At 72.8% G+C, this 55,318-nt stretch carries 51 protein-coding genes and 1 tRNA gene (1 of these 52 cut by a window edge); 23 read left to right on the top strand and 29 right to left on the bottom strand.

The features are described from left to right. Positions 1-172 precede the first annotated feature (172 nt). The 3 genes from ACGFX4_RS33200 (at position 173) to ACGFX4_RS33210 (ending at position 1,551) form a co-directional block, all read left to right on the top strand. Positions 173-565 carry a BlaI/MecI/CopY family transcriptional regulator gene (locus ACGFX4_RS33200; RefSeq protein WP_393082459.1) on the top strand — a complete coding sequence of 131 codons (393 nt, stop codon included), beginning with the start codon at positions 173-175 and terminating at the stop codon, positions 563-565. A gap of 10 nt (positions 566-575) precedes the next feature. Further along, complete coding sequence (locus tag ACGFX4_RS33205; protein WP_393082462.1) at positions 576-1,106, top strand: amino-acid N-acetyltransferase; 531 nt, start codon at positions 576-578, stop codon at positions 1,104-1,106. A 91-nt stretch (positions 1,107-1,197) separates the two neighbouring features. After that, entirely contained in the window at positions 1,198-1,551 is a 354-nt protein-coding gene (locus ACGFX4_RS33210) for an Lsr2 family protein (RefSeq protein WP_345697747.1), read from the top strand. A 7-nt stretch (positions 1,552-1,558) separates the two neighbouring features. Here ACGFX4_RS33210 and ACGFX4_RS33215 read toward each other — a convergent pair whose 3' ends face one another. Further along, positions 1,559-1,999 carry a hypothetical protein gene (locus ACGFX4_RS33215; protein ID WP_393082465.1) on the bottom strand — a complete coding sequence of 147 codons (441 nt, stop codon included), beginning with the start codon at positions 1,997-1,999 and terminating at the stop codon, positions 1,559-1,561. Positions 2,000-2,476: 477 nt separating this feature from the next. Here ACGFX4_RS33215 and ACGFX4_RS33220 point away from each other — a divergent pair, with 477 nt between their 5' ends. Together ACGFX4_RS33220 and ACGFX4_RS33225 are read left to right on the top strand one after the other, a co-directional pair. Continuing rightward, positions 2,477-4,996 carry an ATP-dependent Clp protease ATP-binding subunit gene (locus ACGFX4_RS33220; protein WP_393082468.1) on the top strand — a complete coding sequence of 840 codons (2,520 nt, stop codon included), beginning with the start codon at positions 2,477-2,479 and terminating at the stop codon, positions 4,994-4,996. A gap of 398 nt (positions 4,997-5,394) precedes the next feature. Then, positions 5,395-7,698, top strand: coding sequence for an immune inhibitor A domain-containing protein (locus tag ACGFX4_RS33225; protein WP_393082616.1), 2,304 nt, complete (start codon positions 5,395-5,397; stop codon positions 7,696-7,698). A 136-nt stretch (positions 7,699-7,834) separates the two neighbouring features. On the opposite strand, the gene ACGFX4_RS33230 is transcribed toward ACGFX4_RS33225, so the two are convergent. Further along, positions 7,835-8,971, bottom strand: a complete 1,137-nt coding sequence (locus ACGFX4_RS33230; protein ID WP_393082471.1) for a threonine aldolase family protein — start codon at positions 8,969-8,971, stop codon at positions 7,835-7,837. Positions 8,972-9,337: 366 nt separating this feature from the next. Between ACGFX4_RS33230 and ACGFX4_RS33235 the strand changes: the two genes are divergently transcribed. Then, positions 9,338-10,300, top strand: coding sequence for a M23 family metallopeptidase (locus tag ACGFX4_RS33235; protein ID WP_393082474.1), 963 nt, complete (start codon positions 9,338-9,340; stop codon positions 10,298-10,300). Here ACGFX4_RS33235 and ACGFX4_RS33240 read toward each other — a convergent pair. Then, a complete protein-coding gene (locus ACGFX4_RS33240; protein ID WP_393082477.1) occupies positions 10,297-10,923 on the bottom strand; it encodes a TetR/AcrR family transcriptional regulator in 627 nt (208 codons plus the stop codon). The genes ACGFX4_RS33235 and ACGFX4_RS33240 overlap by 4 nt on opposite strands. A gap of 222 nt (positions 10,924-11,145) precedes the next feature. On the opposite strand from ACGFX4_RS33240, the gene ACGFX4_RS33245 reads away from it, so the two are divergent. After that, a complete protein-coding gene (locus ACGFX4_RS33245) occupies positions 11,146-12,765 on the top strand; it encodes an MDR family MFS transporter (protein WP_393082480.1) in 1,620 nt (539 codons plus the stop codon). 13 nt (positions 12,766-12,778) lie between these two features. On the opposite strand, the gene ACGFX4_RS33250 is transcribed toward ACGFX4_RS33245, so the two are convergent. Both ACGFX4_RS33250 and ACGFX4_RS33255 read right to left on the bottom strand, forming a co-directional pair. Next, positions 12,779-13,687 (bottom strand): A/G-specific adenine glycosylase, encoded by a 909-nt coding sequence (locus tag ACGFX4_RS33250; RefSeq protein ID WP_393082483.1) that lies wholly within the window; start codon positions 13,685-13,687, stop codon positions 12,779-12,781. A gap of 87 nt (positions 13,688-13,774) precedes the next feature. Beyond that, positions 13,775-14,485, bottom strand: a complete 711-nt coding sequence (locus tag ACGFX4_RS33255) for a rhomboid family intramembrane serine protease (protein WP_393082486.1) — start codon at positions 14,483-14,485, stop codon at positions 13,775-13,777. Positions 14,486-14,618: 133 nt separating this feature from the next. Here ACGFX4_RS33255 and ACGFX4_RS33260 point away from each other — a divergent pair, with 133 nt between their 5' ends. Further along, positions 14,619-15,479: a hypothetical protein gene (locus ACGFX4_RS33260; protein ID WP_393082489.1), complete on the top strand. Its 861-nt coding sequence runs from the start codon at positions 14,619-14,621 to the stop codon at positions 15,477-15,479. 121 nt (positions 15,480-15,600) lie between these two features. Here the strand turns inward: ACGFX4_RS33260 and ACGFX4_RS33265 are convergent, their stop codons facing one another. Then, the gene (locus tag ACGFX4_RS33265; protein ID WP_393082491.1) at positions 15,601-16,869 is read right to left on the bottom strand and encodes an MFS transporter; all 1,269 of its coding nucleotides are present in this window, start codon (positions 16,867-16,869) and stop codon (positions 15,601-15,603) included. Positions 16,870-17,010: 141 nt separating this feature from the next. On the opposite strand from ACGFX4_RS33265, the gene ACGFX4_RS33270 reads away from it, so the two are divergent. Continuing rightward, a complete protein-coding gene (locus tag ACGFX4_RS33270; RefSeq protein ID WP_393082494.1) occupies positions 17,011-17,625 on the top strand; it encodes an ArsR/SmtB family transcription factor in 615 nt (204 codons plus the stop codon). A 42-nt stretch (positions 17,626-17,667) separates the two neighbouring features. Here ACGFX4_RS33270 and disA read toward each other — a convergent pair whose 3' ends face one another. Together disA and radA are read right to left on the bottom strand one after the other, a co-directional pair. Next, a complete protein-coding gene (gene disA, locus ACGFX4_RS33275; protein WP_393082619.1) occupies positions 17,668-18,726 on the bottom strand; it encodes a DNA integrity scanning diadenylate cyclase DisA in 1,059 nt (352 codons plus the stop codon). Positions 18,727-18,897: 171 nt separating this feature from the next. Further along, positions 18,898-20,409 (bottom strand): DNA repair protein RadA, encoded by a 1,512-nt coding sequence (gene radA, locus ACGFX4_RS33280; protein ID WP_393082496.1) that lies wholly within the window; start codon positions 20,407-20,409, stop codon positions 18,898-18,900. 126 nt (positions 20,410-20,535) lie between these two features. Here radA and ACGFX4_RS33285 point away from each other — a divergent pair, with 126 nt between their 5' ends. After that, the gene (locus tag ACGFX4_RS33285; protein ID WP_393082499.1) at positions 20,536-22,269 is read left to right on the top strand and encodes a hypothetical protein; all 1,734 of its coding nucleotides are present in this window, start codon (positions 20,536-20,538) and stop codon (positions 22,267-22,269) included. 48 nt (positions 22,270-22,317) lie between these two features. Here the strand turns inward: ACGFX4_RS33285 and ACGFX4_RS33290 are convergent, their stop codons facing one another. Further along, complete coding sequence (locus tag ACGFX4_RS33290) at positions 22,318-23,643, bottom strand: DUF1254 domain-containing protein (RefSeq protein WP_393082501.1); 1,326 nt, start codon at positions 23,641-23,643, stop codon at positions 22,318-22,320. Between the two features lie 60 nt (positions 23,644-23,703). Further along, positions 23,704-25,002 carry a DUF1254 domain-containing protein gene (locus ACGFX4_RS33295; protein ID WP_393082504.1) on the bottom strand — a complete coding sequence of 433 codons (1,299 nt, stop codon included), beginning with the start codon at positions 25,000-25,002 and terminating at the stop codon, positions 23,704-23,706. A 222-nt stretch (positions 25,003-25,224) separates the two neighbouring features. Between ACGFX4_RS33295 and ACGFX4_RS33300 the strand changes: the two genes are divergently transcribed. Continuing rightward, complete coding sequence (locus ACGFX4_RS33300; RefSeq protein ID WP_393082507.1) at positions 25,225-26,226, top strand: NAD-dependent epimerase/dehydratase family protein; 1,002 nt, start codon at positions 25,225-25,227, stop codon at positions 26,224-26,226. A 154-nt stretch (positions 26,227-26,380) separates the two neighbouring features. Here ACGFX4_RS33300 and ACGFX4_RS33305 read toward each other — a convergent pair whose 3' ends face one another. Both ACGFX4_RS33305 and ACGFX4_RS33310 read right to left on the bottom strand, forming a co-directional pair. Then, positions 26,381-27,520: a family 2 encapsulin nanocompartment cargo protein polyprenyl transferase gene (locus ACGFX4_RS33305; protein ID WP_393082510.1), complete on the bottom strand. Its 1,140-nt coding sequence runs from the start codon at positions 27,518-27,520 to the stop codon at positions 26,381-26,383. Between the two features lie 99 nt (positions 27,521-27,619). Continuing rightward, entirely contained in the window at positions 27,620-29,047 is a 1,428-nt protein-coding gene (locus ACGFX4_RS33310) for a family 2B encapsulin nanocompartment shell protein (RefSeq protein ID WP_393082513.1), read from the bottom strand. A gap of 528 nt (positions 29,048-29,575) precedes the next feature. Between ACGFX4_RS33310 and ACGFX4_RS33315 the strand changes: the two genes are divergently transcribed. Further along, entirely contained in the window at positions 29,576-30,694 is a 1,119-nt protein-coding gene (locus ACGFX4_RS33315) for an ATP-grasp domain-containing protein (RefSeq protein WP_393082516.1), read from the top strand. A gap of 37 nt (positions 30,695-30,731) precedes the next feature. On the opposite strand, the gene ACGFX4_RS33320 is transcribed toward ACGFX4_RS33315, so the two are convergent. Both ACGFX4_RS33320 and ACGFX4_RS33325 read right to left on the bottom strand, forming a co-directional pair. Further along, on the bottom strand, positions 30,732-31,304 hold the full coding sequence (locus ACGFX4_RS33320; protein ID WP_393082519.1) for a methylated-DNA--[protein]-cysteine S-methyltransferase: 573 nt from the start codon (positions 31,302-31,304) through the stop codon (positions 30,732-30,734). A 32-nt stretch (positions 31,305-31,336) separates the two neighbouring features. Then, positions 31,337-31,570: a hypothetical protein gene (locus tag ACGFX4_RS33325; protein ID WP_393082521.1), complete on the bottom strand. Its 234-nt coding sequence runs from the start codon at positions 31,568-31,570 to the stop codon at positions 31,337-31,339. Positions 31,571-31,703: 133 nt separating this feature from the next. On the opposite strand from ACGFX4_RS33325, the gene ACGFX4_RS33330 reads away from it, so the two are divergent. The 3 genes from ACGFX4_RS33330 to ACGFX4_RS33340 all read left to right on the top strand — a co-directional run bounded on the left by ACGFX4_RS33330 (position 31,704) and on the right by ACGFX4_RS33340 (position 34,435). After that, complete coding sequence (locus ACGFX4_RS33330) at positions 31,704-33,059, top strand: chloride channel protein (protein WP_393082524.1); 1,356 nt, start codon at positions 31,704-31,706, stop codon at positions 33,057-33,059. Positions 33,060-33,122: 63 nt separating this feature from the next. Next, the gene (locus ACGFX4_RS33335; protein ID WP_393082526.1) at positions 33,123-33,626 is read left to right on the top strand and encodes a SigE family RNA polymerase sigma factor; all 504 of its coding nucleotides are present in this window, start codon (positions 33,123-33,125) and stop codon (positions 33,624-33,626) included. Then, positions 33,623-34,435 (top strand): hypothetical protein, encoded by an 813-nt coding sequence (locus tag ACGFX4_RS33340; RefSeq protein WP_393082528.1) that lies wholly within the window; start codon positions 33,623-33,625, stop codon positions 34,433-34,435. The genes ACGFX4_RS33335 and ACGFX4_RS33340 overlap by 4 nt, the downstream gene beginning before the upstream one ends. 76 nt (positions 34,436-34,511) lie before the next feature. On the opposite strand, the gene ACGFX4_RS33345 is transcribed toward ACGFX4_RS33340, so the two are convergent. Next, positions 34,512-34,585: transfer RNA gene (locus ACGFX4_RS33345), tRNA-Thr, on the bottom strand. Positions 34,586-34,893: 308 nt separating this feature from the next. On the opposite strand from ACGFX4_RS33345, the gene ACGFX4_RS33350 reads away from it, so the two are divergent. The 3 genes from ACGFX4_RS33350 (at position 34,894) to ACGFX4_RS33360 (ending at position 37,504) form a co-directional block, all read left to right on the top strand. Next, on the top strand, positions 34,894-35,985 hold the full coding sequence (locus ACGFX4_RS33350) for an ABC transporter ATP-binding protein (protein WP_393082531.1): 1,092 nt from the start codon (positions 34,894-34,896) through the stop codon (positions 35,983-35,985). Between the two features lie 170 nt (positions 35,986-36,155). Continuing rightward, positions 36,156-36,593 (top strand): hypothetical protein, encoded by a 438-nt coding sequence (locus ACGFX4_RS33355; RefSeq protein ID WP_393082533.1) that lies wholly within the window; start codon positions 36,156-36,158, stop codon positions 36,591-36,593. Positions 36,594-36,754: 161 nt separating this feature from the next. After that, positions 36,755-37,504: an NDP-sugar synthase gene (locus ACGFX4_RS33360; protein WP_393082536.1), complete on the top strand. Its 750-nt coding sequence runs from the start codon at positions 36,755-36,757 to the stop codon at positions 37,502-37,504. Between the two features lie 290 nt (positions 37,505-37,794). Here ACGFX4_RS33360 and ACGFX4_RS33365 read toward each other — a convergent pair whose 3' ends face one another. From ACGFX4_RS33365 to ACGFX4_RS33395, 7 genes are all read right to left on the bottom strand, one after another. After that, positions 37,795-39,315, bottom strand: coding sequence for a DoxX family protein (locus tag ACGFX4_RS33365; RefSeq protein ID WP_393082538.1), 1,521 nt, complete (start codon positions 39,313-39,315; stop codon positions 37,795-37,797). Positions 39,316-39,539: 224 nt separating this feature from the next. Further along, entirely contained in the window at positions 39,540-40,535 is a 996-nt protein-coding gene (rlmB, locus tag ACGFX4_RS33370; RefSeq protein WP_393082540.1) for a 23S rRNA (guanosine(2251)-2'-O)-methyltransferase RlmB, read from the bottom strand. A gap of 111 nt (positions 40,536-40,646) precedes the next feature. After that, the gene (gene cysS / locus ACGFX4_RS33375; RefSeq protein ID WP_393082542.1) at positions 40,647-42,038 is read right to left on the bottom strand and encodes a cysteine--tRNA ligase; all 1,392 of its coding nucleotides are present in this window, start codon (positions 42,036-42,038) and stop codon (positions 40,647-40,649) included. A gap of 70 nt (positions 42,039-42,108) precedes the next feature. After that, a complete protein-coding gene (locus tag ACGFX4_RS33380) occupies positions 42,109-42,504 on the bottom strand; it encodes a PPOX class F420-dependent oxidoreductase (protein WP_393082545.1) in 396 nt (131 codons plus the stop codon). Positions 42,505-42,551: 47 nt separating this feature from the next. Continuing rightward, positions 42,552-43,058 carry a 2-C-methyl-D-erythritol 2,4-cyclodiphosphate synthase gene (gene ispF, locus ACGFX4_RS33385; RefSeq protein ID WP_393082548.1) on the bottom strand — a complete coding sequence of 169 codons (507 nt, stop codon included), beginning with the start codon at positions 43,056-43,058 and terminating at the stop codon, positions 42,552-42,554. Further along, complete coding sequence (ispD, locus tag ACGFX4_RS33390; protein WP_393082621.1) at positions 43,048-43,812, bottom strand: 2-C-methyl-D-erythritol 4-phosphate cytidylyltransferase; 765 nt, start codon at positions 43,810-43,812, stop codon at positions 43,048-43,050. Before ispD ends, ispF begins: the two co-directional genes overlap by 11 nt. A 218-nt stretch (positions 43,813-44,030) precedes the next feature. Beyond that, positions 44,031-44,513, bottom strand: a complete 483-nt coding sequence (locus ACGFX4_RS33395) for a CarD family transcriptional regulator (RefSeq protein WP_014136563.1) — start codon at positions 44,511-44,513, stop codon at positions 44,031-44,033. Positions 44,514-44,880: 367 nt separating this feature from the next. On the opposite strand from ACGFX4_RS33395, the gene ACGFX4_RS33400 reads away from it, so the two are divergent. Continuing rightward, the gene (locus ACGFX4_RS33400) at positions 44,881-45,591 is read left to right on the top strand and encodes a DUF461 domain-containing protein (RefSeq protein ID WP_393082551.1); all 711 of its coding nucleotides are present in this window, start codon (positions 44,881-44,883) and stop codon (positions 45,589-45,591) included. Positions 45,592-45,655: 64 nt separating this feature from the next. Here ACGFX4_RS33400 and ACGFX4_RS33405 read toward each other — a convergent pair whose 3' ends face one another. Continuing rightward, the gene (locus ACGFX4_RS33405; protein WP_345697789.1) at positions 45,656-46,348 is read right to left on the bottom strand and encodes a response regulator transcription factor; all 693 of its coding nucleotides are present in this window, start codon (positions 46,346-46,348) and stop codon (positions 45,656-45,658) included. Beyond that, positions 46,345-47,613 (bottom strand): sensor histidine kinase, encoded by a 1,269-nt coding sequence (locus ACGFX4_RS33410; RefSeq protein WP_393082554.1) that lies wholly within the window; start codon positions 47,611-47,613, stop codon positions 46,345-46,347. Before ACGFX4_RS33410 ends, ACGFX4_RS33405 begins: the two co-directional genes overlap by 4 nt. 262 nt (positions 47,614-47,875) lie before the next feature. Between ACGFX4_RS33410 and phoU the strand changes: the two genes are divergently transcribed. Together phoU and ACGFX4_RS33420 are read left to right on the top strand one after the other, a co-directional pair. Next, on the top strand, positions 47,876-48,550 hold the full coding sequence (gene phoU, locus ACGFX4_RS33415) for a phosphate signaling complex protein PhoU (protein WP_393082557.1): 675 nt from the start codon (positions 47,876-47,878) through the stop codon (positions 48,548-48,550). Between the two features lie 138 nt (positions 48,551-48,688). Further along, on the top strand, positions 48,689-48,868 hold the full coding sequence (locus ACGFX4_RS33420) for a hypothetical protein (RefSeq protein WP_393082561.1): 180 nt from the start codon (positions 48,689-48,691) through the stop codon (positions 48,866-48,868). 67 nt (positions 48,869-48,935) lie between these two features. On the opposite strand, the gene ACGFX4_RS33425 is transcribed toward ACGFX4_RS33420, so the two are convergent. Together ACGFX4_RS33425 and ACGFX4_RS33430 are read right to left on the bottom strand one after the other, a co-directional pair. After that, positions 48,936-49,523 (bottom strand): lytic polysaccharide monooxygenase, encoded by a 588-nt coding sequence (locus tag ACGFX4_RS33425; RefSeq protein WP_393082564.1) that lies wholly within the window; start codon positions 49,521-49,523, stop codon positions 48,936-48,938. 261 nt (positions 49,524-49,784) lie between these two features. Continuing rightward, complete coding sequence (locus ACGFX4_RS33430; RefSeq protein ID WP_345697794.1) at positions 49,785-50,543, bottom strand: phosphoglyceromutase; 759 nt, start codon at positions 50,541-50,543, stop codon at positions 49,785-49,787. Positions 50,544-50,670: 127 nt separating this feature from the next. On the opposite strand from ACGFX4_RS33430, the gene ACGFX4_RS33435 reads away from it, so the two are divergent. Beyond that, the gene (locus ACGFX4_RS33435) at positions 50,671-51,948 is read left to right on the top strand and encodes an MDR family MFS transporter (protein ID WP_393082567.1); all 1,278 of its coding nucleotides are present in this window, start codon (positions 50,671-50,673) and stop codon (positions 51,946-51,948) included. A 19-nt stretch (positions 51,949-51,967) separates the two neighbouring features. Here the strand turns inward: ACGFX4_RS33435 and ACGFX4_RS33440 are convergent, their stop codons facing one another. The 3 genes from ACGFX4_RS33440 to mshA all read right to left on the bottom strand — a co-directional run bounded on the left by ACGFX4_RS33440 (position 51,968) and on the right by mshA (position 54,472). After that, on the bottom strand, positions 51,968-52,435 hold the full coding sequence (locus ACGFX4_RS33440) for a DUF4231 domain-containing protein (protein ID WP_393082570.1): 468 nt from the start codon (positions 52,433-52,435) through the stop codon (positions 51,968-51,970). Positions 52,436-52,507: 72 nt separating this feature from the next. Further along, positions 52,508-53,032, bottom strand: coding sequence for a YbjN domain-containing protein (locus ACGFX4_RS33445; RefSeq protein WP_345697797.1), 525 nt, complete (start codon positions 53,030-53,032; stop codon positions 52,508-52,510). Between the two features lie 87 nt (positions 53,033-53,119). Beyond that, positions 53,120-54,472 carry a D-inositol-3-phosphate glycosyltransferase gene (mshA, locus tag ACGFX4_RS33450; protein WP_393082574.1) on the bottom strand — a complete coding sequence of 451 codons (1,353 nt, stop codon included), beginning with the start codon at positions 54,470-54,472 and terminating at the stop codon, positions 53,120-53,122. Between the two features lie 236 nt (positions 54,473-54,708). Here mshA and ACGFX4_RS33455 point away from each other — a divergent pair, with 236 nt between their 5' ends. Beyond that, on the top strand, positions 54,709-55,318 hold the 5' portion of the coding sequence (locus tag ACGFX4_RS33455; RefSeq protein ID WP_393082577.1) for a class I SAM-dependent methyltransferase. The gene runs 230 nt beyond the window's last position; 610 of the gene's 840 nt are visible here — the first part of the coding sequence; it begins with the start codon at positions 54,709-54,711; its stop codon lies off the right edge, out of view.

Raw genomic sequence — 55,318 nt, forward strand, 5'->3', positions numbered from 1 at the left:
AGACCCCCAGGTGGGCCCGGCCCGCGCGGGGGGGGGGGCCCGGTGCGGGGGGGCCCGGGGGCAAAAAAACCCCCGCCCCCCCCGGGCCCCCCCCCCCCGGGGGGGGGGGCGCCGCGCCGGTTTGTTTGTCAATGGATGATTTTGTCCGTATCGGCCCTATCCTGGCCGCACTATGGTGCGGCAACTCGGAGAACTCGAGAACGACATCATGACCCGGGTCTGGCAGTGGAACCGCCCGGTCACGGTTCGCGAGGTTCTGCAGGATCTGGCGTCGGAACGCGAAATCGCGTACACGACGGTGATGACGGTGCTCGACAAGCTCTACCGAAAGGGCTGGCTGCGGCGCGAGCAGTCCGGGCGGGCGTATGTATATGAGCCGGTCTCCTCGCGGGAGGCGTACACCGCCGCGTTGATGAACGAGGCGTGGGCCACCAGCGACAATCCGGCGGCGGCGCTGGTGCACTTCTTCGGACTGATGTCACCGGAGCAGCGGGAGGCGCTGCGCGATGCGCTGCGGGTGGCCGGTGTCGATACGGATGAGACCCGGGAGCCTCCGGCGCGATAACGTCCCGCCCATGGAGGTCACCATCCGCCGGGCGCGGACCACCGACGTGCGGGCCGTTCGCCGGCTCATCGACGCGTACTCGCGCGAGGGCATTCTGCTCGACAAGCCGACCGTCACGCTGTTCGAATCCGTCCAGGAGTTCTGGGTGGCCGAGCGCGACGAGGACGGCGTGGTGGTGGCCTGCGGGGCGCTGCACGTGATGTGGGAGGACCTCGCCGAGGTGCGCACCCTGGCGGTGGATCCGGCCTGCAAGGGGCACGGTATCGGCCATCTTCTGCTGGCGAAGCTGCTGCAGACCGCGCGTTGGCTCGGAGTCCGTCGGATTTTCTGCTTGACGTTCGAGACCGTGTTCTTCGCGAAACACGGCTTCGTGGAGATCGGCGAAAACGACGATCGTACGTCAGACCCGGCAGTCGTGGCCACGGAAGTCTATGAAGAACTCCTGCGCTCGTACGATGAAGGTGTGGCGGAGTTCCTGGACCTGGAGCGGGTGAAGCCGAACACGCTCGGCAACTCGCGCATGCTGCTGCACCTCAGCTGACCCTCCCGGGGCGCCCAGGGGTTTGTGTTTTCCGGGAAAAGGCGGTTTCCTTTCCTCAGGCAATGGATCGTTAACGCGGAAAGGGAAGCCCGTGGCACAGAGGGTTCAGGTCATTCTGGAAGACGATCTCGACGGCGGCTCCGCGGACGAGACCGTGACGTTCGCCCTGGACGGCGTGGCCTACGAGATCGACCTGAAGAGCGACAACGCCGAGAAGCTGCGCGTCCTGCTGGCGCCGTACGTGGAGAAGGGCCGCAAGCAGAGCGGCCGGCTCTCCGCGCCGCGCCGCAGCAGCGGCCGGGCCGCCGGTCGGGCCGCCGGGGGCGGCCAGCCCGACACCGCGAAGATCCGCGAGTGGGCGAAGGAGAACGGCTTCCAGGTCAACGACCGCGGCCGCGTCCCGAGCAACGTTCGCGAGGCGTACGAGAAGGCCAACGCCTCCTGACGTCGGCCTAGCGCGCCTGCGGCAGCCCCAGGCGCAGCCGCAGGCAGGCGTCGGCCAGGCAGTCGAGCAGCCGCAGCAGGTCGGGCGAGCCCAGGTCCAGCGCGGGCCCGGGCGCGCTCCGGTCGGGGTGCGGCGGGGGCTCGTCGGCGCCGCACTGCGCGGGCACCCGGTCGGCGGCCGCGCGGCCGCCGGCGTCCAGTTCGACGGGCAGCCGCAGCTCCTCGCCCCAGCCGAGCCAGCGGAGCAGTTCCGGGACGAGTTCGGCGGCGCCCGGGGCGAGCGGGAAGGCCGCCCGGTCGCCGTGCGGCTCCACCGGCCCGGCGGGCCGGCCGAGCCGCTCCAGCCGGCCCAGCGCGGCCCGCGCGGCGGCGAGCGGCACCAGCAGCCGGTCCGTCCCGGGGGGCGGCGCGGCCGGGGCGGGATTCCGTACGAGCGGCGCGACGGTCATGGGCTGTGCAACGCTGTACGGGTGAAGCGGTAACGCGACCCGCCGCCGGATGGCGGTACGTCACCCCGCCGGGCTGAGTGGCTGTCACCTCCGCCACCGCCCGCACGCCCCGGACGCGACTTCTCGCGGGGCGAACACCACCGGCCCGGAAACTGCGCGAAACCCGCCGGAATACCGGGTATGAATGCAGGTGGACGAGGTCCCCGGGCCCCGTCCCAGGCAGTTCGCGCGACCGGTCACCCGGTACCCGCCGAGCCGTGTTCGCCGTTGGCGTAGCGCGAAGCGGTGCATCGGGCCCGTCTCCGGGAACACCGTCTTCCAGCATCGGGTTGGATTTGGTGTCGGCTGGTCGCGCAGCGATGTTGCTCCCGCGTACGCGGGAGTTCCGAAGCCGCGCCGCTGAGCGGGACTAGCATGCGGAAGGACAGGGCGGGGACGGCCCCCGAACTGACCGACCGCTCTGAGGAGCGATTAACGATGTTCGAGAGGTTCACCGACCGCGCGCGGCGGGTTGTCGTCCTGGCTCAGGAAGAAGCCCGGATGCTCAACCACAACTACATCGGCACCGAGCACATTCTCCTGGGCCTGATCCACGAGGGCGAGGGTGTCGCCGCCAAGGCGCTGGAGAGCCTCGGGATCTCGCTCGAGGCGGTCCGCCAGCAGGTCGAGGAGATCATCGGCCAGGGCCAGCAGGCCCCGTCCGGTCACATCCCCTTCACCCCCCGGGCGAAGAAGGTCCTGGAGCTGTCGCTCCGCGAGGCCCTTCAGCTCGGCCACAACTACATCGGCACCGAGCACATCCTGCTCGGCCTGATCCGCGAGGGCGAGGGCGTCGCCGCCCAGGTCCTGGTGAAGCTGGGCGCCGATCTCAACCGGGTGCGTCAGCAGGTCATCCAGCTGCTCTCCGGCTACCAGGGCGGCGGCAAGGAGTCGGCGACCGCCGGCGGCCCCGCCGAGGGCACCCCGTCCACCTCGCTGGTCCTCGACCAGTTCGGCCGGAACCTCACCCAGGCCGCCCGCGAGGCCAAGCTCGACCCGGTGATCGGGCGCGAGAAGGAGATCGAGCGGGTCATGCAGGTGCTGTCCCGCCGCACCAAGAACAACCCCGTGCTGATCGGTGAGCCCGGCGTCGGCAAGACCGCCGTCGTCGAGGGCCTGGCACAGGCGATCGTCAAGGGCGAGGTCCCGGAGACGCTGAAGGACAAGCAGCTCTACACCCTCGACCTGGGCGCCCTGGTGGCCGGCTCCCGGTACCGCGGTGACTTCGAGGAGCGCCTGAAGAAGGTGCTCAAGGAGATCCGCACCCGCGGCGACATCATCCTGTTCATCGACGAGCTGCACACCCTGGTCGGTGCGGGCGCCGCCGAGGGCGCGATCGACGCCGCCTCCATCCTCAAGCCGATGCTGGCCCGCGGTGAGCTCCAGACCATCGGTGCCACCACGCTGGACGAGTACCGCAAGCACCTGGAGAAGGACGCCGCGCTGGAGCGCCGCTTCCAGCCCATCCAGGTCGCCGAGCCCTCGCTCCCGCACACCATCGAGATCCTCAAGGGCCTGCGCGACCGGTACGAGGCGCACCACCGCGTCTCGATCACCGACGCCGCCCTGGTCGCCGCCGCCACCCTGGCCGACCGGTACATCTCGGACCGCTTCCTGCCGGACAAGGCGATCGACCTGATCGACGAGGCCGGTTCCCGGATGCGCATCCGCCGGATGACCGCGCCGCCGGACCTGCGCGAGTTCGACGAGAAGATCGCCGACGTGCGCCGGGAGAAGGAGTCCGCGATCGACGCGCAGGACTTCGAGAAGGCCGCCTCGCTGCGCGACAACGAGAAGCAGCTGCTCACCGCGAAGGCCAAGCGGGAGAAGGAGTGGAAGGCCGGCGACATGGACGTCGTCGCCGAGGTGGACGAGGAGCTCATCGCCGAGGTCCTGGCCACCGCCACCGGCATCCCGGTCTTCAAGCTGACCGAGGAGGAGTCCTCGCGCCTGCTGCGCATGGAGGACGAGCTGCACAAGCGGGTCATCGGCCAGGAGGACGCCATCAAGGCGCTCTCCCAGGCGATCCGCCGCACCCGTGCCGGCCTGAAGGACCCGAAGCGCCCGGGTGGCTCGTTCATCTTCGCCGGCCCGTCCGGTGTCGGTAAGACCGAGCTCTCCAAGACGCTGGCGGAGTTCCTGTTCGGCGACGAGGACGCGCTGATCGCGCTCGACATGTCCGAGTTCTCCGAGAAGCACACCGTCTCGCGCCTCTTCGGCTCCCCGCCCGGATACGTGGGCTACGAGGAGGGCGGCCAGCTCACCGAGAAGGTGCGCCGCAAGCCGTTCTCGGTCGTCCTCTTCGACGAGGTCGAGAAGGCCCACCCGGACATCTTCAACTCGCTGCTGCAGATCCTGGAGGACGGTCGCCTGACCGACTCCCAGGGCCGCGTGGTCGACTTCAAGAACACGGTCATCATCATGACCACCAACCTCGGCACCCGGGACATCTCCAAGGGCTTCAACCTGGGCTTCGCGGCCACGGGTGACACGGCCACCGGGTACGAGCGGATGAAGGCCAAGGTCAGCGAGGAGCTCAAGCAGCACTTCCGGCCGGAGTTCCTGAACCGTGTCGACGACATCGTGGTGTTCCACCAGCTGTCCGAGGCCGACATCATCCAGATCGTCGACCTGATGATCGACAAGGTGGACGGCCGCCTCAAGGACCGCGACATGGGCCTGGAGCTCAGCGTCGAGGCCAAGAAGCTGCTGGCGAAGCGCGGCTACGACCCGATCCTGGGTGCCCGTCCGCTGCGCCGCACCATCCAGCGCGACATCGAGGACCACCTGTCCGAGAAGATCCTCTTCGGGGAGCTGCGGGCCGGCCACATCGTGGTCGTCGGTGTGGAGGGTGAGGGCAAGGAGGCCAAGTTCACCTTCCGCGGCGAGGAGAAGTCCCCGGTGGCCGACAGCCCGGCGGCGGTCTCCTCCACGGCGGGTCCGGATCTGACGAAGTAAATCTGTCGACAAAGGCAGGGCCCCGGCGATATATGCCGGGGCCCTGCCTATTTTCTCGGCCTTTTCAGTTGCAAAACTGTTTACGCTTCCATCCGCGTGTGAATCGGGCCCGTCCGGGGCCGAACGGGCGACCGCCCTCCCTCGTACGGATGCGATGGACCGCCTGGTTGAGCGGCTGCAGGGTAGATTGACTGACTATCAGATCAGCTGCGCCGCGGGAGGATAGCGCCGTGACCATGCCATGGTCAAGGTCTTTCTTTTTTACTCATACTTGGATCGAATGTCCTCCACCTGTCTTTCATTGGTTCACCGGCGCATGCCAAGAGCAACGCCGGTAAGGGGAGGACGTCACCACCTTGAAGATATCCAAGAGGGCCGCTGCGGCCTCGGCCGCCGTTATGGTCGCCGCGGCGCTCGGCGCGGGCATGCTCCCGGGTATGGCCACCGCCGCGCCCGTCACGCAGTCGCACGACCCGGCCGACGCTGCTTCCAGCGTCAAGGGCGGCGACTACGACCTGCCCGGCCCGAAGACCGCCGAGGTCAAGGCCGAGCAGCAGGCTGCCGTCGAGCAGATCGTGAACGGCACCGCCAAGATCGAGCAGCACGGCGGCTCCACCAGCGTGAAGCTCGGCCGTGACAAGTACGTCGAGCTCAAGCGCGAGCGCACCGACAAGATCTTCACCATCCTGGTGGAGTTCGGCGACGAGGTGGACAACACCACCAAGCTGCCCGACGGCACCGTCAAGTACGGCGGCGAGCCCGGCCCGCGTCACAACCAGATCGCGCAGCCGGACAAGGCCAACGACAACTCGACCGCCTGGCAGGCCGACTACAACCAGGCGCACTTCCAGAACATGTACTTCTCGAAGTCTCAGCCCTCGCTGAAGACTTACTACGAGAAGCAGTCCTCCGGTCGGTACTCCGTCGACGGCCAGGTCACCGACTGGGTGAAGGTCGCGGCGAACGAGGCCCGTTACGGCTCGGACTACTGCAAGCAGCACGTCTGCAACAACGCGCAGGACCTGATCCGCGACGGCGTCAACGCCTGGGTCGCCGACCAGAAGGCCAAGGGCCAGACGGACGAGCAGATCAAGGCCACCATCGCGTCGTACGACCAGTGGGACCGTTACGACTTCGACGGCGACGGCAACTTCAACGAGCCCGACGGTTACATCGACCACTTCCAGATCGTGCACGCCGGTGAGGACCAGTCCGCCGGCGGCGGCGCCCAGGGCACCAACGCCCTGTGGGCCCACCGCTCGTACGTGTACGGCAACCAGGCCGGCAAGCAGGGCCCCGACAACAACAAGCTCGGTGGCACCCCGGTCGGCACGTCCGGCATCTGGATCGGCGACTACACCATGCAGCCGGAGAACGGCGGCCTGGGCGTCTTCGCTCACGAGTACGGTCACGACCTCGGTCTGCCGGACCTCTACGACACCTCCGGCCAGGGCATCGACAACTCCGTCGGTTTCTGGTCGCTGATGTCCTCGGGCTCCTGGCTCGGCGAGGGCAAGGACTCGATCGGCGACATGCCGAACGACCTCGACGTCTGGTCGAAGCTGCAGCTCGGCTGGCTGGACTTCGACAAGGCCAAGGCGGGCGAGCGCAAGCTCAGCCTGATCGGCCCGGTCGAGTACAACAACCGCCTGCCCCAGGCGCTGGTCGTCGACCTGCCGAAGAAGACCGTCACCACCGAGATCAACACCCCGTTCGCCGGTGCGAACGAGTGGTGGAGCGGCAGCGACGACAACCTCAACGTCACGCTGACCCGTGGCCTGGACCTCACCGGGAAGACCTCGGCCAAGCTCACCGCGAAGGCCTGGTACGACCTGGAGACGGACTACGACTACGCGTACCTCGAGGTCTCCGCGGACAACGGCGCCACCTGGACCTCCGTCCCCGGCACCTTCAACGGCACCGCGCTCCCGGACAACGCCGTCAACGGCTCCTCCGGCGGCAACTGGGGCGACCTGGCCTTCTCGCTCGACGCCTTCGCCGGCAAGAACGTCAAGGTCCGCTTCCACAACACCACCGACGGTGGCGTCCACATGAAGGGCCTGGCCCTGGACGACATCGCGATCACCGTCGACGGTGCGGCCGTCCTCACCGACGGCGCGGAGAACGGCGACAACGGCTGGACCGCTGCCGGCTTCTCCCGCATCACCGGCAAGTTCTCGAAGGACTACGACCAGAAGTACCTGATCGAGAACCGTCAGTACGTGTCCTACGACACCACGCTGAAGACCGGCCCGTACAACTTCGGCTTCACCAACACCCGTCCGGACTGGGTGGAGCACTACGCCAACCAGAACGGCCTGCTGATCTGGCTGTGGGACTCCTCGCAGACGGACAACAACGTCGCCAACCACCCGGGTGCCGGCCTCGTCCTCCCGGTCGACGCCCACCCGGCGCCGCTGAAGTGGTCCGACGGCACCCTGATGCGTCCGCGCCTCCAGGGCTACGACTCGACCTTCGGTTTCGAGCGCACCGACGGCCTGAGCCTGCACAAGGCCGACGTCGCCACCACCATCAAGGGCGAGCGCGGTGTCACGGTCTTCAACGACCACACCAACAAGTACTGGGACGCGTCCAACCAGTACGCCGGTGTGAATGTCCCCGACACTCACACCCAGATCGAGGTTCTCTGGAACAGCATGAACAAGCTGGAGACCCTGATCTACGTCAAGCCCGTGAAGTGACCTTCCGGCACTGACTGACCGACGTCACGGCCCCCGGCGGAGCGATCCGCCGGGGGCCGTGCGGCGTTTCGGAGCACCGCCGTCCGACCCGGAAACCGTCGGAAAACCCGCCGCCGGCACAGGGCCTGACTGTGCGTCAGATCAGCTCGAGGAAGCGCTCCATGGCCTCGGTGATCTCCTTGCCGCTCCACTCCAGCGCGTCCGCACCGGTGGTGATCTCGGTCATCGCGAGGCCGGGCAGCGGGCCGGGTTCGCTCCAGGCGCCGAAGAGGGCGATGCCGTCGCGGCGGGCGAGTTCCAGGCCGGCCCGTTCGAGGTCGGCGGCGGGGTGGGGCAGCCAGAGCTGGAACTGGTGGGTGTGCGGCGGGTCGGGGTTGATCCGGGCGCCGGGGACGTCGGCGAGGGCGGCGGCGACCACCTGGGCCTGGTCGAGGTAGGAGTCGAGGCGGGGCAGTTCGGTGTCCAGGCCGTGCAGGGCGGCGAGTGCGGTCGGCCACTGCTGGAACAGCTGGCCGCCGTAGCGGTGCCGCCAGACCTTGGCGCGGGCGACGAAGTCCTCGCCCCCGGCGAGCACGGCACCGCTGACGCCGCCGAGCGTCTTGTAGCAGGAGACGTAGACGGAGTCGGCGGCCTCGCAGATCTCGGGCAGGGTGCGGCCGAAGTGCCGGGTGGACTCCCAGAGCCGGGCGCCGTCGAGGTGGACGAACCAGTTGCCCTCGGCCGCCTCGTAGAGCGCGGAGAGCTCCTCCCAGGTGGGGAGGACGAATCCGGCGTCGCGCAGCGGGAGCTCCAGCATCAGGGTGTGGAAGGGCTCGTCGAGGGCGAGGAGCTCGGCGGGGGTGGGCTGGCGCGGCGCGGTGGTGGGCCAGACCGTGCGCAGGCCGCTGAGGTCGGCGTAGGCGCGGCGCTCGTGCCGTTCGGGGTGGGAGAGCGGGTGCATGGCGACCGTGGTGCCGCCGTCGGGGAGGTCGGCGAGGCAGCGCAGGGCGACCTGCTGGGCCATGGTGCCGGTGGGGAAGAAGGCGGCGTCGCCCTTGCCGAGCAGTTCGGCGACGCGGAGTTCCAGGGTGCGGACCAGGCCGTCGCCGTACAGGTCGGTGGGCACGTCGAGGTCGTACGGGCCGTCGGCGGTGGCGGCGAGGTCGGCGAGGCGTTCGCGGACGGTCTGCGGGCGGGGACCGGAGAGGATGCGGTCGGCACCCCGGCGGGCGGCGAAGCGGCGGGCGCGGAGGTCGGCGGCCGGGTGGGACGCAGTGCTGGTGGCATCGGTCATCCGCCGATCATCGCGGATCCGGGGCAGGCCGGGAACCACCCGTACGGTCCGTGTCCGCACTGTTGCGTCAAGGTCTCATGCCCCGCCCGGGGTGTCCTGAAACAGCCCGTTTTCGGTGGTGCTGGTCACAGGGGGTGAGCTCGATACGACGGCCGATAGTAGGACGCCGGGCACCCGATGCGCTGTCGGGCGGCGGACGGGCGGCGGACGGGCGGCGGACGCGCGTGTCCGGCACTACCCACCGTCGTACGTCACACCGTTTGGGGTCCCCGGCCGGGCCCGTTTACACCTGAATCCGTTGCATCCAGCCCGGCGAGCAGCACTGCTCGGCCCCGCGCTGGCCCCGTCCGCGAGGTCTGTCACCCGATGCGTTCGCTCCCCACCGCCGGCCGCCGTCTCCTGCAGGCGATCGGTTCCTCCCAGCACGTCCGTTCGATGCTCTCCGCCGACCGCACCGCCGCCCTGCGGCTGCCCTTCGGCCGGGCGCACCTGGCGAGCGTCCGCAAGACCCCCGCCACGGCGGTGTGGGGTGGCACGGCGGTGCTGGCCTTCGGTGTGCTGCTGATGCCGGGCCACGCGTCCGCGCAGACCGTGCACCCGACCACCCCGGGCAGCTCGGTGTTCACCTCCCACGGCGCCGCGGTCGAGCCGGTGGGCGTGCAGATCGCCGCGCCGAGCGCGTACGAGGTGCCGTCCGGCGAGTCGACGCAGGACCGGGTCGCGGTCGCCGCGAATCTGACCGACGACGCCGCCGTCGAGGCCCAGGCGCAGGCCGCCCAGGCCCAGGCACAGGCACAGGCCCAGGCCGAGGCGGACGCCGCCGCGGCGGCGCAGGCCGCCGACCAGGCCGCCCGTGACGCCCAGCGCGCCGCGCTGCCGGCCGAGCAGCCTGCCGCCGAGCAGCCGGCCCCGGCGAAGCCGTCCTGGTCCTCCCCCGCGCCGGGTGCCCAGATCAGCAACCCGTACGGCAAGGCCAACGCGCACTACGCGGCCGGCTACCACACGGGTACCGACTTCGCGGTGTCCGTCGGCACCCCGCTGCTCGCGGTCGGCGACGCCACCGTGGTGTCGGCGGGCCCGGACGGCGCGTACGGCAACGAGATCGTGCTGAAGCTGTCGGACGGCAAGTTCGCCCAGTACGCGCACATGTCGAAGCTCTCGGTGAAGGCCGGCCAGCACGTCTCGGCGGGCGACACCATCGGCCTGTCCGGCAACACCGGCAACTCGACCGGCCCGCACCTGCACTTCGAGATCCGCAACGCCAACCGCTACGCGGCCGTGATCGACCCGCTGACGTACCTGAAGCAGCACGGCGCGAACAACTTCTAAGCGCTCTTCGGCCGCTCGATCCGGGCGGCGATCTCCAGCGAGACCTCCAGGGCGGCAGCCATCGCCTCCTGGAGGGTGCCGGGCCGGGACTCCAGGTAGCTGATGTCCCGGTCCTCCTCGCATTCGTCGAGGTCGTGCTTGAGCAGGAACATCGCGGAGTTCACCGAGAACAGCGCCATGGTGGCGCGCAGCCGGTCCCGGAAGTCGGAGCCCGGCGGGTGCAGCAGCCGCACCATCCGCACCATCCGGTCCTTGAACGCCAGCCCGGCCTGCGACTCGCGCAGGGCGGGCTGGTTCTCGTGGAAGAAGCGCAGCAGCGGCGCCCGGTCGGCCATCCCGGCGGCGAACCGCCGGATCAGCTCGTCCCGCAGCTCGGGCGACCAGGGCTTGCCCTCGCCGTAGGCGATCGCCTCGTCCATCGGCGCGGCCATCGACTCGACGATGCCGCGGACGATGTCGTCCTTGGTCTTGAAGTGGTAGTAGAGGGCCGCCTTGGTCACGCCCAGCCGGTCGGCGATCTCGCGCAGCGAGGTCTTCTCGTACCCGTGCTCGGAGAACAGCTCCAGCGCCACGTCGAGGATCCGCGCGCGGGTGTCGCTGCGGGGGCTCTGCGTCGTACTCATCGCTGGCGGCCTGCCTTGTGACTGCGGTCGGTGGGTCGGCCGGCGGTCTGACGCCGACGGCTCGGTGCATTCTCCCTGCCCGGACGCGCCGTCTCGAAACTGACTTGACGCCCGGCTAGTGAACAACTTACCGTGCCGGACGACGATTCACTAGCCGGTCGTCAAGTAAGTGAGCCGCGCGGCACCCAGGGCGCGGCCTAGCAGCCGTCGGGGAGACGCACGATGACCAAACCCACGTCCGAGACCGCCGCCGACGAACCATCGGCGCCCGCGGACCCCAACGAGCCCGTGGAGCGCTCGCCGCGCGAGATCCGGCTGGTGATGGTCGGCCTGGTCATCACCATGCTGCTGGCCATGCTGGACAACCTGATCATCGGCACCGCGATGCCGACGATCGTCGGCGAGCTGCACGGCTCCGAGCACATGGCCTGGGTGGTCACCGCCTACACCCTGGCCACCGCCGTCTCCACCCCGATCTGGGGCAAGCTCGGCGACCTCTACGGCCGCAAGGGCTCCTTCCTGATCTCGATCGGCATCTTCCTGGCGGGCTCCGCGCTCTCCGGCCTCGCCGACTCGATGACCGCGCTGATCGCCTTCCGTGCCGTCCAGGGCCTGGGCGCCGGCGGTCTGATGGTCGGCGTGATGTCGATCATGGGTGCGCTGGTCGCGCCGCGCGACCGCGGCAAGTACCAGGGCATGTTCGCCGCCGTGATGGCGCTGGCCACCGTCGGCGGCCCGCTGATCGGCGGCTTCATCACCGACCACCTGAGCTGGCGCTGGACGTTCTACGTCAACCTGCCGCTGGGCGCCGTGGCGCTGGCCTTCGTCATCGTCACCCTGAAGCTCCCCAAGGTCCGCTCCACCGCGAAGATCGACTACCTCGGCGCGATCCTGCTGACCGTCGGCATCACCTCGCTGGTCCTGATCACCACCTGGGGCGGCCAGGAGTACGCCTGGGGCTCGAAGCAGATCCTCGGCCTCGCCGCGCTCGGCGCCGCCTCGCTGATCGGCTTCTGCTACGTCGAGCAGCGCGCCGAGGAGCCGGTCATCCCGCTCGGCCTGTTCCGCAACCGCAACTTCACCATGGTCTCGGTCATCGGCTTCATCGTCGGCTTCGCGATGTTCGGCGCGGTCGCCTACCTGCCGCTGTACCAGCAGATCGTGCAGGGTGCCTCGGCCACCAACTCCGGCCTGCTGCTGATGCCGATGATGTTCGGCATGCTGGTCATCTCGCTGGTCGTCGGCCAGGCCGTCACCAAGACCGGCAAGTACCGGATCTACCCGATCATCGGCACCGCCGTGATGGCCGGCGGCTCGCTGCTGCTGTCCACCCTCGCCGTGGACACCGGCCGCTTCTCCTCCGCCTGCTACATGGTGGTGCTCGGCGCCGGCATGGGCTTCCTGATGCAGATCACCATGCTGGTCGCGCAGAACAGCGTGGAGCTCAAGGACATGGGCGTCGCCTCGTCCTCCGCCACCCTGTTCCGCACCATCGGCGGCTCCTTCGGCGTCGCCCTGTTCGGCGCCCTGTTCAACAACCAGGTCAAGGACACCATGGCGGCCGGCAGCAGCGCCGCCGCGGGTTCCGGCGGCGGTCAGCCGATCGACCCGGCGCAGCTGCTCGACCCCACCAAGCTGCGGGAAACGAAGAACACCGGCCTCCAGGACCTCGTCCACCACGCCGTCTCCGACGGCATGCACACCGTGTTCCTGTGGGGCGCCGTGATCAGCCTGGTGGCCGTCGCCGCCGCGCTGTTCCTGCGCGAGGTGCCGCTGCGCGGCGCCGGCCAGGGCGCCCCGAAGGACGCCGCCCCCGAGGCCCAGCTGGAAGCCGCCCTCTAGTCGCGCCGGGCGGTCACACCGGCAGCCGGTAGACCCCCGGGCCGACCGGCTCCACCAGCCCGTCCGCCACGAGCCCGTCCAGCGCCCGAGCGCGCTGGACGGGCTCGTGCCACACCTCGTCCAGCCGGGCCTGCTCGACCTCCCCGTGCGCGTCCCGCAGCACCGCGAGCAGCTTCCCCCGCACCTGACGGTCGGTCCCCTCGTACGTCTGCCCGCGCCGCGCCGGACCCTCGTACGGCGGGCACCCCGCCCGCTGCCACGCGCACTCCGCCCGCAGCGGGCACGCCCCGCACTCCGGGCCGCGCGCCGTGCAGACCAGCGCGCCCAGCTCCATCACCGCGACCGCCCAGGTCGCCGCGGTCTCCTCGCGGGCGGGCAGCAGCTCGACGGCGGTCCGCCGCTCGGCCGCGGTGGTCGCCTGCGCCGGGTACTCGACACCCGTGACCGCCCGCGCGAACACCCGCCGCACATTGGTGTCCAGCACCGCGTGCCGCTGCCGGAACGCGAACGAGGCGACCGCCGCGGCGGTGTACTCGCCCACCCCGGGCAGCGCCAGCAGCTGCGCGTGGTCGGTGGGCACCTCGCCGCCGTGCTCCTCGGTGATCGCGGCGGCGGCGGCGTGCAGGCGCAGCGCCCGGCGCGGGTAGCCGAGCCGGCCCCACATCCGGACCGCCTCACCCGGGGCGTCGGCGGCCAGCGCCGCCGGGGTCGGCCAGCGCTCCAGCCACGCCGCGTACGCCGGCAGCACCCGCTTGACCGGGGTCTGCTGCAGCATGAACTCGCTCACCATCACCGCCCACGGCGAGGCGTCGGCCGTCCGCCAGGGCAGGTCGCGGGCGTTGGCCCGGTACCAGTCGATGACGGTGCGGTGCAGCCGGGAGACGGCGGCCGCCGGAAGCGCGGTGGAGGAAGCGGTAACCATGGCCCCCCGATCCTCCCACGCCCGCCGGGGACGGCGGCCGGGCCCGGTCGAACAGGCCCGGCCGGACCGGGCCCGGTCGGACGGGCCTCAGAGGCCGAGGTCGTCCAGTTCCTTGTGCAGCGCGGCCCGGGAGCTGTCCGGCAGTGCTCCGCCGGTCTGCGCGGGGACGGCCGTGGCGGCCGCCGCCCGTCGGGTGGAGCGGTCGCGGAAGATCCACGCCCCGGCGAGGCCGCCGAGCAGCCCGCCCAGGTGCCCCAGCCAGCTGATCCCGGGGGTGCCGGGCAGCGCGGTGGTGAGCAGGTAGGCGAAGGAGGCGAACATCACCAGCCCGATCAGGCTGTCGATCAGGTTCCGGTCGAAGAGGCCGCGCAGCACCACGTAGCCGAAGTACCCGAAGACCACGCCGCTGGCGCCGGCCGTCACCGAGCGGACGTCCGCGAAGCACCACACCGCGGCGCCGCTGGTGAGCGCCACCAGCAGGGTCAGGCCGAGGAACTTCTTCACACCGCGGTACGCGGCGAGGAAGCCGAACACGAACAGCGGGCCCGAATTGCCCTCCAGGTGCGCCCAGTTCAGGTGCAGGAACGGCGCGGAGAGCAGGTTCGGCAGCGCGGACACGTCGTGCGGGCGGATGCCGCCGTCCACGAACAGCCGGGAGTCGTCGAGCCAGTTGACCACCTGCAGGACCCACACCGCACACAGGAAGCCGAACACGGTGAAGAAGGCGCGTCGCGCCTCCTCGATCATCCGTACCGGATCGATGCTGCTGCCGGCGCGGGCGCCGTGGTCGGTGGCCATGAGGGCGACCCTAGCGCGGGGTGCGGTCGGAACGCTTCCCCCGTCCGGAGCAAATGGCGGATCATGTGAAGGAAGTGGCCCCGGCGAGGTGTTGATGCGTCAGACGGTCCACACAGTCTCGTAGAGTTTGCGCGTGCCCTCTCTGCGTCAACCCGTCGGACCGCTGCCGGCCTCGATCTACTGGCGACGGCGCCTCATCGTGCTCGCCGCGCTGGCGGCGATCCTCGTCCTGATCGCCTGGCTGACCTACGGCACGGGCGGTGGCGGCGACAAGCCCAAGCAGGGCGCGCATCCGGCGCCGGCCCAGTCGATCACGCCGGGCGCCTCGCCGTCCGGTTCGGCGATCACCAGCCGGCCCGGCGGCACGGGCGGCGGTGGCGGGACGGTCTCCGGCGGCGGTGGCGGCGAGGTCTCCATCACCACCGGCGGCGTCGGCGGCTCCGCCACCCCGGGCACGGGCTCCGCCGGGGGCACCACGGGCTCGGCCGGCGGCACGGGCACCGGCGGCGCCGGCGGGACGAGCGGTACGGGCGGCGGCACCGGCGGCGGGGCGCCACAGGTGAACACCGCCGACGTGATGGCCCTGCCGATCTGCTCGGTCTCGCAGCTCGCCCTGGAGCTGGCCAGCGCCCAGAACGCGTACCAGCCCAAGGACCGTCCGCGCCTCGCGCTGACCGTCCGCAACACCTCCGGCGCCAACTGCCGCGTCGACCTGGGCCGGACCGCGTCGACCCTGACGGTCACCTCCAGCAGCGGCGAGCGGGTGTGGTCCTCGGGCGACTGCCCGAACGACCGGGCCGGCGCCTGGGCGCAGATCCCGGCGGGCAGCGGCCTGACCGAGTCCTTCAACTGGGACCGCAGCCGCTCCAAGCCGCAGTGCGCCACCGCCGACCCGACGCCCGCCCAGCCGGGCAACTACCTGGTCCAGGCGGACCTCTCCGGCCCGTCCGGCGGCCCGGTCTCGGCCCGCACCTCGATCCGGCTGGACAGCTGACCCCTCGTCCGATCCGCCCCGAACGCCGACGGCGGGAGCCGTCCACCCCTCGGTGGACGACTCCCGCCGGCGCCTCTCCCGCAGCCCCCCGCGCCACGGGCCCAGGCGGTCCCGTGCGGCCTCAGGCGGGCCAGGACGTCCCGCGCAGCGACCGGCCCAGGGTCGACGGCAGCAGGCCGAGGCCCAGCAGCGCGGCCAGCGCCACCAGCACCGGGCCCGCCGCGAAGCGGTCCAGCAGCAGGCCGGAGACGAAGGTCCCGATCGGCATGCCCACCATCAGCAGGGTCATCGTCGCCGCGATCACCCGGCCGCGCAGCTCGTCCGGCACCTGCTGGAAGATCAGCACGTCCACCATCACCCGCAGCGCCGGGACGCCGAGCATCATCACGGCGAGCGAGCAGAACACCACCACCGGACCGCCCAGCAGCGCCGGCAGCAGGAACATCGGCACCGCCAGCCAGGCCACCACCAGCAGCAGCGCGCCGGGCGCGAGCCGCTTGTGCAGCCGGGTGACCAGCGGGGCGCCGAGCAGGCCGCCGACCGCCTCGCCGGCCAGCGCCAGGCCGATACCGCCCGTGGAGGTGCCGCCGTCGCGCAGCCGCACCATGACGGCCAGCAGCATCGCGGAGCCGGCCAGGTTCATCGCCAGGGTGACCAGCAGGGTCGAGCGCAGCAGCTTCTTGGACAGCAAGTAGCGCACCCCCTCCAGCACGGCGCCGCGCTGCTTGCCGCCCTCCCCGTCCGCGCCGCCGTCGGCGTTCTGCGCCGGGCTCTCGAACCGGACCGCCCAGGAGGCGGAGAGCGCCAGCAGCGAGGTGAGCGCGGTGGTCAGGAACGGGACCGCGCTGCCGAGGCCGAGCAGGAAGCCGCCCAGCGGCGGGCCGATCAGCGCGGCGCCGTTGACCCGCAGCTCGTCCTGGGCGAGCGCCTGACGCAGCTGCACGGCCGGCACCACCGCGCGGATCGCCAGCATCCGGACCGGGCCGCCGTACGCCATGGTCGCGCCGAGGACGGCGGCGACCAGCAGGGTGTGCGGCACGGTGAGCCGGTGCAGGGCCAGCGCGGCGACCATGCTGAGCGCGGCGAGCAGTCGGACCGCGTCGGCGGCCAGCAGGATCCGGCGCCGGTCGTGGCGGTCGGCGACCGCGCCGCCGTGCAGGCCGAACACGGCGGAGGCGGCGAACTGCACCGCGCCGAACGCCCCGGCCAGGGCCGGCGAGCCGGTCATGGCCAGCAGCAGGAGGGGGTAGGCGGTGTCGGCGAGGCAGGTGCCGAGCATCGCGGAGGCCGCGCCGCCCCACAGCACCTGGAACCGCCAGTTGCGCCGCAGCGGCACCGGCTGCTGCGCGTCGGCCTCGGCCGGGGCCGTCGTCCCGAGATCCGTCGCCATGGTTCCCACCCCTTGTCCGGGCCGCTCGGCCCATTCACGTCTGCGCTGCCATTCATGGCCTCGCAACCATTCACGCTTGAGTGAATGGTTGCACCTCCGAGAATGATTGCGCAAGCGTTGACGTTGTGAGAACTTGAGAACGTGGTTGAGCAGATGAAAGAACGCGAGGTCAGCGACGTGGCGACGCTGAAGGCGATCGCCGACCCGGTACGCCTGGCGATCCTGGACGCGCTGATGCGACGCGACCCCGAGCCGCAGTCGGTCAAGGAGCTCGCGGCGGAGATGGGCGAGACGCCCACCAAGCTCTACCGGCACATCAAGGTGCTGGAGCAGACCGAGCTGATCATGGTCGCCGAGACCCGCCTGGTCTCCGGCATCGTGGAGAGCCGCTACCGCCCGGCGCAGCGCTCACTGCGTCTGTCGCCGCAGGTCTTCTCCGACGGCGAGTCCGAGCACCCCGAGGTGCTCGGCGCGATGCTCGCCGCGCTCGACATGGTCCGCACCGACTTCGAGAACCGCTTCCTCGCGGGGAGGATCGACTTCCCGGCGCTCTCGGACGGCACCTCCAGCCCGGGCAAGTTCGCGCACTTCAGCATGCGGATCCGCCCCGAGCGCCTGGTCAAGCTCCGCGGGCAGCTGGACGCCCTGCTGGACGAGCTCGCCGACGAGGGCGACTCCACCGACGAGGACGCGGTGGACATCACCCTGATGACCCTGCTCTACGCGCTCAAGCCGGAACGCCCGCGGCAGAAGTGACCCGACGAGCCGCCGGGCCCGGCCCCGCCGGGCCCGGCGCTCTCAGACGTAGCGCTCGAGGATGGACGATTCTGCGAGCCGCGACAGCCCCTCGCGCACCGAGCGCGCCCGGGTCTCGCCGACGCCCTCCACCGTCTGCAGGTCGTCGATCGACGCCGCCAGCAGCTTCTGCAGCCCGCCGAAGTGCTCCACCAGCCGCTCGATGACGGTGTTGGGCAGCCGCGGCACCTTGGCCAGCAGCCGGTACCCGCGCGGCGAGACCGCCGAGTCCAGCGACTCCGGCGTGCCGGAGTACCCGAGCGCCTTGGCGACCGTCTGCAGGTCGAGCAGCTCGGCGTGGGTGAGGGCCTCCAGGTCGGCCAGCACCTCGGTGACGGTGCGGCCCTTCTTGGCGGCCCGCTCCGGGAAGTAGTCCCGGGCGACCAGCTCGCGCTCCGGCTCGACGCCGGCGATCAGCTCGTCCAACTGCAGCGAGAGCAGTCGGCCGTCGGTGCCGAGCTCCAGCACGTACCCGGCGATCTCGGCGGCGATCAGCCGGACCATCTCCAGGCGCTGCACCACCGCCGACACGTCGCGGACGGTGACCAGGTCCTCGATCTCCAGCGCGGAGAGGGTGCCGGCCACCTCGTCCAGGCGGAGCTTGTACCGCTCCAGCGTGGCGAGCGCCTGGTTGGCGCGGGAGAGCACGGTGGTGGAGTCCTCCAGCACCCGCCGCGTCCCGTTGACGTACATCGCGATCAGCCGCATCGAGTGCGAGACGGCGACCACCGGGAAGCCGGTCTGCCGGTTGACCCGCTCGGCGGTGCGGTGCCGGGTGCCGGTCTCGTCGGTGGGGATGGTCGCGTCCGGCATCAGGTGGACGCCGGCCCGGACGATCTTGGTGATGTCCTTGTCGATCACCACGGCGCCGTCGAGCTTGCACAGCTCGCGCAGCCGGGTGGCGGTGAACTCGACGTCCAGCACGAAGCCGCCGGTGGACAGCGCGTCCACGCTCTTGTCGAACCCGAGCACGATCAGACCGCCCGTGTTGGCCCGGAGCACCCGCTCCAGACCGTCGCGGAGCGCCGTGCCCGGCGCGATGGCACTGAGAGAAGCCCGCAGCAGGGCCTCCTCGCGGGGGGACTTGTCCGCCCGGTCGCTGGCTGCCACGTGACTCCTCCGGCCGACCCGGACCGTGTGGCGCGGCGCCCGACGGTCTGTCTCTTATTACTGCACTTGATGCCAATTAGACAGGGCAAAGTCTAACTGCGTGCGGCAATAACAGGACGTGAGTCAGCCCAGTTCGTCCGAGTCGACCGGTTCCCAGCCGGCCATGAGCTCGTCGGAGTAGGCTGCGACGCTTGCCCGCCCGGACGCCGCGGGGGCCTGCCGGGGCGCCGGAGCACCCTCCGTACGGGGCTTGGCGGCGGCCTTGCGGCGGCCCGGGATGGCCCGCAGTGCCTCGCCGATGTCGGCCACCTCCACCACCTTCATGCCCGGCGGGACCTTGCCCGGGTCCGGCGGGACGAGCGCATGGGTGAAGCCCAGCCGGTGCGCCTCGGCGAGCCGCCGCTGCACCCCGGTCACCCGGCGGACCTCGCCGGCCAGGCCGACCTCGCCGATCGCCACCAGGTTGCTGGGCAGCGGAGTGTCCGAGGAGGAGCTGGCCACGGCCAGGGCGATCGCCAGGTCGGCGGAGGGCTCGGTGAGCTTCACCCCGCCGACGGTGGCGGTGTAGATGTCCTGCTTGCCGAGCTTGACGCCGCCGTGCCGCTCGACCACCGCGAGGATCATCGCGATCCGCGGCGACTCCAGGCCGGAGGTCGTCCGCCGCGGCGAGGGGATCTGCGAATCCACCATCAGCGCCTGCACCTCGGCGACCAGCGGGCGCTTGCCCTCCAGGGTGACGGTCAGGCAGGTGCCCGGCACCGGCTTGGCCCGGCGGGTCAGGAACAGCCCGGACGGGTCGGCCAGCCCCTCGATGCCCTCGTCGTGCAGCTCGAAGCAGCCCACCTCGTCGGTGGCGCCGTACCGGTTCTTGACGCCCCGGATGAGGCGCAGCCGGGCGTGCCGGTCGCCCTCGAAGGAGAGCACCACGTCGACCAGGTGCTCCAGCAGGCGGGGACCGGCGATCTGCCCGTCCTTGGTGACGTGGCCGACCAGCAGGGTGGCCATGCCGCGCTCCTTGGAGGCCCGGATCAGCGCGCCCGCCACCTCGCGGACCTGCGCCGGGCCGCCGGGCGCGCCGTCCAGCTCGGCCGAGGCGATGGTCTGCACCGAGTCGAGGATCAGCAGGCCGGGGTTGACCGCTTCGATGTGGCCGAGCACCGCGCCGAGGTCCGACTCGGCCGCCAGGTAGAGGTGGTCGGAGAGGGCGTTGATCCGGTCCGCCCGCATCTTCACCTGTCCGGCGGACTCCTCGCCGGTGACGTAGAGCGTGCGGTGCCGCTCGGTGGCCGCCTTCGCCGCCACGTCCAGCAGCAGGGTGGACTTGCCGACGCCCGGCTCGCCCGCCAGCAGCACCACGGCGCCCGGCACCAGGCCGCCGCCGAGCACCCGGTCCAGCTCCGGCACGCCGGTGGAGCGGGCCGTCGCCACCTGCCCGTCGACCTGCGCGATCGGCTTGGCCGGGGAGCTCACCGGGCCCGCCGCGGTCGTCCGGATCGGCACCGCGCCGTACTCCTCCACCGTGCCCCAGGAGTTGCACTCCGGGCAGCGGCCCACCCACTTCGGGAGCTGGTTGCCGCACTCCGTGCAGCGGTACGCCGGGCGCGGCTTGGCGGTGGTCTTGGTACGGGCTGCCATGCGGCCAACCGTAGCGGGTGGGTCAGACAACACCGCGCCGCGCAGACCGCGGTCCTGTTACCCGAAAGAAGTACAAGCCCCCGAAACCACCCGGGCGGGCGGCCCCGCGTCTCTACCGTCGGGAACGTGACGACCAGGTTCGCCTCCCCCACGAGCGCCGCCGACTCCGACCTGCTGCGCGCCTACGGCCACAGCGTCGACGGGCTGTTCACCTACTGCCTGTCGGTGCTGTGCGAGCACGACGCGGCGGTCACCGCCCTCGCCGAGGTCCGCGACCTCGCCCTGCGCAACGGCGACCGGCTCGCCGACCCGGCACTGCTGCGCGCCTGGCTGTACGCGCTCGCCCGGCACGCCTGCCTGGCCCGGCTGGAGCGCGGGGTCGGCCCGTCCGCCCCGGTCGGCGCCGAGCGCGCCGCCGAGCGCCGCCGCGAACTCGCCTCGCTCGCCTGGCCGGAGGCCGCCGGCACCGACCCCGAGCAACGCGAGGCGCTGGAGCTGGCGGTCCGCCACCGGCTCTCCACCGACGAGGTCGCGGCCGTCCTCGGCCGCACCGCCGAGGACGCGGGCGCCCTGCTCGACGCCGCCGGCGCGGAGGTCGCCCGGACCAGGACCGCCCTGCTGGTGCTCGGCGTCGGCAACTGCCCCGAGCTGGTCCGGCTCGGCGGCGTCGGCGCGGAGAGCTGGCGCGGCTGGGTGCTCGGCCCGGCGCTGCGCCGCGAGCTGGTCGCCCACGTGGTCGACTGCCCGACCTGCCGGGGCACCGCCGACCGGGTCGGCGGCGAGCTCGGCACCGGGCTGCCCGGCCTGCCGCTGCTCCCCGCGCCGGTGACGGTCCGGGTCGGCGGCGCCGCCGACCGGCTGCCCGGCGGGACGGCCGGCGCCGCGTTCCTGGCCGGCGCGGCCGCCGCGCGGCGGGCCGCCGCCCCCGTCCCGCCGGGCGAGGCCGGGCCGCGCTTCGACCAGCGCGGCTTCCCCCGGCACCGGGCGCCGTCCACCGGGCGGGCCGCCGTGGTACGGCAACGGATGGTCACCACCGGCGTGCTGGCCGCCGTGCTCACCGCGCCCGTGGTCGCCCTCTGGGCCGCCCACCGGGACGGCGACGGGCCCGCCACGGCGGCCCCGGTCTCCTCGGTCCGGGTCGACAGCGCGCCCACCCCTGCCGCCGACCACCCCGCGGAACCCGTGCCGGTGACCGACCCGACCCCGCCCGCCGACGCGGTGCAACTGGTCGGAGCGGCCGTCGATGCAGAAACGTCCCTCCCCGCGGTCCAGGGCCCGCTGGTCCCGGTGCCCTCGCACGGCACGCGCGCGCTCTCCAGCCCCGCTCTCTCCCCCGTCCACGCCGCGCCCGACGCCCCCGCGCCGCAGGCCCCCGCCGCGGCACCCGGGCAGCTCACCGTCGAGGCCGGCGAGTACGGCAACCGGACGGTCATCACCCTCACCAACAGTGGCGGCAGCCCGATCGCCTGGCACGCCGTCCTGGACGTCGACTGGCTGCGCCTCAGCCGCGACTCCGGCACCCTCACCCCCGGGCAGCGGATCACCGTCACCGTCACGGTGGACGAGACCCGCGCCCCCGAAAGCCACTGGACCGCCCGGATCGCCCTGCCCCCGTCCCAGGCCGTGGTCACCCTGGAGGGCGGCCCCGTCCACCGCGGCGGCCAGACCCCGCCCCCGACCGACCCCACCCCCGACCCGACCCCCACCGACCCCGGCACACCGCCCCCGGCCACCACTCCACCCACCGACCCGCCCGCCGATCCCGCGCCCAGCACCCCCGGCACCCCGCCCCCCGCCGACCCCGCGCCCGGCACCCCGGCCCCGACCACCGGACCCGCCACCGCCTCCCCGTCCGCCTGACCCCGCGCACCCCTCACACCTCGGCGGCACCCGGGCGGCGCCTCGGCCTCACTTCGGCCGGATCGGCGGGATGCGGTACGTGCCGTCGAGGACCGCCGCGCCGGGCTCGTACAGCCGGATCATCGGCCGGAACGCGCCCTCCGGCGCGGGCAGCCAGTTGGCCGGGTCGGCGGGCCGCTCGCGCTGGATCACCAGGGTCAGCGAACCGTCCGGCGCGTACACCAGACCGGGCGTGCGGTCGCCGATCGAGTAGCGGTCGGCCGGGTTCTCCACCAGGTAGTACTCCGGAACGCCGTACATCGTCACCGACCAGAACCCGTCCACCGGCGGCAGCTCGTCGAAGCGCAGCGTGTACGCGTGGGCGCCGGTCAGCGGCCTGCCCTCGGCGTCGTCGTACGTGTTGCCGTACACCGCCTCGTACGCGTGGTTGCCCCACAGGCCCATCCGGGCGGCGACCGCGCGGGTCAGGTAGGCGGCCCTGCGGTCGGCGATCCGGAACCGCGGCTCGTCGCGGGTGCCCGGGCCGAGGTGGTCCAGGTTGTAGTCGAAGAGGTGCAGGTTGACGTTCCACTCGCCGGCCGGCCGGCCCTCGGCGGGGCGGGTCGCGGCCTCGACCCGCTCCTTGCCGTCCGCCAGGCCGGCGACCAGCATGCCCACCCACTCGGCCGGACCGTCCCGGTACGGGGAGCGGCCGTCGTCGAGCAGGCCGATCGGGGCGAAGCGCTGCTGGTGGGCGAGGTCCGCCTCGGCGGGCGGGAAGGCGGCCGCCCAGACCCGCAACTGCTCCAGGAGGCGCAGCTCCTCGGGCACGTCCGGGTCGGGCTCGGGGATCCCGGCCAGGATGCCGCCCGGTTCGAGCGGCGCCAGGGTGAGCTTCCGCTGCAGGGCGGCCACCCGGGGCAGGTCCGCGGGGCCGTCGCAGGCGAAGCGGGCCGCGACGGTGGCCACGGTGGTCGGCGCGGTGATCACTCCGACGCCGGCGGGCGGGGTCCCGTGCCAGTGCGGCGGGGTGATCAGCCAGGTCTGCTCGCCGGTCCCGGTGGACCGGCGGCCGATGTACGCGAAGTTGTTGGTCCAGGCGTCGATGAACTGCAGCACGTAGTACGCCCCGGCGGTGTCCGGCACGTGCAGCAGCAGCGGACCGCCGGACAGGTCCAGCTGCGCCGCCGAGTAGACGGTGTCGTTGTTCACCGAGACGAAGTGGCTGGCGGGGGTGGCCAGTTCGTCGGCGTGCCCGAAGGTGTTGAACGGACCCGGCCCGATCGCACCGAGCCCCGAGACGTGGAACGTCCCGACCATGCTCAGGTCGCAGACCAGCGGGTAGCCGTAGACGTACGCGTCGGCGGCCAGCGTCCGAGGGGTTCCGTCGGCCATGCGGGAGCACTCCTGAGAGGTCGGTGGGGCGCGGTGGGGCGGCTCGGGCGGTGGGGCGGCTCAGTCCGCGGGGGTGAGCCCGGGCAGCGGCCGGCGGCCGTCGAGGACGGCCGGCTCGGGCCCGTACACCCGGATCACCGCCGTGAACGGACCGTCCGGCGCGGGCAGCCAGTTGGCCTCCTCCCCGGGGTCGGCAGGGCGCTCGTGCCGGAGGTGGAGGGTCAGCCCGCCGTCCGCGTCGTAGCGCAGGCCCGGGGTCCGGTCGCCGATCGAGTACCGGTCGATCGGGTTGTCCACCAGGAAGCGTTCGGGCATCCGGTACATGCTGATCGACCAGAAGAACCGCGCCGCGGGCAGCCCGCCGGGCGGGAAGCGCACGGTGTACCCGCGCCCGCCGGAACAGTCGCCCGGCCAGCCGCTGTACCAGGCCTCCTCCTCCGGCAGCCCGTACAGGCCCTTCATCGCTCCGACCGCCCGGCCCAGGTAGTCGCCGCCCAGCTGGACGCGGGTGCCGAACAGTCCGTGCGACCCGGTGGTCCGCTCCGCCTCCTCCTCCAGCTTCGCCCGGCCGTCCTTGATGCCGAGCAGCAGGGCCTCACGGGTCTCCGCCGGGAGCGTGGCCGGCTCGAAGTCGCCGCTGCCCACGCCCAGTTCGGCCAGCCGGCCGCGCAGCTCCGCCTCGGCGGGGAGCACCGGGAAGAAGCCGAGCAGGAAGTCCAGGTCGGTGAAGAACTCCAGGGTGTCCAGCACCTCCTCGCCGCGCCAGACCGGCCAGACCGGCTCGGCCGCCACCGGCCGGGGCATGCCCAGGTGCTCGCTCAGCGGCTTCAGCACGTACTGGGCCTGCAACTGCTCCAGCGCGGCGACATCGTCCGGACCGGCCAGGTAGGTGCGGCCGATGATCCCCACCAGGTTGGTGTCGGCGCGCAGCATCCCGTCGAAGTCGGCCGGCTGCTCGCCGTGGTAGCCGGGCCCGGCCACCAGGTACCGCCCCGCCTGCCGGCCGGTGGTGCGGGAGCCGATGAAGCCGACGTAGCTGGTGTCCAGGTCGTGCACCGGGATCACGTAGTACCGGTCGGTGGCCGGCACCTCCAGCACCCACGGCTCCGCGCGCAGGTCGAGCCAGGCCATCGAGTACGGGGTGTCGTTGTTGGGCGTCACCACATCGGTGTTGGCCGGGGTGAAGGGGTGCGGGTAGTGCCGGAAGACGCCGAAGCCACCGACGTAACGCGGGTCGGCGTCGTCGATGGCCTGTGGATAGATCGTCCGGTAGTTCTCCAGCAGCGCGTAGCCCCAGATCCACGCCTCGGCGGCGGTCGCCCGCACGGTCGTCGGGTCGACGAGCACCGGGTTGCCCACAGCACACCCCTCCTCTAATTGCGGATGAATCAGACATATCACCCAGACGGGTACAGGGGGATGCTATGCGCCGTATGACGGCCCGGCATGTCGGCTCCCGGCTCCTCGGCCGGGCGGTCCGCCGGTCGCCGGTCGCCGGTCGGCCGGTCCGCCGTCGGTGAACACCCTCCGCCGACAGTGAACGCATCTGTGCGAACGGTCTCCGGCGGAGAGGCTGAGTGCATGGACCTCCTGATACTCGGCGGCTCGAAGTTCCTCGGCCGCGCCTACGCCGAAGCGGCCCTCGTCCGCGGACACCACGTCACCACCTTCAACCGCGGGGTCAGCCGCACCGACCTGCCCGGCGTCGAAGCCGTCCACGGCGACCGCACCGACGCCGCCGACCTGGCCCGGCTGGTCGACGGCCGCCGCTGGGACGCCGTCGTCGACACCTCCGGCCAGCAGCCGCACGACGTCGCCCGGGCGGCCGAGCTGCTCCGCGAGCACGTCGGCCACTACAGCTTCGTCTCCTCCGTCCACGCCTTCGCCCACTGGCCCGCCGAACAGGTGGACGAGAGCTCCCCGACCCACCCCTGCGACCCCGACCTGCCGGCCGACCAGCCCGCCGCCAACGCGCTCAAGGCGGGCTGCGAGCGTGCCGTGCTCAAGTACTTCGGCGAGCAGTCCTCGCTGCTCAACTGCGGGCTGCTGATCGGCCCGCACGAGTCGGTCGGACGGCTCCCCTGGTGGCTCGACCGGATCGCCCGCGGGGGCAGGGTGCTCGCCCCCGGCGACCCGGAGCAGCAGCTGAGCCTGATCGACGCCCGCGACTTCGCCGCCTTCGGCCTCGACCTGGTGGAGCAGGGCGCCACCGGCCGGTACGTCACCACCGCGCCGATCGGCTCGACCAGCATGGGTGAACTGCTGCGCGCCTGCGTCGCCGCCACCGGCTCCGACGCCGAGCTGGTGTGGACCCCGGACACCGTCCTGACCGCCGCCGAGGTCGGCCCCTGGCTGGAACTCCCGCTGTGGACCCCCGGCGCCGACCCCGAGTGGTACGGCACCTGGCGCACCGACAGCTCCAAGGCCGCGGCGGCCGGCCTGCGGATCCGACCGCTCGCCGACACCGTCCGCGACACCTGGGCCTGGCTGGAGGCCGGCGGCCGCAGCGAGGTCTCCTCCCTGGTGGTGGGCAACCCGCTGGGCATCGACCCGGAGAAGGAGCAGAAGATCCTCTCCGCCTGACCGGGCACCGGCGGCGCCGCAGAGGGCTCCTGGCGCCGCCGAGGGCCCCGCCTGCGGGGCGGAGGGCTACCGACGGCCCAGAGCTCTGCCGGAGGGCTGCCGGAGGGCTGCCGGAGGGCTGCCGGAGGGCTGCCGGAGGGCTGCCGGCAGGGCGTCAGTGGGAGCGGCGGGTGACCAGCTCGGCGAGGGCGAGCAGCTCGTCGGCCGCCGCCGGGGCGGGAACCGCCTCGGCGAGGTGGGCGATGGCGGCCGCCATCCGGTCGCAGGACTCCCCCTGCGCCCACTCGCGGCCGCCCGCCGCCTCCACCGCGGCGGCGGCCCGCTGCAGCTCCTCCGCGCTCAGCGGGCGCTCGTGCGCGTACAGCTCCGCCAGCTCGGCCCCGGCCGGGGTGCCGGAGCGCAGTGCGAACACCACCGGCAGCGACTTCTTCCGGGCGGCGAGATCCGCGCCGACCGGCTTGCCGGTGACCGCCGGGTCGCCCCAGATGCCGATCAGGTCGTCGATCAGCTGGAAGGCCAGACCGATCTCCCGGCCGAAGGCGTCCAGGGCGTTCGCGGCCGCCGTGGACGCCCCCGCGTACAGCCCGCCGAGCGCGCTGGCGCAGCCGAGCAGGGCCCCGGTCTTGGCCTCCGCCATCGCCAGGCACTCGGCGAGCGACACGTCCGCCCGCTGTTCGAAGGCGCAGTCGGCCTGCTGCCCGGCGCACAGCTCCACCACGCAGTCGGCGATCCGGCGGACCGCGTCGGCCGCGGCCGGGTGCGGATCCTCGGCGAGCACCCGCAGTGCCAGCGAGTGCATCGCGTCGCCGACCAGGATGGCGCCGGTGGTGCCGAACACCCGCCAGGCGGTGGGCCGGTGCCGACGGGTCTGGTCCCGGTCGATCACGTCGTCGTGCAGCAGGGTGAAGTTGTGCACCAGCTCGACCGCGGTGGCCGCCCGGACCGCCTCGACCGGCCGGCCGCCGAGCGCCCGGGCGGCGGCCAGCACCATCGCCGGGCGGAAGGCCTTGCCGGAACCGGTGTTGCTCGGCGTACCGTCCGCCTCCCACCAGCCGAAGTGGTAGCCGGAGACCAGGCGCATCGACTCGGGCAGCGACTCGACGGCCGCCCGCAGGGCCGGGTCGACCACGGCCCGGGCCCGGACCAGGAGCTCGCGCGCGAGCTCCTGGTCCCCGCCCTCCTCCTGACTGCCGGACTCGCTCCCGGACTCGACCGCTTCGCCGTCCGGCCTCTCGGGTCCGCCGGGGCCGTCCGGCCGGCCCCGGTGGTCACGCTCCAGCGTGAAGATCCCCATCTTGCTTCCCCCCTGGCGGTGGTGCTCGGTGCTCGGTACGTGGTGCTCAGTACGTGGTGCTCAGTACGTGGTGCTCGGTGCTCTGGACTCGGCGCTCGGTCAGTTGCGCGGTGCGGCGATGTCGACGTTCTCCAGCACGCCGATCGCGTCGGGGACGAGGACCGCGGCGGAGTAGTAGGCGCTGACCAGGTACGAGATGACCGCCTTCTCGTCGATCCCCATGAACCGCACCGAGAGCCCGGGCTCGTACTCGTCCGGCAGCCCGGTCTGGTGGAGGCCGATCACGCCCTGCTTGTCCTCGCCGGTACGCATGGCGAGGATCGAGGTGGTGTTCTGCGCGGTGATCGGGATCTTGTTGCAGGTCAGCACCGGGACGCCGCGCCAGGCCGGGACCTGGCGGCCGTGCAGCTCGACGGTGGCCGGGTACAGGCCGCGGCTGTTGCACTCGCGCTGGAAGGCGGCGATCGCCCTCGGGTGGGCCAGGTAGAACTTGGTGCCCCGGCGACGGCTGAGCAGCTCGTCCATGTCGTCCGGGGTGGGCGGGCCGGAGTGGGTCGAGATCCGCTGGCTGTACTCCGCGTTGGCCAGCAGGCCGAACTCGGGGTTGTTGACCACCTCGTGCTCCTGGCGCTCGCGCAGCGCCTCGATGGTCAGTCGGAGCTGGTGCTCGGTCTGGTTCATCGGCTGGTTGTAGAGGTCGGCGACCCGGGTGTGGACCCGCAGCACGGTCTGCGCGACGCTCAGCTCGTACTCGCGCGGCTTGAGCTCGTAGTCGACGAAGGTCGCGGGCAGCTCGAACTCGCCCTCGTGGCCAGCCGACAGGGAGATCTCGGCCTCGCCCTTCCGGCCCTGCGGCCGGCGGGCGTTGGCGATGAAGCCGAGGATCTGGTCGCGGAGCGCCGCGGAGCGGTCGACCAGCTCCTGGAAGTCGGGCCAGCGCAGCACCATGACGGTGCCGGCGGTGGCGGCCCGCACGCTGTACGGCCAGCGGCCGTCGGCCTCGGTCAGTGCCTCGTCGCCGATGTGGTCGCCGTCGGCGAAGACGCCGAGCACGGTGGGGTCGCCGTACCGCCCGGTGCCGACCTTGTCGGCCCGGCCGTGCGCGATCAGGAAGACCTCGTCGATCGCCGCACCCTGCTCGACGATCACCTCTCCGGGGGCGACCTGGCGCGCGGTGAACCGACCGGCCAGCTCCTCCAGCAGCGCGTCGTCCGGGAAGTCGCGGAGCACCGGGACCTCGCGCAGCGACGGCGCGAGCACCCGGACGTCCGAACCGGTCTGCACGAAGCTCACCCGGCCGCGGCCGACGGCGTAGCTCAGGCGGCGGTTGACCCGGTAGGTACCGGCGGAGACCTCGACCCAGGGCAGCATCCGGAGCAGCCAGCGGGAGGTGATCTCCTGCATCTGCGGAGCGGACTTGGTGGTCGACGCCAGATTCTTCGCGGCGGCTACGCTGAGGCTGGTCTGCGAGCCGCCCTCCATCGGCCCCGCCTGGCCGGGAATACCGATGCTGGTCTCGGTCGACATATGGGAACCCCTCCGCACGCTGGCCGCGTTGACACTCTGCACCAGCCATGCTGACGGCCATTCAGGTATTCCCGCAATCACTCAAACGAGTGGTCAATATGGGTGGACAAAGAGGACGACTGATCACCAGCCCGACCACCGTTCGATCGGCGTTCGACCGCCGCCCCGGGGCGCCCCGGGGCCGGGCTCCGCACCCCCGACCCCGCGCACCGGGCCCGCTCCCCGCCCCCGGCCGAGATTTCACCCAATCGCAACGTCCGCCCACCCGCCGGAACCGGCCCGCAACATGCCGCCAACTCCACTGCCGGACAAGGGAGTTGAAGACAGCCATCGACCCGACCGACGGTTCCGCCCGGGCCGCGGGCCCGGCCGGGGCGACCCGGTGCCGAAACGGTACCCACCCCCCGTTCTCCGGGCCCGCCACGGGCGCTAAGGTGCCACCTCATAGAGCGCGGCGGATGCGATGGCCGAATCCGGTGGCCCGACTGCGCCCTCTCCACCATCACGCCCTTTTTCAGGGAGAATTCCGTGAGCGCCCCTGTTCGCGTCTGGCTCAACCGCACCTACGCCGAGAACGTCTTCTTCATCGACCTGCTCAGGAGCGCTCCGCAGCAGGTCGAGGTGTACGCGACACACGTCGATCCCGATTCGCCGGTGCTGGCCGCCGCGGATTTCGGCGCGCTCGAACCCGACGGCCTCTCTCCAGAGGCCTACCTGGAATTCGCCCTGGAATTCTGTGCCCGCAACCGAATAGACGTCTTCCTGCCCCGGCTCAACCAGCTCGCCATTTCGCTGCACCGCCTCGAATTCGAGGAAATCGGCACCGCCCTGGTCTGCCCGAGCGCCGCCGCCATCGCGGTGTTCGAGAGCAAGGCCGACGGCTACGCAGCGATGGACGCGATCGGCCTGCCCACCCCGCTGTGGCGGCACGTCCGCACCGCCGACGAGCTGCTCGCGGCGGTCGGCGAGATCGAGGCGACCGGCGGCCAGGCCTGCCTGAAGCCCGCCAACGGCGCCGGCGGCGAAGGCTTCCGGATGCTCACCCGCGAGCCGTTCAGCCTCCGCCGACTGGCCGGCTTCGTCGACGCCAGCGTCCAACTCGACCAGGTGGTCGCCGCGCTGGACGCCGCCGAGGAACCCGCCGACCTGCTGGTCATGCCCTACCTGCGCGGCCCCGAGGTCTCGGTGGACTGCCTGACCTCCCCCGAAGGCCCGCTGCTCACCGCCCTCGGCCGGACCAAGAGCGGCCGCCGCCGCGGCTTCACCGTCGACCCGGTCTACCTGGAGCCGGCCCGCCGCCTGGTCGAGGAGTTCGGCGTCGGCTACCTGTCCAACGTGCAGTTCCGCCACGACGCGGACGGCCGCCCGGTGGTCCTCGACGTCAACACCCGCCCCTCCGGCGGCCTGCACCAGCTGCGGCTGTGCGGCCTCAACCTGCCGTGGGCCGCGGTCGAACTCGCCCTCGGCGGCACCCCCCGGCTGCTGCCCACCGCCGAGCTCGTGCTCCGCGACTACACCCTCGTCGCCACCGCGCAGCCCGTCCTCCCCCACCGGGCCACCGCGCCACTGGCCACCGCGCAGCCCGTCCTCCCTCACCGGGCCACCGCGCCGCTGGCCACCCGTACCGCCGAACTCGAACCCGCCTGAGCGACGCGCCGGCCGGCGTGAACCGGAAGGAGCCGGCCTAGACCTCCGGCCCGTCCCAGTCGAGCGTCGGCTGCAGCACCCCCTCCAGGGTGAGCAGCCAGCGCTTGACCTCCGGGCCCTCGCGCCAGCCCGCGCCGAAGCCGCCCAGGCCGTCCGCCGCCACCACCCGGTGGCAGGGGACCAGCAGGGACAGCGGGTTGGCGCCCATCATCTGCCCGACCGTGCGGGCCGCCGCACCGGGTTCGGTCAGCTCCTCGAACACCCCGCTGAGGGAGGCCAGTTCGCCGTACGTGATGGTCCGGCCCCAGCCCACGTCGGCCTGCAGGCGCTGCAGCACCGCACGGTGCGGGCCGGAGCTGAGCCGCCAGTCCAACGGCAGGTCGAGGGTGCGCCGGCGGGCCGTGAAGTAGGCGGTGACCCGCTCGGTCACCAGCTCCGCGCGCCGCCCGTCGGAGCACGGCGGGCCGCCGGCCGGCAGCCCGCCCAGGCCGTCCGCGGTGTACGTGGCCGCGGCCACCCCGCGATCGGTCACCCCGAACCTCATCGGCCCGCTGGGCAGCGGCGTGCCCACGGTCACCCAGGTCAGGTCGGCGAGGCCGGAACGGTCCATGCCCGCCAACCTACCCGGCGGCGCCGACAGGGTCAGAGGTGCTGGCGCAGATACTCGGCGAGCTGCCAGGACCACGCGGCGAGCTCGTCCCGATCGGCCTTGCCCCCGCTCAGCGCGCCGATCTGCGCGTCGGAGAGCCGGACGTCGGCCGGCTGCCTCCCCATGAGGCGGGACATCTCCCGCAGCGTCGTCGCCAGCCGTTCCGCGTCCGCGTGGCTGAGCATCACAAGCGCGTCGGTGTGGCCGATGGTCATCGAACCGGGCATCGCGGCCTCCTCTCGGTGGCCCCCTCGTCCACGGTACGGCCGCTCGCCCGTTCGGCGCAGCTCCGCTGGCCCGCCCCGCCCCGCGGCACGGAGGGTCGGAAGGACGACCGTCCCCCAGCCGCAGGGAGCGCAGATGCCTCAGCAGGACGCCGGCAAGCCCCCCGGGCTGCGCGCCATGCTGATGAGCTCCGGGTACGCCCGCCTGCTGCTGGTCTCCGCCCTGGTCGGCGTCCCGGTCTCGCTCGCGGCGTTCGGCTTCGTCAGCCTGGAGCACGAGCTCCAGCACTGGGTGTGGGAGACGCTCCCCCAGCAGCTCGACTACACCGAGCCCCCCTGGTGGTGGCCGCTGCCCTCCCTGCTGCTGGCCGGCCTGCTGATCGCCCCGGTGATCATCAAGATGCCGGGGCACGGCGGACACGTCCCGGTCCAGGGCCTGGGCGGACCTCCCACCCCGCCGATCGCGGTGCCCTCCGTCCTCCTCGCCGCACTCGCCGGCCTGCCGCTCGGCGTCGTGCTCGGCCCCGAGGCGCCGCTGATGGCGATGGGCAGCGGCCTGGCCCTGCTCTCGGTCAGCCGGGCGAAGCGCGCGGCCAACCCCCGGGTCGGGCCGATGCTCGGCGCGGCCGGCTCCACCGCGGCGATCTCCACCATCTTCGGCAGCCCGATGGTCGCGGCCGTGATGATGATCGAAGCGGCCGGGCTGGGCGGCCCGCAGCTGACCCTGCTGCTCCTGCCCTGCCTGCTGTCCGCGGGCGTCGGCGCGCTGGTCTTCACCGGCTTCGGGAACTGGACCGGCCTGTCGATCGGCGCGCTGTCCCTGCCCGGGGTGCCCAAGGCCCTCACCCCGGACGCCGGCGACTTCCTGTGGGGCATTCCGGCCGCCGCCCTGATCGCGGTGGTACTCGTGGCCGGACAGACACTCGGCCACCGGGTGGCGGGCCTCACCTCCCGGCACACGGCCGTCCGCACCGTGGCCAGCGCGGTCCTGGTCGGCGTCTGCATCAGCGCGTACGCGCTGACCACCGGACGGTCACCGGAAGAGGCCGCCCTGTCCGGCCAGATCACCCTCGGGACGCTGGCATCCGACCCGCAGGCCTGGCCGATCGGGGCCCTGATCGCCCTGGTCGTCTTCAAGGGCCTCGGCTGGGGCATCGCCCTGGGCAGCCTGCGCGGTGGCCCGATCTTCCCGGCGATCCTGATCGGTGCGGCGCTCGGCATCGCCTGCGGCGCCCTGCCCGGCTACGGCACCGCCGCCGGCCTGGCCACCGGGCTCGCCGCGTCCGGCGCCGCCGTCACCCGCCTGCCCCTCACCAGCACCGTGCTGGCGGCCGTCCTGCTTGGCAGCCAGTCCGTCCCCGAGACGCCCCTGATCATCGTCGCCTCGGTCACCGCCTTCGTCACCGCCGAACTGCTCCGCCGCACGCCCGCCCCCACCGCCACCGCACCGGCCGCCACCACCGCGGCCGGCGGCCACCCGGACACCATCTGACCCGCGCGAAAACCCCTCGGCCACCCTGACAACCTTTCACCCCGCCTCGCGCGTGAGAGCGTCGTGAGTCGAGAAACCGAGGACGCCGCCTACGCGGCATTCGTCGAAGCCGCCTGGTACCGGCACCTGCGCACCGCGACCCTGATCACCGGCGACCGGCACCGCGCCGAGGAACTGCTCCAGGACTGCCTGGTCAAGCTGTACGTCCGCTGGCGCCGCGCCGCCACCGACGACCCGCACGCCTACCTGCGGCGGATGCTCGTCAACGGCCACGTCAGCTGGTGGCGCCGACGACGGCGCGAACTCCTCGCCGCCGACCCGCCCGAATCCGCCGACCCGCACGCCGACGGCCACCGCCTCGACCCGCTCGACGAACTGCACCGCGCCCTGCGCGCCCTGCCCGACCGCCAACGCGCCGTCGTCGTCCTGCGCCACGTCGAGGACCTCTCCGAGAAGGACACCGCCGCCGCACTCGGCTGCTCGATCGGCACCGTCAAGAGCCAGAACGCCCGGGCGATGGCCCGGCTGCGCACCGCCCTGCTGCAGAACCAGGAGGCCACCCCGTGACCGAGGACGACGAGCGGATCGCCCACGCCCTGCACGACCTGGCGGACCGCCGCACCACCACCGACGCCCCCGGCCCCCTCGGCTCCGTCGGCTCCGTCGGACCCGTCGGCCCCGTCCCGGTCGCCGAACTGCTCCGCCGCGGGCGGCGCAGCCGGCGGCTGCGCACCCTGACCCGCACCGTCACCGCGGCCGGCGCGGTCGCCCTGGCCTGCACCACGGGCATCGCCCTCGCCCCCGGCGGCGCCACCACCCCCACCCCCGCACCGCCCGCCGCCCACAGCACCTCCGCCCCGGCCCCCGCCACCTCTTCCCCGTCACCCACCGCCACGCCGGCCACCGCCGACCAGGCCCTCGACCTGCTCCGGTCCAAGCTGCCCGGCACGCTGCGACTCAGCCTGCCCTGGACGGCCGGCCCCCCGCCGAAGGGCCTGCCCGGCGCCTACCGGATCGCCGCCGCCTACACCGTCACCGACGGCAGCCGCACCGGCTCGGTCCGCATCGAGATCGCCCGCGCCGCGCCACGGACGGCGGACCCCTGCCCCATCCCCGACTGCACGGTCACCGCCCTCCCCGACGGCAGCCAACTCACCGTCTACCTCCCGACCGTCGGCGACCTCCAGGACTGGCGCGCCGAACTGCGCCGCCCCGACGGCACCTTCATCACCGCCAGCGCCGGCAACATCCCCGGCCCCGGCGACAAGCGCCGCGATCCCTACCCCAACTCCCCGCTCCTCGACGGCGCCCAACTCACCGCCCTCGCCCAGGACCCGGTCTGGCACCAACTGGCACTCACCTTCCCCAGCTACTGACCGCCCGAGAAACGACGAAGGGCCAGCTTTCGAGGATCACCCTCGTGAGCTGGCCCTTTCGGCATGTCTGGCGCGGAGCCCCCTGTCGGGTTCGAACCGACGACCCCCGCTTTACAAGAGCGGTGCTCTGGCCAGCTGAGCTAAGGAGGCACGGTGACCGTCCGCGGCGGACCACGGCGGTACCAGTGGGCAGTGTACCGGGCCGGGCGCGGGCGGTGGCGGCGGATATCAGCGGCGGCGGGGCGGGGGTGGTTCGGGGGGATGTGTCCCGGTTGTGATCGGACCGATGCCGAATTCGGCCACCGGCGAGGGCTGACAAACAGATGAACGGACAGGTAGCGTCGCGAGGAGTCGGCCCGGGCCGGTGGTTCAGACCACCAGGCGAGGGACCGGCCGAACAACAATCCAACCTTTACTCGGATCGTCCGGCACGTTCCTGCCGGTGAAGGAGATCAGTCATGGCTTCCGTGACGTACGACAAGGCGACCCGCATCTACCCGGGCGCCACCAAGCCGTCCGTGGACGCGCTGGACCTGCACATCGAGGACGGCGAGTTCCTCGTGCTGGTCGGCCCCTCCGGCTGTGGCAAGTCGACCAGCCTCCGCATGCTGGCCGGTCTGGAGGACGTGAACGGCGGTGCGATCCGCATCGGCGACCGCGACGTCACCCACCTGCCGCCGAAGGACCGGGACATCGCGATGGTGTTCCAGAACTACGCGCTCTACCCGCACATGACCGTCGCGGAGAACATGGGCTTCGCCCTCAAGATCGCCGGCGTCAACAAGGCCGAGATCCGCACCAAGGTCGAAGAGGCCGCGAAGATCCTCGACCTGACCGACTACCTGGACCGCAAGCCGAAGGCGCTCTCCGGTGGTCAGCGCCAGCGTGTCGCGATGGGCCGCGCGATCGTGCGCCAGCCGCAGGTCTTCCTGATGGACGAGCCGCTGTCCAACCTGGACGCCAAGCTCCGCGTCTCCACCCGTACCCAGATCGCCGGCCTGCAGCGCCGCCTGGGCATCACCACGGTCTACGTCACCCACGACCAGACCGAGGCCATGACCATGGGTGACCGCGTCGCGGTCCTCAAGGACGGTCTGCTGCAGCAGGTCGACACCCCGCGCAACATGTACGACCGCCCGGCGAACCTGTTCGTGGCCGGCTTCATCGGCTCCCCGGCGATGAACCTGGTCGACGTTCCGCTGGTCGACGGCGGCGTGAAGTTCGGTGGCTCGGTCATCAACATCTCGCGCGAGGACCTGGCCAAGGCCGGCTCCGACAAGTCGGTGACCGTCGGTATCCGTCCGGAGCACTTCGAGATCGTCCCGGCCGGTGGCATCGAGGGCGTCGCGGTCACCGTGAACGTCGTCGAGGAGCTCGGCGCGGACGGCTTCGTCTACGGCACCACCAAGGTGAGCGGCGAGGACAAGGACATCGTCGTGCGCGTGCACGGCCGGCAGATCCCGCAGAAGGGCGAGACCATCAACGTGGTCCCGGCCGGCGGCGAGCCGCACGTCTTCTCCACCACCTCGGGCGAGCGCCTGAGCAACTGACCCCCGGTCAGTACCCGCGGGTTTCGAGCCCCTGCCGGACGGCGGTCCGGCGGGGGCTCATCCGTCTGTACGCCCCCGGTCAACCGGGCGGCGGAACAAATCGGGACACCGATCACCCGATGGTGTAACGGAGTGCTCATGCGGCGCCACCCAACGCTACGCTCCTGTGCGTGAAACAGCTCGTGCGCCGTATCGGCCAGACGTTTGCCCTCACCCTGCCGGTGATCCTGGTGACCACCGGCACGCTCGCCGTCACCCGCGTCCCCTGGGCCCCGCCGACCGGGCTGGACCAGCAGGTGGTCGCGGCCTCCAGCGGCGACGGCAGCATCGGCCGGACCTCCACCGCTCCCGGCACCCAGGGCCTCGCCCCGCAGGACGCGCTCCGCGTCGACCTGATGGAGGAGCTGAAGAACCACAACCCGGGCACCGCGCTCGACCTGCTGGAGCGCACCATGCGCGAGAAGCCGTCGCTGGCGCCGTACTGCAGCCAGCTCTCCTCGGAGCTCGGCCGGGCCGCCGTCCGCAAGTACCAGGGCGACGCGCAGCGGGCCCGCTCCTTCGCCCGCCCGGTGTGCGACGGCTCGTTCGCCGCGGGCGTGGTGGGCTGACGGCCGGGCTCCCCGGCCGGGACTCCCCGGTCGGGGGTCGTGACGGTTCGGGGTCGTGACGGTTCGGGGTCGTGACGGTTCGGGGTCGTGACGGATCAGGGGTGGCGGCGGGTCAAGGGTCATGACGGGGTCCGCGGCGACGCGGACCCTATTGTGTCCGCATGACCGCTGACTCCACCCGACCCACCATCACCGCGGCGCCCGCCGTCACCCAGGCCGTGATCCTGGCTGGCGGCCAGGGCTCGCGGCTCCGCCCGTACACCGACGACCGCCCGAAGCCGCTGGTGGAGATCCCCGGCACGGGCACCCCGATCATCGGCCACCAGCTGGCCTGGCTGGCCGCCGAGGGCGTCACCGACGCGGTGATCTCGTGCGGCCACCTCGCCGAGGTGCTCCAGGAGTGGCTGGACCACGCCGACCTGCCGCTGAAGGTCACCACGGTGGTCGAGGGCGAGCCGCTGGGCCGCGGCGGCGGGCTGAAGTACGCCTCCGGCGCGCTGCCCCGCCCCGACGAGCCCTGGTACGCCACCAACGGCGACATCTGGACCCGCTTCAGCCTGCGGGACATGGCCTCCTTCCACCACGAGCGCGGTGCGATCGCCACCCTGGCGCTGGCCCGGCCGCGGATCCCGTGGGGCGCGGTGGAGACCGACCAGTTCGGCAACGTGCTGGACTTCATCGAGGCGCCGCCCTCGCCGTTCCTGATCAACGCCGGCCTGTACGTCTTCGGGCCCGGCTTCCGCGAGCTGCTGCCGGACGTCGGCGACCACGAGCGGACCACCTTCCCGCAGCTCGCCCGCAGCCGCCGGCTGGCCGGGTACCAGCTGCCGCAGGGCGTCTACTGGCGGGCGATCGACACTGCGAAGGACCTCACCGAGGCCGCCAAGGAGCTGGCCGCCGCCCAGAACTGACGGAACGGCGGAGCAGGCCCAGTAGGCCGGGCGGGAGAGCCGTACGACAGCAGAGGGGCGGGGGGGGGGCCCGGCGGGGGCCCCGCCCCCCCCGCCCGCCGCGGCGGCGGCGCGCCCCCCCCCCCGCCGGCGGGGGGCGGGGGGCCGCGGCCGGGGGGGGGGGGGGGGGCCCCCGCCCCCCCCGCGGGGGCCCCCCCCCCCCCCCCCCCCCCCCCCCGCCCCTCGTACGCGCTCGGGCGCCGTCGCTCGGCCCCGTCGTCAGGCCGTCAGGCCGCCGTCAGGCCCCGTCGTCAGGCGCCCTCGCTCTGGCTGAGCCCGAGCAGCGGCGGCCGGCTGCCGAGGACGCCGCCGATCAGGCCGCCGCCCCCGCCGGTCGGGGTGGAGCGCGGGGTGGAGGAGCCGCCGCCGGTGCCGGTGTGGCCGGTGGAGGTGCCCCCGGTGGTCCCGCCGCTGGGCTGGCGGCCGGTGCTGCTGGGGCTGGTGCCGGGCTTCGGCTTGGTGCTGGCGCCGCCGCTCTTGCTCGCCCCGGGGGACGGCGTGGGCGAGGCCGGAGCCTTGGACGGGGTCGGGGTCGGGGTGGGCGTGGGGGACGGCGAGGCCGGGCCGTTGCCGGGCCACATCGGCGAACCGAAGTCGGTGGGCGGGCGCACCGGGGTCCGGGTGTTCCCGGTCCGGACGGCCGCGCCGAGCATCGAGCCGGTCAGCAGGGTGAGGCCGACCACGACCGCGGTGACCACCGACCGGCGCCGGACCATCCGCCGCCGGACCCCGCCCGGGTTCCCGGGGCCGCACCGGCGCCAGGCCTCCAGGGCGATCCGCCCGTCCAGCGAGCCGAACGGCGCGCCGGCGATCAGCAGCGGGCTCCACGCGGCGAGGAAGATCAGGTCCGGGGTGTCGTAGACCGGGACGGCCTTCCAGCCGACGGTGAAGAGCAGCGCCGCGGAGAGCGCCATCGCGATGCCCGCCGCGGCCCGCTGCCACAGGCCGAGGATGGACAGCACGCCCACCACGATCTCGATGAACGCCACCGCCAGGCCGGAGCCGACCGGGTGCGCCATCGCGAAGTCCAGCAGTGGCTGGGCGACCTTCCACGGGTGCAGCGAGGACAGCCAGCGCATCATCGAGCCGCGCTCGCCGCCGTCGAAGTACACCGGGTCGCAGAGCTTGCTGAAACCGGCGTAGACGGAGAGCCCGCCGAGCACGATCCGCAGCGGCAGCAGGACCAGGCCGAGGTCGACCCGGCGGCCCGGGTACCAGGCGTGCTTGGAGGAGTCGCCGGCCATCGACGGCACCTCGGGCAGCTCGCCGTCGGGTGCCCAGGCACGGTTCGCGCCGACCCGGACGGCCTGGTCCAGCACCTCGGGGACGCCGACCACGGGGGCCTCGGCACCGGCCGGCGGCGAGGCCTGCCGGGGCACCGCGTGCAGCGGCTGGGTGTCCTCGATGCCGGGCGGCGCCTGCGCCGGGGCCGGCACGGTGTTGAGCCGGACGGCGTCCAGCAGCCCGGTGGCGGCCAGGTCGCCGGCGGTTGCCTGTCCGCTCCAGGTGGTGACGACCCGCGCCTTGCGCCGCGGCGCCGCCGACGAGCCCGCGACGACGACACCGGCCGCGCCGACGCCGGCCAGCGCCACCGAGGACGCCGGGACGACGACCTGCGGGGTGACCAGCGGCCGTCCGCCGAGGCTCTGCATGCCGTACGGGTCGCCGAAGGCGGCGCCCGCCGGGGTGTCGATCAGCGGGGCCACCGGGGCCGAGAGCCGGACCCGGAAGCTGGCCTGGGTGCTGCTGAGCTTCGCCGGGTCGGACGGCACCTTCACAGTGTTGAGGCCGGGGCCGTCGTCTATCCCCGAGGGGATCCCCACAGGGCCGCCCGGGCGCCGAGGTGTTCTGGTGTCCACACCCCTCTAACCGGGTGACGGGCCCGGAGGACACTCTCCCGGGTGGATATCGGGCGACAGCTTGAAGTGATCATGAGAAAACCGACCGGGCCCGACAGGACCCGATCGGTTCGCTCGAACTCCGTGTGCAGAAACGGTCAGCCGCGCTTGGCCCGGAGCCGGGCGGCCTCGTACAGCACGATGCCGGCGGCCACACCGGCGTTCAGCGACTCGGTCTGACCCGGCATCGGGATCCGCACCCGCATGTCGCAGGTCTCGGCGACCAGTCGGGACAGGCCCTTGCCCTCGGAGCCGGCCACGATCACCACCGGGCCGGTGAGCAGCTCCAGGTCGCCGATCTCGGCCTCGCCGTCGGCGGCCAGGCCGACCACCATCAGGCCGGCCTTCTGGTAGGCCTCCAGGGCGCGGGTGAGGTTGGTGGCGCGGGCCACGGGCAGCCGGGCGGCGGCGCCGGAGGAGGTCTTCCAGGCACCGGCGGTCATGCCGGCCGCGCGGCGCTCGGGGATGACCACGCCGTGTGCGCCGAAGGCGGCGGCGGAGCGGACCACGGCGCCGAGGTTGCGGGAGTCGGTGACCCCGTCCAGGGCCATGATCAGCGCGTCCTGGCCGGCGTCCGCGGCGTCGGCCAGCAGGTCGTCCGGGTGGGCGTACTCGTACGGCGGGACCTGGAGCACCAGGCCCTGGTGGTTGAGCCCGCCGGTCATCTGGTCGAGCTGGGCGCGGGGGGCCTCCATCAGGGCGACACCGCGCTCGTTGGCGAGCTGGTAGGCCTCGCGGACCCGGTCGTCGGTGTCGATGAACTGCTGGACGTACAGCGTGTTGGCGGGCACGCCGCCCTGCAGCGCCTCGACCACCGAGTTGCGGCCGAAGACCAGCTCGGCCGCGCCCGCACCGCCGCGGCCGCTGCGCGAGCCGGCACCGGACCGGCGCATGCCGGCCCGCGACTTGGCGTCCCGCTCGCGCTTGAGCGCGGCGTTGGCGGCGCGCTGCTTGGGGTGGCCCTTGCGCTCGGCGCCGGGAGGGGTCGGGCCCTTGCCCTGGAGCGCCTTCCGGCTGTGGCCGCCGGTACCGACACTCGCGCCCTTCTTCGATCCGGGGTTGCGGCGGTTCCTGCGCTGGCTGTTGCCGGCCATGGCTGTACTTCCTGTCTTCTACGTCGTCTGCGTCGTGCGGGCGGGCCGTCCCTCTTGTCGAGGGTACGGCCCGTCCGCGCCCCTAGGGGCTACTGGTCACGCCCGGAAGGGCTACTTGTCGATCGTCCAGCGGGGGCCGGACGGGGTGTCCTCGATCGCCAGCCCGGCCTCGCCGAGCTGGTCGCGGATGGCGTCGGCGGTGGCGAAGTCCTTGCGGGACCGGGCCGCCTGCCGCTGGTCGAGCACCAGCCGGACCAGGGCGTCCACCACGCCGTGCAGGTCGTCGCCGCGCTCGGTGCCGGCCCACTGCTCGTCCAGCGGGTCGAGGCCGAGCACGCCGAGCATCGCCCGGACCTCGGCCAGCCGCTCGACCGCGCTCTCCTTGTCGTCCGCGGTCAGGGCGCTGTTGCCCTGGCGGACGGCGGTGTGCAGCACGGCCAGCGCCTGCGGGACGCCCAGGTCGTCGTCCATCGCCTCGGCGAAGGCCAGCGGCACCTCGGGCGCCGGGTCGACCGGGCCGCAGCGCTCGACGGCACGCTCGATGAAGCCCTCGATCCGGGCGAAGGAGGTGTCCGCCTCGCGGAGCGCCTCCTCGCTGTACTCGATCATCGAGCGGTAGTGCGGGCCGGCCAGGTAGTAGCGCAGCACGATCGGGCGCCAGCGCTGCACCATCTCGGAGACCAGCACCGAGTTGCCGAGCGACTTGGACATCTTCTCGCCGGCCAGGGTCACCCAGGCGTTGTGCACCCAGAAGTTGGCGAACTCGTCGCCGAACGCCCGGGACTGGGCGATCTCGTTCTCGTGGTGCGGGAAGATCAGGTCCAGGCCGCCGCCGTGGATGTCGAACCCGGTGCCGAGGTACTTGTGCGCCATCGCCGAGCACTCCAGGTGCCAGCCCGGACGGCCGCGGCCCCACGGGGTCTCCCAGCTCGGCTCGCCCGGCTTGGCCGCCTTCCACATCGCGAAGTCGCGCGGGTCGCGCTTGCCGGTCTCGCCCTCGCCGGACGGCTGGCGCAGGTTGTCCAGCTCCTGGTTGGACAGCGCCAGGTACTCCGCGAAGGTGGTGACCGCGAAGTACACGTTGCCCTCGACGGCGTACGCGTGGCCGCGCTCGATCAGCCCGCGCATCATCTCGATCATCTCCGGCACGTGGCCGGTGGCCCGCGGCTCGACCGAGGGCGGCAGGCAGCCGAGCGCGTTGTACCCCTCGTTGAAGGCGCGCTCGTTGGCGTAGGCGATCTCGTACCAGGGGGTGCCGGACTCCAGCCCCTTGGCGATCACCTTGTCGTCGATGTCGGTGACGTTGCGCACGAAGCTGACCCGGTACCCGCGGTAGCCGAACCAGCGGCGCATCACGTCGAAGTTGAGGTACGACCGGATGTGCCCGATGTGCGGCGGCGACTGCACGGTGGCACCGCACAGGTAGATCGAGACACAGCCCGGCACGAGCGGGACGAAGTCGCGTACCTGGCGGGTCATGGTGTCGTACAGACGAAGGCTCACAGCCTCAAGGGTAGTGGGCGACGGGGCATGCCCCGCCACCCTTTCCCGGTACGCGTCACCTACGGGAGGGTCAGATGTTCCCGACGATCTTCCGGGGCGACAGCCGGACCACCACCCGCACGTCCTCGGGGCCGTCCGCCTCGTAGTCCTTGCCGTGCCGGTACTTGCGGGAGAGCTCGTCGATCAGCTCCCGCCCGCCGGTCCGGACCATGGTGACCTCGCCGCGCGCCTCGAAGTAGTGGTACGGGTGGTCCGGCGGGTTGATCACTAGGCTGACCCGCGGGTCGCGGACCATGTTGAGGTGCTTGCGGCGCCCCTCCAGGGTGGAGAACAGGATGTCGTCGCCGTCCCGCTTCACCCAGACGACGGACGCCTGCGGGCTGCCGTCCGGCTGCACCGTCGCCACCACGGCGAAGCTCTTGTCGTCCAGCAGCGACCGTGCCCGGTCGGAGAGTTCCACGCCCACGACGCCTCCTCGGAGGGGATCCGGCTGATCGCCCGTCAGCAGCCAGGCTAGGCCGGGGAGACCTCGTAGACCAGCGCCGTGGCGATCGCGGCGAGTCCCTCGGCGCGGCCGGTGAGGCCGAGGCCGTCGGTGGTGGTCCCGGAGACCGAGACCCGGGCGCCGACCGCCTCGGAGAGCGCGCGCTGGGCCTCGTCCCGGCGCTTGCCGATCTTCGGGCGGACGCCGATCACCTGGATCGCGACGTTGCCGATCTCGAACCCGGCCGCGCGGACGATCCGGGCCGCCTCGGCGAGCAGCGCCACGCCGGCCGCGCCGGCCCACTCGGGCCGGTCGGTGCCGAAGTGCGCGCCCAGGTCGCCCAGGCCGGCCGCCGAGAACAGCGCGTCGCAGGCGGCGTGCGCCGCCACGTCCGCGTCGGAGTGCCCGGCCAGGCCGAACTCGGAGTCCGCCCACTCCAGCCCGGCGACCCGCAGCGGGCGGCCGGCCTCGAAGGCGTGGACGTCGGTGCCGATGCCGACCAGCGGAACGACCGGACGGGTGGGATCAGTAGCCATCGGTGGCCCTCCTGCGGGCGAGTACGGCCTCGGCGAGCACGAGGTCCAGCGGGCGGGTGACCTTGAACGCCTCCTCGTGGCCGGGCACCACGACCACCCGGCCGCCGAAGTGCTCGATCAGCCCGGCGTCGTCGGTGACCTGCGCCTCGCCGTCGAGCGCCTTCTCGTGCGCCTCGGCCAGCGCGGCCCGGCGGAACCCCTGCGGGGTCTGCACGGCGCGCAGGGTGGAGCGGTCGGGGGTCTCCAGCACCGGCTCGGGGGCACCGGCGGGCTGCGGCTCGACCCGCTTCACGGTGTCGGCCAGCGGCACCGCGGGCACCACGGCCTCGGCGCCGGCCCGGACGGCCGCGGCGACCGCGTCCACCACCTCGACCGGGACCAGCGGACGGGCCGCGTCGTGCACCAGCACCACCTCGGTCTCCGCCGGGATCGCGGCCAGGCCGAGGCGCACGGACTCCTGCCGGGTCGCGCCGCCGGCCACCACCGTGACGTCCTTGCCGTCCAGGCCGTGGCTGTCCAGCAGCGCGGCGACCTCGGCGACGCCCTGCGGCGGTGCGGCGACCACCACCAGGCCGACCGCGCGGCTGCGCGCGAGCGCCCGGACGGCGTGCACCAGCAGCGGCACCCCGCCGAGCTCGCGCAGGGCCTTTGGTGCGCCGGGGCCCAGTCGCTCCCCGCGCCCGGCGGCCGGAACGACGGCCGCGGCGAGCTGTGCTGTGGCGTTCAGGTTTCGCTCCTCGGTCGCGATGGGTATGGCCCTGCCGAACGCATCGAGCGCGCGGGACGGCCCCCTTCCGGACTGCACGTTAGTGGACCCGCCGGCCTCCGGCGGAACGCGACCGGTGCTTCCGCCCTGCCGGCGGCGCACCGACGGCCGACGGCATGCCGAGGACCCCTCCGGCGGGCATGCCGAAGCGCCCGAGGTGCAGGTGCACCGCCGGGCGCCGCGTCATACGCGCCGGTGAGGGCGTGTCAGGAGGCGAGGACCTCGTCGAGCAGCGTCTCCGCCTTGTCCTCGTTGGTGTTCTCGGCGAGCGCGAGCTCGCTGACCAGGATCTGGCGCGCCTTGGCCAGCATGCGCTTCTCGCCGGCCGACAGGCCGCGCTCGCGCTCCCGACGCCACAGGTCGCGGACGACCTCGGCGACCTTGATGACATCACCCGAAGCGAGCTTCTCGAGGTTCGCCTTGTAGCGGCGGGACCAGTTGGTGGGCTCTTCGGTGTACGGTGCACGCAGCACCTCGAACACGCGGTCCAGACCCTCCTGGCCGACCACATCCCGGACGCCGACGAACTCGGCGTTCTCGGCGGGTACGCGCAGCGTCAGATCTCCCTGCTGCACCTTCAGCACCAGGTAGGTCTTGTCCACACCTTTGATCTGGCGGGTTTCGATGGCCTCGATCAGCGCTGCCCCGTGATGGGGGTAGACCACCGTGTCGCCAACCTTGAACGTCATGTGACAGGACCCCTTCCGTGGCTTACCAGAATAACACGGTTTCGAGCGCACCCGAAGGGCGTTTTCGCAGGTCAGGGCGGGTCTCAGGGCTTGACAAGCACCCCCATGGCATGCTGCGACCGGTGTTCGACAGGGGCTTACCGCAGGTGGGAGGCGGTGTGCCGGGTTCGCGAAACCTCTGGTCAACACTCCCGCAACCATGATTGGATCTTGAGTTTTTACCCAGGACGCCACGGCGGGGCCGTTCGTGATCCGATCGCGACACGGGGCCACCCCGTGAGAACGGGATAAGTAAGGGTCAGTAGTCTGAGGGTGACCACCGAAACGGTGATCATCACTGATCGACACCCAAGGAGAAGTCGCCGCCGTGAGCCGGAGCCTTCGACGCGGCGCCATCGCCGCCCTCGTCCTCGCCGCGATCGTCCCGCTGTCCGCCTGCGCGGCGGGCAACACCGCGGACACGCTGGAGATCAAGCCGGACAACGCGGCGACCTCGATCGGCAACGACCTCCGCCTGAACAACATCGTGGTGGTCGCCCCGGCGACCGCGGCGGCCGAGTACGAGGGCCCGCTGGCCGTCACGGTCAACATCAGCAACACCGACAGCGTCCCGCACTCGCTGAAGTCGCTCCTGGTCGGCACGACCGCCGCGACCTTCACCGACGACAAGGGCGGCGCCCTCTCCGAGGTCGTCATCCCGGCCGGCGGCGCGGTGCTGCTCGGCGGCGACGGCCAGCCGTCCGCCCGGGTGACCGGCACCAAGGTGACCGTCGGCGGCAACGCCGAGACCTCGTTCGGCTTCGGCGACGCCGGCAAGGTCACCGCGCCGGCGTACGTCCAGCCGGCCGTCGGCTACTACGCCGGCTACGGCCCGGCCGAGGAGGCGGCGAAGCCGTCCGCCGCGGCCTCCCCCTCGGCCTCCGCGTCGGGCTCCCCCGCCGCCTCCGCGTCCGCCTCCCCCGGTGCCTCAACCTCGCCGTCGGCCGGCGCGTCCGCCTCGGCCTCGGCCGGCGCCTCCGCGTCGACCACGCCGTTGGCCGGCCGCGTGAGCGGTTCGCCCAGCCCGAGCGCGCACTGACCGCACGCAGCGACGCGAAGGGGCCCCTGCCGAGCAGGGGCCCCTTCCGCGTGCGCGGGCCGGTCTACGGCTCGAACTTGTACCCGAGGCCGCGGACCGTCACCAGGTAGCGCGGGGCACCCGGGTCCGGCTCGATCTTGGCGCGCAGCCGCTTGACGTGGACGTCCAGCGTCTTGGTGTCGCCCACGTAGTCGGCGCCCCAGACCCGGTCGATCAGCTGCATCCGGGTGAGCACCCGGCCGGCGTTGCGCAGCAGCATCTCCAGCAGGTCGAACTCCTTGAGCGGCAGGTCGACCTTGGCGCCGTCGACGGTCACCACGTGCCGGTCGACGTCCATCCGCACCGGGCCGGCCTCCAGCGCGCCGGGCACGGTCGCGCCCTCGGCGCCGCCGTCCTCGCCGCGGCGGCGCAGCACCGCGCGGATCCGGGCGACCAGCTCGCGGGTGGAGTACGGCTTGGTGACGTAGTCGTCCGCCCCTATCTCCAGCCCGACGACCTTGTCGATCTCGCTGTCCTTGGCGGTGACCATGATCACCGGAACATTCGAGCGGACCCGCAGCTGGCGGCAGACCTCGGTGCCGGGCAGGCCCGGCAGCATCAGGTCGAGCAGGACCAGGTCGGCGCCGTTGCGCTCGAACTGCTCCAGGGCGTCGGGCCCGGTGGCGGCGACAGCCACCTCGAAGCCCTCCTTGCGGAGCATGTACGAGAGGGCGTCGCTGAACGACTCCTCGTCCTCGACCACCAGTACACGGGTCACGATCGGGCCTCCGGGGCAGGAAGGTAGGTTGTTGCTTCGGTTTCGTCGGTCAGGGTGCGGTCCTGGTCCGGGGCCTTCCCGGCCGGGAGCCGCAGGGTGAAGGTGGACCCCTGGCCCTCGACGCTCCACACCGACACCGTGCCGCGGTGGGACGCGGCGACGTGTTTGACGATGGAGAGTCCGAGGCCGGTTCCACCGGTCAGTCGGGAGCGGGCCGGGTCGACCCGGTAGAAGCGCTCGAAGATCCGCTCGCGGTCCTTCTCCGAGATGCCGATGCCCTGGTCGGTCACCGAGATCTCGATCAGCTCGCCGTCCGCCTCGCCGAGCGCGGCGGCGCTGGAGATCCGGCGGGTGGCGAGCGCCACCCGGGTACGCGGCGGACTGTAGTTGACGGCGTTCTCGACCAGGTTGCCGAGCGCGGCGGCGAGCTGCCCGCGGTTGCCGTTCAGGTAGAGGCCGCCCACCCCGCCGGAGGCGATGTGGATCTGCTTGGCCGCGGCGGTCTGCCGGCAGCGGTCGATCGCCTCGGACAGCAGCTCGTCCACCGGCACCGGCTCCGGGTCGACCTTGAGCTGGTCGTCCTGGACCCGGGAGAGGTCGATGATCTCCTGCACCAGGCTGGCCAGCCGGGTCGCCTCGACCTGCATCCGGCCGGCGAAGCGCTGCACCGCCTCCGGGTCGTCGGAGGCGTCCGCGACCGCTTCGGAGAGCAGCGACAGGGCGCCCACCGGGGTCTTCAGCTCGTGCGAGACGTTGGCCACGAAGTCGCGCCGGATCGCCTCGATCCGGCGGCGCTCGGTGAGGTCCTCGACCAGCACCAGGACCAGCCGGGAGCCGAGCGGGGCCACCCGGACCGAGACCGCCAGCGGATCGGCGGCGCGCGCGGCGCCGCCGGGGCGGGTCAGTTCCAGGTCCACTTGGCGGATCTCGCCGTCCCGGCGGGTGGCGCGGGCCAGCGACAGCATCTGGTCCACGGCCATCGCGCCGCCGCGGACCAGGCCCATCGCGTAGGCGGCGGAGCTGGCCTTGACCACCTCGTCGCCGTCGCCGAGCACGATGGCGCAGGAGCGCAGCACCGAGAGCACGGTGTCCACACCGGGCGGGAGGGCCGGCTCCTGTGCCGGGGCGGATCCCACGCCGTTCTTCGTACCGCCGCTGCCGCGTGCCTGCTCGCGCTCGCTCCAGCGGAAGGCGATGGCGGCCGTGAGGCCGACGCCGAGCCCGGCTATGGCGCAGGCAGCGGCGGCGGCCACGTTCACGTCCATAACGCCAGCGTAAGCGCATGAGCGGCGCGCTCCGTAAGGGTGCGATCAAGGCATCGGCCGTACGTTGCCGAGAATTCACCTTCAGGCTTCCGTCGATTCACTGTCACGGCCGTGCCTCGTCGCCCGAACGGCTCAGTGTTGGCGGAGCACGCCCGTGTGGGCGGTGGCGCGGCTACCATTCGCGCCACCAGCAGCGGACGCCCTTCCCGGGGCGGCCGGTCGGCACCGCCACCGACACAGGTACTGGAAAGGGATGAAGCGCATGCGCGACGCGTACCACGAGGAACTCGACTCGATCAGCGACGGCCTGGTGGAGCTCGCCCGGATGGTGGGTTCGGCGATGGGCCGTGCCACCACCGCGCTGCTCGACGCCGACCTCGCCCTGGCGGAGAGCGTCATCGCGGCCGACGAGAAGATCAACGAGCTGCACCACGAGCTGGAGAACCGCGCCATCGACCTGCTGGCCCGCCAGCAGCCGGTCGCCACCGACCTGCGGATCGTCGTCACCTCGCTGCGGATGAGCGCCGACCTGGAGCGCTGCGGCGACCTCGCCCGGCACGTCGCCAAGGTCGCCCGGCTCCGCTTCCCGGAGACCGCCGTCCCCAACGACCTGCACCCGATCGTCCTGGAGATGGGCCAGCTCGCCCAGCGCCTGGTCGCCAAGGCCGGCCTGGTCATCGCCACCAAGGACGTCGACAAGGCGCTCGAACTGGAGCGGGACGACGACGCGATCGACGCGCTGCACCGCGAGCTCTTCTCGCACCTGCTGGACGACCGCTGGCAGCACGGCATCGAGACCGCGGTGGACGTGACCCTGGTCGGCCGCTACTACGAGCGCTTCGCCGACCATGCGGTGTCGGTCGCCAAGCGCGTGGTGTTCCTGGTCACCGGCGAGCACGTGGACGACTTCGTCGCCACCGCCGAGCCGGCCGAGTAACCGGCCTTCGGCCGCGGGGGCGCACGCAGGGGTGCGGCCGGCGCCCCCGCGCGCCCGTTGACGCACCGTCACGGGCCGGGCTTCACTCGTGTCGTAGGCGTACCTTCGGTGCGCCCGGACGAGGAAGGCTTCAGCGCGATGAAGGCGAACCCCACCTCCACCACCCACCCGTCCGACCACGCCGCCCCGAGCGCCGCCCGGCTGCTGCCCATCGTCGCCGCGGGATGCGGCTGCGGCCCGGGCTGCGGGTGCGGCTGCCAGTCGGGCGCGCCCTGCCAGTGCGGCGGCGCGAGCGGCGGCTGCTGCGGCGGGCACTGAGACCACGCACGGCCGGGCACCCGCACGGGGTGCCCGGCCGCTCTGCCGCGCCGTGGCCCGGGAGGACTCAGTACGTGACGTCCAGGCACTGGTAGAAGGCGTTGCCGGTGTCCGCGATGTCCCAGACCGCGAGGACCACCTGGTGGCCGGTCCGGCCCGAGGGCATCGTCGCGGTGTGGCTCAGCGTGGTCGGCGGCTGCGCGCCGTTGTACGGCACGGTCAGGAACGGCGTCAGGTCGAGGTTGCTGCGGGTCAGCTTGGTGCTCGCGCTGTAGCCCGGCTTGGTCATGAAGTACCGGAACCGGGTGGTCGCGTGCCGGGCGGTGAACTTCCAGGTGAAGGTCAGCTGCTGCCCCGCGGTCACCTTCTTCGCCGGCCAGGCGCCGCCGCGCGGGTCGTCCAGCTGGGCGAAGCGGCTGTTGCCGCCCGCGCACAGGGTGCCGTCGGCCGGTCCCGAGGTGGGGAAGTTCTTCGGGCCCTCGACGCTCTGCGGCTCCCACTGGATGTCGCCGCAGTTGGTCACCGTGCCGGCCGCACAGTGCGCGGCCCGGCTCGGCGGGGTGGTCACCCAGCCGTGCGAACCGGCCGGCACCGCCGTCGCCAGCGGTAGGGCGAGCGCGGCCGCGACGGCCGCGAAAATGGTGCGCTTGCGCATGGTGCTCCTCCGTGGGGGTGGATGGAGTACGCCGAACACGGGCGCGACAAGGCGTGGCCGTCGGGGGTTGTCATGCCCGCACCGGTCTAGTCCTCCCACGCTAGGGAGCCCACCGCCCGCCGTCAATGGTCTGAACCATCAAGCCCCACACGGGAGTTGGCGCCGACCGCCCGGCCCGTCCGGCTCACCGGACCGCCCGGAACGGCGACGGCCCGCCGCCCGCGCTGGTGGCGCGGGGGGCGGGCCGTTTCGCCTTCGGGCTTACTTCTTGCCCTGGTTCTTGACCGCCTCGATGGCGGCCGCGGCGGCCTCCGGGTCGAGGTAGCGGCCGCCGGGGGTGACCGGCTTGAAGTCGGCGTCGAGCTCGTAGACCAGCGGGATGCCGGTCGGAATGTTCAGGCCGGCGATGTCGGCGTCGGAGATGCCGTCCAGGTGCTTGACCAGGGCGCGCAGGCTGTTGCCGTGCGCCGTGACCAGGACGGTGTTGCCCTCGGCGAGATCCGGGACGATCGCGTCGTACCAGTACGGGAGCATCCGCTCGACGACGTCCTTGAGGCACTCGGTGGCGGGCCGCAGCTCCGAGGGGATCTCGGCGTAGCGGGCGTCACCGGCCTGCGAGTACTCGGCGTCGTCGGCGAGCACGGGCGGCGGGGTGTCGTACGAGCGGCGCCACAGCTGGAACTGGTCCTCGCCGAACTCGGCCAGGGTCTGGGCCTTGTCCTTGCCCTGGAGGGCACCGTAGTGGCGCTCGTTCAGGCGCCAGCTGCGGCGGACCGGGATCCAGTGGCGGTCGGCCTTGTCCAGGGCGATCTGCGAGGTGCGGATCGCGCGGCGCAGGAGGGAGGTGTGCACGACGTCGGGGAGCAGGCCCTCGGCAAGGAGCAGCTCACCGCCGCGCGCGGCTTCCTTCTCGCCCTTCTCGTTGAGGTCGACGTCGACCCAGCCGGTGAAGAGGTTCTTCTGGTTCCACTGGCTTTCGCCGTGGCGGAGCAGGATCAGTCGGTAGGTCGTGTCAGCCATGGCCCCCAGCTTAGTGGCTCGAATTTAAGTGCTGGTCGGGCCGAAGGTCCGCTAGTAATGTGTGCGCCACCATCCTGCCTCTTACCGTCGTGCTGAGCGGACCACCCGCCCCGCTCAGCGGGCGTCCATGTCCCGGGAGCCCCCATTGGCTGCGCCAAGCCGCGTCCGCACCGCCGTCTCGGAGACCGTGGGAGGACTGCCGCAGCAGTTCTGGTGGCTGTGGGCGAGCACGCTGGTGAACCGGCTCGGCGGCTTCGTGGTCACCTTCCTGGCCCTGTACCTGACCGCCGAGCGGGGTTACTCCGCCTCGTACGCCGGACTGGTCTCCGCGCTGTTCGGCCTCGGCGCGGCCATCTCGGCGCTCGGCGCTGGCGTGCTGACCGACCGGCTCGGCCGGCGACCCACCCTGCTGGCGGCGCAGCTCGCCACGGCCGTGTTCACCGCGGTGCTGGGCTTCACCGACGGGCCGGTGGCGATCGCGGTGGTGGCGTTCCTCACCGGCCTGGCGAACAACGCCTCCCGCCCCGCGATCTCGGCGATCATCGCCGACATCGTCCCGGCCGAGGACCGGGTCCGGGCGTACTCGCTGAACTACTGGGCGATCAACATCGGCTTCGGCGTCTCCGCCGCCGCGGCCGGGCTGATCGCCACCCACGGCTACCTCACCCTGTTCCTGCTGGACGCGCTCTCCACGCTGCTCTGCGCGGTGCTGATCTTCGTCCGGATCCCGGAGACCCGGCCCGATCGGACCGCCGCCGTCGCTCCCGGCAGCAAGCCGGTCGGCCTGGGCACCGTCTTCCGGGACGGCCCGTTCATGGCCGTGGTCGGCGTCAACCTGCTGCTCGCCATGGTCTTCCAGCAGGGCTCCACCACACTCGCCGTCGACATGGGGCAGCACTCCATCACCACCGCCGAATTCGGCCTGGTCGCCAGCCTCAACGGCGTGCTCATCGTGCTGCTCCAGCTACCGGTCACCCGCTGGATGGAGGGCCGCAGCCGGACCGGCCTGCTGGTCGCCGGCGCCCTGCTGATCGGCTGGGGCTTCGGGCTGAGCGCGCTGGCCGGCAGCTCCGCCGCGCTGTACGCGCTCACCGTGGTGGTCTGGACGATCGGCGAGATCATCAACGCGCCGACCATGATGGGCCTGGTCGCCGAGCTCTCCCCCGCGACGGCGCGCGGCCGCTACCAGGGCGTGTACTCGCTGTCCTGGTCGCTGGCGTCCTTCCTCGGACCGCTCGCGGGCGGCCTGCTGCTCGACCACGCCGGATCCGCGGTGCTCTGGGGCACCTGCGCCGTCGTCGGCACGATCGCGGCCGTCGCCTTCGTCCCGATCGGCCGCCGGAAGACCGTCGCCCCGCCCCCGGTCCCCGCCGCCGAACAGCCGGCCGCCGCCGTCGCCTCCTGAACCCCTCCGGCCCCGGGCCTCAGGCGCCCTCGGCCTGGCGGATCCTGATCCACGCCTCGTGGTCGCCCCGGGCGATCTCCTCGAACTCGGCGTGCACCCGGTCGACGTCCTCCGCGGCCGGCGGCTCCTCGCCGAGCCCCGCCCGGAGGTAGTCGATCGACCGGGCCAGGGTGGTGAGCCGGTGGACGGTGTCCGCGCGCTGGATCCACACCGTGCGGTACGAGAAGAACGTCGCCCACGCCGCCAGCACCGTCACCAGCGCGCCGAGCGCCAGCGCCACGTTCGCCAGCCACTGCTCCGCGCCCGTCGACACCTTCACGCCGAGCAGGACGGTGATCAGCGCCGACAGCGTCACCGTCGCCAGCTGCAGGGTGAATGCCCGCCGCCGGTCCCAGTCCCGACGGCGCCGGCGCTCGACCAGCTCCGCGCGGACCAGCTGTTCCAGGTACGCCAACTGCCGTCCGGTGGCCCCCGCCGTGTCCGTCATCCGTCCGCCCCCCGTCGCTGTGTTCGAACGGTCATCCAAGCAGAGCGGGACGGCGCGGGGCGGGGGTTCCGCTCAGGCGGTGGCGGGGGGCTGCTCCGCCGCGGGGCCGGCGAGGTGCGCGAACGCCTCCAGGTTGCGGGTGGACTCGCCGCGCTTGGTCCGCCACTCCCACTCGCGGCGGATCGCGCTCGCGAAGCCCAGCTCCAGCAGGGTGTTGAACGGCTCGTCCGCGTTCTGCAGCACCGTGCCCAGCAGCCGGTCCACCGCGTCCCCGGTCAGCGCCTCCAGCGGCAGCCGGCCCGCCAGGTAGACGTCGCCCAGCGGGTCGATCGCGTACGCCACCCCGTACAGGCGGGTGTTGCGCTCCAGCAGCCAGCGGTAGACGCCCTCGTGGTTCTCGTCCGGGCGGCGGATCACGAACGCGTTCACCGACAGCGTGTGGTCGCCGACCCGCAGCGCACACGTGGTCGACAGCTTCCGCGTCCCGGGCAGCGTCGCCACCAGCGTGTACGGATCGGCCGCCGCCGGCTCCCACGCCACCCCGGCCTCGTCCAACGCCCCCCGCAGCAGGGCCAGCGCCCCGTCCTTGTCACCCATGCCCCCACGCTATCCGCCCACCCCGTGCCCCCGCCCTGTCACCCGCATCACGCCGCGAGCCCCGCGCAGCGGGCCGGGGCCGGGTGGTCAGGCGAAGCGGAGGCGGGAGGGGGTGCGGGGGGTGAGCGCGGAGGCGTAGACGTCGGCGGTGGTGGCGGCGGAGGCGGACCAGCCGAAGGCGGTGGCGTGGTGGGCGGCGGCCTGCCCGAGGCGGGTGACGAGGGCGGGGTCGGTGGCGTAGGGCTCCAGCGCGTGGGCCCAGGCCTCGGGGTCGTGGCCGTTGACCAGGGTGCCGGTGCGGCCGTCGCCGACGGCGACCGGCAGGCCGCCGACGGAGGCGGCGACCACGGGGGTGCCGCAGGCCTGGGCCTCCAGGGCGACCAGGCCGAAGGACTCGCTGTGCGAGGGCATGACGAGCGCGCTCGCGGCGCGGTACCACTCGGCGAGCTGGGCCTGCCCGACCGGCGGGTGGAAGCGGACCACGTCGCCGATGCCGAGCTGTGCGGCGAGCTTGTGCAGGCTCTCGGGCTTGGCGAGGCCGGTGCCGGAGGGGCCGCCGACGACCGGGACAACGAGCCGTTCGCGCAGTTCGGGGCGGTGGGCGAGGAGCTGGGCGACGGCCTTGAGCAGGACGTCCGGCGCCTTGAGGGGCTGTATTCGCCCGGCGAAGAGCAGGACGGCCGCGTCCTGCGGCAGCCCGAGCCGGGCGCGTGCGGCGGCACGGTCGCCGGGCCGGAAGACGTCCAGGTTGACGCCGGGGTGGACGACGGCGAGCTGCTCGGGGCGGGCGCCGTAGTGCCGGGTGAGCTCGGCGGCTTCCTCGGCGGTGTTGGCGATCAGCCGGTCGGCGGCGTCGACGACCTGGGTCTCGCCGATGACGCGGGCGGCGGGCTCGGGGGTGTCGCCGTCGGCGAGTGCGGCGTTCTTGACCTTGGCCATGGTGTGCATGGTGTGCACGAGGGGCACGCCCCACCGTTCGGCGGCGAGCCAGCCGACCTGGCCGGAGAGCCAGTAGTGGGAGTGGACGAGGTCGTAGTGGCCGGGCCGGTGCCCGGCCTCGGTGCGCAGCACGGCGTGGGTGAAGGCGCAGAGCTGGGCGGGGAGGTCTTCCTTGATCAGGCCTTCGTAGGGGCCGGCGGTGACGTGCCGGACCAGGACGCCGGGGGCGAGCTCGACGACGGGTGCGTCGTCGGAGCTGGTGGCGCGGGTGAAGACCTCGACCTCGATGTCGATCTCGGCGAGCCGCTTGGCGAGCTCGACGATGTAGACGTTCATGCCGCCGGCGTCGCCGGTGCCGGGCTGGTGCAGCGGGGAGGTGTGGACGCTGAGCATGGCGATCCGGCGCGGTCGGCGGCGGCCGCCGACGAGGGCCTGGAGCCGGGCGCGGGACGGCACGGTGAGCCGGTCGCGGCGGGCTGTCCGGACGAGGTGCTGGGTCACCTGGCTGAAGCCTCCTCTGTGCTCCGGGCGGGGCCGGCGTGCGGCGGTACTGATCGGCGGCACTGGTCGGTGGTGGGGCGTCCCGGCGCGGGGTCTCCGGCCGGTGACGTGCGGCCGCCCGCGGCCGGGGGCAGCGGGCGGACAGACGTCCAGTGTGCCAACCACGGCGCGAGTGCCACCTATTCCCCGTCTCAACCCGTGAGACCCGGTGCCCGGAATTGCGTACGCTTGCCCGCATGGCCGCCTCCGACCACCCCACGACTCCGCCCGGCCCGCCGGGTCGCGGCCGCGTCTCCCGGCCGGTCGGAACGATCACGCGCGGCACCACCGGCACCAACCGCCTGCGCCGGATGGACCGCTGGATCGCGCACACCGCGGCCGGTCCGCTGCGGCTGGCGGAGCGGCCCCCGATCGCGGTGGACCTGGGCTACGGGGCGGCGCCGTGGACGGCGGTGGAGCTGTCCGCCCGGCTGCGGGCGGTGCGGCCGGACGTGCGGGTGGTCGGCATCGAGATCGATCCGGCCAGGGTGGCGGCGGCCGCGCCGTACGCCGAGGAGCCGCTGCTGACCTTCCGGCGGGGCGGGTTCGAGGTGCCGCTGGACGGTGCGCGGGCCCAGCTGATCCGGGCGGCGAACGTGCTGCGCCAGTACGACGAGGACGCGGTCGCGGAGGTCTGGGAGCGGCTGTGCGGGCGGCTGGCGCCGGACGGGCTGCTGGTCGAGGGGACCTGCGACGAGATCGGGCGGCGGCACGTCTGGGTGGCGCTGGGCCCGGAGGGGCCGCGGACGGTGACCTTCGCGGCCCGGCTGGGCAGCCTGGGCCGACCGTCGGACCTGGCGGAGCGGC

This window comes from Kitasatospora sp. NPDC048365 (assembly GCF_043200835.1).
Lineage (GTDB): Bacteria > Actinomycetota > Actinomycetes > Streptomycetales > Streptomycetaceae > Kitasatospora > Kitasatospora terrestris.

Bases quoted from the DNA above. Each gene is read 5' to 3' on its own strand.
- ACGFX4_RS33200 (WP_393082459.1), top strand. From the start codon at position 173: ATGGTGCGGCAACTCGGAGAACTCGAGAACGACATCATGACCCGGGTC.
- ACGFX4_RS33205 (WP_393082462.1), top strand. From the start codon at position 576: ATGGAGGTCACCATCCGCCGGGCGCGGACCACCGACGTGCGGGCCGTT.
- ACGFX4_RS33215 (WP_393082465.1), bottom strand. From the start codon at position 1,999: ATGACCGTCGCGCCGCTCGTACGGAATCCCGCCCCGGCCGCGCCGCCC.
- ACGFX4_RS33220 (WP_393082468.1), top strand. From the start codon at position 2,477: ATGTTCGAGAGGTTCACCGACCGCGCGCGGCGGGTTGTCGTCCTGGCT.
- ACGFX4_RS33225 (WP_393082616.1), top strand. From the start codon at position 5,395: ATGGTCGCCGCGGCGCTCGGCGCGGGCATGCTCCCGGGTATGGCCACC.
- ACGFX4_RS33230 (WP_393082471.1), bottom strand. From the start codon at position 8,971: ATGACCGATGCCACCAGCACTGCGTCCCACCCGGCCGCCGACCTCCGC.
- ACGFX4_RS33235 (WP_393082474.1), top strand. From the start codon at position 9,338: ATGCGTTCGCTCCCCACCGCCGGCCGCCGTCTCCTGCAGGCGATCGGT.
- ACGFX4_RS33240 (WP_393082477.1), bottom strand. From the start codon at position 10,923: ATGAGTACGACGCAGAGCCCCCGCAGCGACACCCGCGCGCGGATCCTC.
- ACGFX4_RS33245 (WP_393082480.1), top strand. From the start codon at position 11,146: ATGACCAAACCCACGTCCGAGACCGCCGCCGACGAACCATCGGCGCCC.
- ACGFX4_RS33250 (WP_393082483.1), bottom strand. From the start codon at position 13,687: ATGGTTACCGCTTCCTCCACCGCGCTTCCGGCGGCCGCCGTCTCCCGG.
- ACGFX4_RS33255 (WP_393082486.1), bottom strand. From the start codon at position 14,485: ATGGCCACCGACCACGGCGCCCGCGCCGGCAGCAGCATCGATCCGGTA.
- ACGFX4_RS33265 (WP_393082491.1), bottom strand. From the start codon at position 16,869: ATGGCGACGGATCTCGGGACGACGGCCCCGGCCGAGGCCGACGCGCAG.
- radA (WP_393082496.1), bottom strand. From the start codon at position 20,409: ATGGCAGCCCGTACCAAGACCACCGCCAAGCCGCGCCCGGCGTACCGC.
- ACGFX4_RS33290 (WP_393082501.1), bottom strand. From the start codon at position 23,643: ATGGCCGACGGAACCCCTCGGACGCTGGCCGCCGACGCGTACGTCTAC.
- ACGFX4_RS33300 (WP_393082507.1), top strand. From the start codon at position 25,225: ATGGACCTCCTGATACTCGGCGGCTCGAAGTTCCTCGGCCGCGCCTAC.
- ACGFX4_RS33305 (WP_393082510.1), bottom strand. From the start codon at position 27,520: ATGGGGATCTTCACGCTGGAGCGTGACCACCGGGGCCGGCCGGACGGC.
- ACGFX4_RS33310 (WP_393082513.1), bottom strand. From the start codon at position 29,047: ATGTCGACCGAGACCAGCATCGGTATTCCCGGCCAGGCGGGGCCGATG.
- ACGFX4_RS33320 (WP_393082519.1), bottom strand. From the start codon at position 31,304: ATGGACCGTTCCGGCCTCGCCGACCTGACCTGGGTGACCGTGGGCACG.
- ACGFX4_RS33325 (WP_393082521.1), bottom strand. From the start codon at position 31,570: ATGCCCGGTTCGATGACCATCGGCCACACCGACGCGCTTGTGATGCTC.
- ACGFX4_RS33330 (WP_393082524.1), top strand. From the start codon at position 31,704: ATGCCTCAGCAGGACGCCGGCAAGCCCCCCGGGCTGCGCGCCATGCTG.
- ACGFX4_RS33350 (WP_393082531.1), top strand. From the start codon at position 34,894: ATGGCTTCCGTGACGTACGACAAGGCGACCCGCATCTACCCGGGCGCC.
- ACGFX4_RS33360 (WP_393082536.1), top strand. From the start codon at position 36,755: ATGACCGCTGACTCCACCCGACCCACCATCACCGCGGCGCCCGCCGTC.
- rlmB (WP_393082540.1), bottom strand. From the start codon at position 40,535: ATGGCCGGCAACAGCCAGCGCAGGAACCGCCGCAACCCCGGATCGAAG.
- ispF (WP_393082548.1), bottom strand. From the start codon at position 43,058: ATGGCTACTGATCCCACCCGTCCGGTCGTTCCGCTGGTCGGCATCGGC.
- ACGFX4_RS33395 (WP_014136563.1), bottom strand. From the start codon at position 44,513: ATGACGTTCAAGGTTGGCGACACGGTGGTCTACCCCCATCACGGGGCA.
- ACGFX4_RS33410 (WP_393082554.1), bottom strand. From the start codon at position 47,613: ATGGACGTGAACGTGGCCGCCGCCGCTGCCTGCGCCATAGCCGGGCTC.
- phoU (WP_393082557.1), top strand. From the start codon at position 47,876: ATGCGCGACGCGTACCACGAGGAACTCGACTCGATCAGCGACGGCCTG.
- ACGFX4_RS33420 (WP_393082561.1), top strand. From the start codon at position 48,689: ATGAAGGCGAACCCCACCTCCACCACCCACCCGTCCGACCACGCCGCC.
- ACGFX4_RS33425 (WP_393082564.1), bottom strand. From the start codon at position 49,523: ATGCGCAAGCGCACCATTTTCGCGGCCGTCGCGGCCGCGCTCGCCCTA.
- ACGFX4_RS33430 (WP_345697794.1), bottom strand. From the start codon at position 50,543: ATGGCTGACACGACCTACCGACTGATCCTGCTCCGCCACGGCGAAAGC.
- ACGFX4_RS33435 (WP_393082567.1), top strand. From the start codon at position 50,671: ATGTCCCGGGAGCCCCCATTGGCTGCGCCAAGCCGCGTCCGCACCGCC.
- ACGFX4_RS33440 (WP_393082570.1), bottom strand. From the start codon at position 52,435: ATGACGGACACGGCGGGGGCCACCGGACGGCAGTTGGCGTACCTGGAA.
- ACGFX4_RS33445 (WP_345697797.1), bottom strand. From the start codon at position 53,032: ATGGGTGACAAGGACGGGGCGCTGGCCCTGCTGCGGGGGGCGTTGGAC.